46 protein-coding genes and 1 riboswitch are annotated in these 48466 nt (G+C 30.8%); of the genes, 20 read left to right on the forward strand and 26 right to left on the reverse strand.

Going from position 1 to position 48466, the window contains the following annotated elements:
- The 8 genes from HMPREF2930_RS03870 to brnQ form a co-directional block, all read left to right on the forward strand.
- Window positions 1-1541, forward strand: a 1541-nt coding sequence (locus HMPREF2930_RS03870) for a thiamine pyrophosphate-dependent enzyme (protein WP_256278343.1), incomplete at its 5' end; no start/stop codon positions are given.
- An 11-nt stretch (window positions 1542-1552) separates the two neighbouring features.
- Window positions 1553-2860, forward strand: a complete 1308-nt coding sequence (odhB, locus tag HMPREF2930_RS03875) for a 2-oxoglutarate dehydrogenase complex dihydrolipoyllysine-residue succinyltransferase (RefSeq protein WP_017176330.1) — start codon at window positions 1553-1555, stop codon at window positions 2858-2860.
- 197 nt (window positions 2861-3057) lie between these two features.
- Window positions 3058-3234, forward strand: a complete 177-nt coding sequence (locus tag HMPREF2930_RS11520) for a hypothetical protein (RefSeq protein WP_017176331.1) — start codon at window positions 3058-3060, stop codon at window positions 3232-3234.
- Between the two features lie 306 nt (window positions 3235-3540).
- Window positions 3541-4350, forward strand: coding sequence for a VOC family protein (locus HMPREF2930_RS03880; protein ID WP_017176332.1), 810 nt, complete (start codon window positions 3541-3543; stop codon window positions 4348-4350).
- Window positions 4351-4384: 34 nt separating this feature from the next.
- Window positions 4385-4588: a DUF6501 family protein gene (locus HMPREF2930_RS03885; RefSeq protein WP_025987180.1), complete on the forward strand. Its 204-nt coding sequence runs from the start codon at window positions 4385-4387 to the stop codon at window positions 4586-4588.
- Between the two features lie 117 nt (window positions 4589-4705).
- Window positions 4706-5497: an ATP-binding protein gene (locus HMPREF2930_RS03890; RefSeq protein WP_017176334.1), complete on the forward strand. Its 792-nt coding sequence runs from the start codon at window positions 4706-4708 to the stop codon at window positions 5495-5497.
- A 12-nt stretch (window positions 5498-5509) separates the two neighbouring features.
- On the forward strand, window positions 5510-7399 hold the full coding sequence (locus tag HMPREF2930_RS03895; protein ID WP_017176335.1) for a vWA domain-containing protein: 1890 nt from the start codon (window positions 5510-5512) through the stop codon (window positions 7397-7399).
- A 119-nt stretch (window positions 7400-7518) separates the two neighbouring features.
- Window positions 7519-8862, forward strand: a complete 1344-nt coding sequence (brnQ, locus tag HMPREF2930_RS03900; protein WP_037541021.1) for a branched-chain amino acid-like transporter carrier protein BrnQ3 — start codon at window positions 7519-7521, stop codon at window positions 8860-8862.
- Window positions 8863-8918: 56 nt separating this feature from the next.
- On the opposite strand, the gene HMPREF2930_RS03905 is transcribed toward brnQ, so the two are convergent.
- Genes HMPREF2930_RS03905 through HMPREF2930_RS03915 form a run of 3 tightly spaced genes read right to left on the reverse strand, consistent with a single transcriptional unit; the run spans window position 8919 to window position 11010 of the window.
- Window positions 8919-10058, reverse strand: a complete 1140-nt coding sequence (locus HMPREF2930_RS03905) for a toxic anion resistance protein (protein WP_037541020.1) — start codon at window positions 10056-10058, stop codon at window positions 8919-8921.
- 35 nt (window positions 10059-10093) lie between these two features.
- On the reverse strand, window positions 10094-10720 hold the full coding sequence (locus HMPREF2930_RS03910; RefSeq protein WP_017176338.1) for a 5-bromo-4-chloroindolyl phosphate hydrolysis family protein: 627 nt from the start codon (window positions 10718-10720) through the stop codon (window positions 10094-10096).
- Window positions 10721-10737: 17 nt separating this feature from the next.
- A complete protein-coding gene (locus HMPREF2930_RS03915) occupies window positions 10738-11010 on the reverse strand; it encodes an acylphosphatase (protein ID WP_037541019.1) in 273 nt (90 codons plus the stop codon).
- 167 nt (window positions 11011-11177) lie between these two features.
- Between HMPREF2930_RS03915 and msaA the strand changes: the two genes are divergently transcribed.
- Entirely contained in the window at window positions 11178-11486 is a 309-nt protein-coding gene (gene msaA / locus HMPREF2930_RS03920; protein ID WP_017176340.1) for a regulatory protein MsaA, read from the forward strand.
- A gap of 205 nt (window positions 11487-11691) precedes the next feature.
- Window positions 11692-11892, forward strand: coding sequence for a cold shock protein CspA (gene cspA / locus HMPREF2930_RS03925; RefSeq protein WP_001831260.1), 201 nt, complete (start codon window positions 11692-11694; stop codon window positions 11890-11892).
- Between the two features lie 185 nt (window positions 11893-12077).
- On the opposite strand, the gene lysA is transcribed toward cspA, so the two are convergent.
- The 9 genes from lysA to HMPREF2930_RS03970 form a co-directional block, all read right to left on the reverse strand.
- Window positions 12078-13343: a diaminopimelate decarboxylase gene (gene lysA / locus HMPREF2930_RS03930; RefSeq protein ID WP_019835542.1), complete on the reverse strand. Its 1266-nt coding sequence runs from the start codon at window positions 13341-13343 to the stop codon at window positions 12078-12080.
- Window position 13344: 1 nt separating this feature from the next.
- On the reverse strand, window positions 13345-14418 hold the full coding sequence (locus HMPREF2930_RS03935) for an alanine racemase (protein WP_017174710.1): 1074 nt from the start codon (window positions 14416-14418) through the stop codon (window positions 13345-13347).
- A 6-nt stretch (window positions 14419-14424) separates the two neighbouring features.
- On the reverse strand, window positions 14425-15576 hold the full coding sequence (locus HMPREF2930_RS03940; RefSeq protein ID WP_019835541.1) for an amidohydrolase: 1152 nt from the start codon (window positions 15574-15576) through the stop codon (window positions 14425-14427).
- Window positions 15577-15684: 108 nt separating this feature from the next.
- The gene (gene dapD / locus HMPREF2930_RS03945; protein ID WP_002449858.1) at window positions 15685-16404 is read right to left on the reverse strand and encodes a 2,3,4,5-tetrahydropyridine-2,6-dicarboxylate N-acetyltransferase; all 720 of its coding nucleotides are present in this window, start codon (window positions 16402-16404) and stop codon (window positions 15685-15687) included.
- A gap of 24 nt (window positions 16405-16428) precedes the next feature.
- Complete coding sequence (dapB, locus tag HMPREF2930_RS03950) at window positions 16429-17154, reverse strand: 4-hydroxy-tetrahydrodipicolinate reductase (RefSeq protein WP_017174707.1); 726 nt, start codon at window positions 17152-17154, stop codon at window positions 16429-16431.
- 2 nt (window positions 17155-17156) lie between these two features.
- The gene (gene dapA / locus HMPREF2930_RS03955) at window positions 17157-18038 is read right to left on the reverse strand and encodes a 4-hydroxy-tetrahydrodipicolinate synthase (RefSeq protein WP_017174706.1); all 882 of its coding nucleotides are present in this window, start codon (window positions 18036-18038) and stop codon (window positions 17157-17159) included.
- Between the two features lies 1 nt (window position 18039).
- On the reverse strand, window positions 18040-19029 hold the full coding sequence (locus HMPREF2930_RS03960) for an aspartate-semialdehyde dehydrogenase (RefSeq protein ID WP_017174705.1): 990 nt from the start codon (window positions 19027-19029) through the stop codon (window positions 18040-18042).
- A gap of 59 nt (window positions 19030-19088) precedes the next feature.
- A complete protein-coding gene (locus tag HMPREF2930_RS03965; protein WP_170999967.1) occupies window positions 19089-20294 on the reverse strand; it encodes an aspartate kinase in 1206 nt (401 codons plus the stop codon).
- A gap of 77 nt (window positions 20295-20371) precedes the next feature.
- A riboswitch (Lysine riboswitch) is annotated at window positions 20372-20547 on the reverse strand.
- 272 nt (window positions 20548-20819) lie between these two features.
- On the reverse strand, window positions 20820-22424 hold the full coding sequence (locus HMPREF2930_RS03970) for an ABC-F family ATP-binding cassette domain-containing protein (protein ID WP_017174704.1): 1605 nt from the start codon (window positions 22422-22424) through the stop codon (window positions 20820-20822).
- 148 nt (window positions 22425-22572) lie between these two features.
- Here HMPREF2930_RS03970 and cvfB point away from each other — a divergent pair, with 148 nt between their 5' ends.
- From cvfB to phoU, 6 genes are all read left to right on the forward strand, one after another.
- Entirely contained in the window at window positions 22573-23469 is an 897-nt protein-coding gene (gene cvfB / locus HMPREF2930_RS03975; RefSeq protein WP_017174703.1) for an RNA-binding virulence regulatory protein CvfB, read from the forward strand.
- A 233-nt stretch (window positions 23470-23702) separates the two neighbouring features.
- Window positions 23703-24653, forward strand: coding sequence for a PstS family phosphate ABC transporter substrate-binding protein (locus HMPREF2930_RS03980; RefSeq protein ID WP_017174702.1), 951 nt, complete (start codon window positions 23703-23705; stop codon window positions 24651-24653).
- 187 nt (window positions 24654-24840) lie between these two features.
- The gene (gene pstC / locus HMPREF2930_RS03985; RefSeq protein WP_017174701.1) at window positions 24841-25767 is read left to right on the forward strand and encodes a phosphate ABC transporter permease subunit PstC; all 927 of its coding nucleotides are present in this window, start codon (window positions 24841-24843) and stop codon (window positions 25765-25767) included.
- Between the two features lies 1 nt (window position 25768).
- Window positions 25769-26689: a phosphate ABC transporter permease PstA gene (gene pstA / locus HMPREF2930_RS03990; protein WP_037541016.1), complete on the forward strand. Its 921-nt coding sequence runs from the start codon at window positions 25769-25771 to the stop codon at window positions 26687-26689.
- A gap of 77 nt (window positions 26690-26766) precedes the next feature.
- Complete coding sequence (pstB, locus tag HMPREF2930_RS03995; protein WP_017174699.1) at window positions 26767-27693, forward strand: phosphate ABC transporter ATP-binding protein PstB; 927 nt, start codon at window positions 26767-26769, stop codon at window positions 27691-27693.
- A gap of 6 nt (window positions 27694-27699) precedes the next feature.
- Window positions 27700-28350, forward strand: a complete 651-nt coding sequence (gene phoU / locus HMPREF2930_RS04000; RefSeq protein ID WP_017174698.1) for a phosphate signaling complex protein PhoU — start codon at window positions 27700-27702, stop codon at window positions 28348-28350.
- 99 nt (window positions 28351-28449) lie between these two features.
- Here phoU and pepF read toward each other — a convergent pair whose 3' ends face one another.
- Complete coding sequence (gene pepF / locus HMPREF2930_RS04005) at window positions 28450-30258, reverse strand: oligoendopeptidase F (RefSeq protein WP_017174697.1); 1809 nt, start codon at window positions 30256-30258, stop codon at window positions 28450-28452.
- A 167-nt stretch (window positions 30259-30425) separates the two neighbouring features.
- Here pepF and HMPREF2930_RS04010 point away from each other — a divergent pair, with 167 nt between their 5' ends.
- Window positions 30426-30770 carry a membrane protein gene (locus HMPREF2930_RS04010; RefSeq protein ID WP_017174696.1) on the forward strand — a complete coding sequence of 115 codons (345 nt, stop codon included), beginning with the start codon at window positions 30426-30428 and terminating at the stop codon, window positions 30768-30770.
- Window positions 30771-30848: 78 nt separating this feature from the next.
- On the opposite strand, the gene HMPREF2930_RS04015 is transcribed toward HMPREF2930_RS04010, so the two are convergent.
- The 11 genes from HMPREF2930_RS04015 to HMPREF2930_RS04065 all read right to left on the reverse strand — a co-directional run bounded on the left by HMPREF2930_RS04015 (window position 30849) and on the right by HMPREF2930_RS04065 (window position 43839).
- Window positions 30849-31862, reverse strand: a complete 1014-nt coding sequence (locus HMPREF2930_RS04015; protein ID WP_017174695.1) for a siderophore ABC transporter substrate-binding protein — start codon at window positions 31860-31862, stop codon at window positions 30849-30851.
- A gap of 1232 nt (window positions 31863-33094) precedes the next feature.
- The gene (locus HMPREF2930_RS04020) at window positions 33095-34354 is read right to left on the reverse strand and encodes an aminoacyltransferase (RefSeq protein WP_070597246.1); all 1260 of its coding nucleotides are present in this window, start codon (window positions 34352-34354) and stop codon (window positions 33095-33097) included.
- Between the two features lie 18 nt (window positions 34355-34372).
- The gene (locus HMPREF2930_RS04025) at window positions 34373-35635 is read right to left on the reverse strand and encodes an aminoacyltransferase (RefSeq protein WP_017174693.1); all 1263 of its coding nucleotides are present in this window, start codon (window positions 35633-35635) and stop codon (window positions 34373-34375) included.
- A 346-nt stretch (window positions 35636-35981) separates the two neighbouring features.
- Window positions 35982-36716: a tryptophan synthase subunit alpha gene (gene trpA, locus HMPREF2930_RS04030; protein ID WP_017174692.1), complete on the reverse strand. Its 735-nt coding sequence runs from the start codon at window positions 36714-36716 to the stop codon at window positions 35982-35984.
- Window positions 36709-37923: a tryptophan synthase subunit beta gene (trpB, locus tag HMPREF2930_RS04035; RefSeq protein WP_017174691.1), complete on the reverse strand. Its 1215-nt coding sequence runs from the start codon at window positions 37921-37923 to the stop codon at window positions 36709-36711. The genes trpA and trpB overlap by 8 nt, the downstream gene beginning before the upstream one ends.
- Window positions 37895-38554 carry a phosphoribosylanthranilate isomerase gene (locus HMPREF2930_RS04040; protein ID WP_017174690.1) on the reverse strand — a complete coding sequence of 220 codons (660 nt, stop codon included), beginning with the start codon at window positions 38552-38554 and terminating at the stop codon, window positions 37895-37897. The genes trpB and HMPREF2930_RS04040 overlap by 29 nt, the downstream gene beginning before the upstream one ends.
- Window positions 38551-39330, reverse strand: coding sequence for an indole-3-glycerol phosphate synthase TrpC (gene trpC, locus HMPREF2930_RS04045; protein ID WP_017174689.1), 780 nt, complete (start codon window positions 39328-39330; stop codon window positions 38551-38553). Before trpC ends, HMPREF2930_RS04040 begins: the two co-directional genes overlap by 4 nt.
- 2 nt (window positions 39331-39332) lie before the next feature.
- Window positions 39333-40337 carry an anthranilate phosphoribosyltransferase gene (trpD, locus tag HMPREF2930_RS04050; protein ID WP_017174688.1) on the reverse strand — a complete coding sequence of 335 codons (1005 nt, stop codon included), beginning with the start codon at window positions 40335-40337 and terminating at the stop codon, window positions 39333-39335.
- Window positions 40282-40911, reverse strand: coding sequence for an anthranilate synthase component II (locus tag HMPREF2930_RS04055; RefSeq protein WP_017174687.1), 630 nt, complete (start codon window positions 40909-40911; stop codon window positions 40282-40284). Before HMPREF2930_RS04055 ends, trpD begins: the two co-directional genes overlap by 56 nt.
- Window positions 40908-42317, reverse strand: a complete 1410-nt coding sequence (locus HMPREF2930_RS04060; protein ID WP_017174686.1) for an anthranilate synthase component I — start codon at window positions 42315-42317, stop codon at window positions 40908-40910. The genes HMPREF2930_RS04055 and HMPREF2930_RS04060 overlap by 4 nt, the downstream gene beginning before the upstream one ends.
- A 487-nt stretch (window positions 42318-42804) precedes the next feature.
- A complete protein-coding gene (locus HMPREF2930_RS04065; protein ID WP_037541014.1) occupies window positions 42805-43839 on the reverse strand; it encodes a M42 family metallopeptidase in 1035 nt (344 codons plus the stop codon).
- Between the two features lie 135 nt (window positions 43840-43974).
- Between HMPREF2930_RS04065 and HMPREF2930_RS04070 the strand changes: the two genes are divergently transcribed.
- Window positions 43975-45066, forward strand: coding sequence for a prephenate dehydrogenase (locus HMPREF2930_RS04070; protein ID WP_017174684.1), 1092 nt, complete (start codon window positions 43975-43977; stop codon window positions 45064-45066).
- Window positions 45067-45117: 51 nt separating this feature from the next.
- Here the strand turns inward: HMPREF2930_RS04070 and HMPREF2930_RS04075 are convergent, their stop codons facing one another.
- The gene (locus HMPREF2930_RS04075; protein ID WP_017174683.1) at window positions 45118-46380 is read right to left on the reverse strand and encodes a Y-family DNA polymerase; all 1263 of its coding nucleotides are present in this window, start codon (window positions 46378-46380) and stop codon (window positions 45118-45120) included.
- Window positions 46381-46528: 148 nt separating this feature from the next.
- On the opposite strand from HMPREF2930_RS04075, the gene HMPREF2930_RS04080 reads away from it, so the two are divergent.
- On the forward strand, window positions 46529-46714 hold the full coding sequence (locus HMPREF2930_RS04080) for a 2-hydroxymuconate tautomerase (protein WP_017174682.1): 186 nt from the start codon (window positions 46529-46531) through the stop codon (window positions 46712-46714).
- Window positions 46715-46799: 85 nt separating this feature from the next.
- Here the strand turns inward: HMPREF2930_RS04080 and HMPREF2930_RS04085 are convergent, their stop codons facing one another.
- Entirely contained in the window at window positions 46800-47777 is a 978-nt protein-coding gene (locus HMPREF2930_RS04085; protein ID WP_017174681.1) for an LCP family protein, read from the reverse strand.
- Between the two features lie 140 nt (window positions 47778-47917).
- Between HMPREF2930_RS04085 and msrA the strand changes: the two genes are divergently transcribed.
- Window positions 47918-48433: a peptide-methionine (S)-S-oxide reductase MsrA gene (msrA, locus tag HMPREF2930_RS04090; protein ID WP_002449832.1), complete on the forward strand. Its 516-nt coding sequence runs from the start codon at window positions 47918-47920 to the stop codon at window positions 48431-48433.
- Window positions 48434-48466: the final 33 nt, after the last annotated feature.

Consider the following 48466-nt stretch of genomic DNA (forward strand, 5'->3'; position numbering starts at 1 on the left):
TGAATGCAGATGATGTAGAAGCGACAATTGAAGCAATTGATATTGCTATGGAATTTAGAAAAGAATTCCATAAAGACTTTGTCATTGATTTAGTAGGTTATCGTCGATATGGACATAACGAGATGGATGAACCATCTATTACAAATCCAACGTTATATCACAATATTAGACAGCATGATTCAGTTGAAGTGATTTATGGAAATAAACTTGTAGATGAAGGTATTTTAACGAAAGAACAAATGTCTGAAATCATTGATTCTGTACAAAAAGAAATGCGTACTGCTCAAGATAAAATTGATAAATCAGATAAAATGAATAGTACTGTAATGAATAAACCTGAATCGCTTCAGTTACCTTTACAAAGTGATAAAAAAGAGTTTAGCTTTGAACATTTGAAAGAAATTAATGATGCAATGTTGAACTATCCTGAAGATTTCCAGGTATTTAGAAAATTAAATAAAGTATTAGAAAAACGTAGAGAACCTTTTGAAAATGAAAATGGCCTAGTTGATTGGGCTCAAGCAGAACAATTAGCTTTTGCAACAATTGTTCAAGATGGCATATCAATTCGTTTGACAGGTCAAGATAGTGAACGTGGCACATTCAGTCACAGACATGCTGTACTACATGATGAAGACAATGGCAATACGTATACACCGCTTCACCATGTACCAAATCAAAAAGCAACATTTGAAGTGCATAACAGTCCATTATCAGAAGCTGCAGTCGTAGGCTTTGAATATGGATATAATGTTGAAAATAAAAATAGTATGAATATTTGGGAAGCCCAATATGGAGATTTTTCAAATATGGCACAAATGATTTTTGATAATTTTATGTCATCTGCCAGAGCCAAATGGGGCGAGCGTAGTGGTCTAACTTTATTCTTACCACACGCTTTTGAAGGTCAAGGTCCTGAACATTCATCAGCACGTTTAGAAAGATTCTTACAACTGGCGGCTGAAAATAATAGTACAGTGGTCAATCTATCAAGTTCTAGTAACTACTTCCATTTATTACGTGCACAAGCTAAAAGTTTAAATACTGAAGCGATGAGACCATTAATTGTGATGTCACCTAAGAGTTTGTTAAGAAATAAAACAGTGGCTAAGCCAATTAGTGAATTTACAACTGGCAGTTTCAAACCAATTATTGTTGAAGATGCTCAAAAAGCTAAAGTAACAAAAGTCATTTTAGCTTCTGGAAAAATGTTTATTGATTTAAAAGAAACATTAGCAAAAGAACCTAATGAAAATATACAACTTATTGCTGTGGAAAGATTATATCCTTTCCCAGAGGAAGACATTAAAAAAGCTTTAGAAGAATTACCAAATTTAGAATCTGTTGCTTGGGTTCAAGAAGAACCTAAAAACCAAGGCGCATGGTTATTTGTTTACCCATATCTTAAATCTATTGTTGGACATCAATATAATTTAAGTTATCAGGGTAGAATACAACGTGCAGCACCTGCCGAAGGTGATGGAGAAATTCACAAACTTGTTCAACATAAAATTATTGAAAATAGTGTCAAAAATAACTAGGGGGAAATATAATGGCAGAGGTAAAAGTTCCAGAATTAGCAGAATCAATTACAGAAGGTACAGTTGCAGAGTGGCTAAAAAACATAGGGGATAATGTTGAAAAAGGAGACGCTATTCTTGAATTAGAAACTGACAAAGTGAATGTTGAAGTTGTATCTGAAGAAGATGGTATACTTCAAGAACAACTTGCATCTGAAGGCGACACTGTAGAAGTGGGCCAAGCTATTGCAATTGTCGGTGAAGGTAAAGGTAGTACAAGTAGTTCAAGCAAATCACAAAATAACGATTCAACTTCTGAAAATGAAAACATAAAAACAGATTCTGCAGAAACTAATCATTCAACACCACGCACTTCTACTGAAGCACAAGGTAGCGATACAAGTTCAAATGACGACTCAGAATCAATCAATAATAAAAGAGTGAATGCAACGCCATCAGCACGTCGTCATGCTCGTAAAAATGGTATTGATTTAAATGAAGTAGCTGGAAAAGGTAGCGATGTGATAAGAAAAGAAGATGTTGATAATCGTCAAAAAACAAGTCAATCTAATCAAAATACTCAACCTAATTCACAACAAGAAACATCTAAAAAATCAACTGCTAATACGCCTAATAAACCAGTGATTCGTGAAAAAATGTCTAGAAGAAAGAAAACAGCTGCAAAAAAATTATTAGAAGTATCTAATAATACCGCAATGCTCACAACATTTAATGAAGTTGATATGACAAATGTAATGGAATTAAGAAAACGTAAAAAAGAACAATTTATTAAAGATCATGACGGCACTAAATTAGGATTTATGTCATTCTTTACTAAGGCAGCAGTAGCAGCACTCAAAAAATATCCAGAAGTTAATGCTGAAATTGATGGAGACGATATGATTACTAAACAATACTATGATATTGGTATTGCTGTTTCAACAGATGATGGATTATTAGTACCATTCGTTAGAGATTGTGATAAGAAAAACTTTGCTGAACTAGAAAAATCAATTGCAGATTTAGCAGTAAAAGCACGTGATAAAAAACTTGGATTAGATGATATGGTAAATGGTTCATTTACAATCACTAATGGTGGTGTATTTGGTTCTATGATGAGTACACCAATTATTAATGGTAATCAAGCTGCTATCTTAGGTATGCATTCAATTATCACTCGTCCAATTGCTATTGATAAAGATACAATCGAGAACAGACCAATGATGTACATTGCATTAAGCTATGACCATAGAATTATTGATGGCAAAGAAGCAGTTGGATTCTTAAAAACAATTAAAGAGCTGATCGAGAGCCCAGAAGACTTATTATTAGAATCTTAATTTCATTTATTAAAGCGCTAAATATATTGAAATCTTAATCATAAATTGATAAAGAGTAGAATAAGTTCATAATGAATTTATTCTACTCTTTTTAAGTTTTAGTTATATTAGCATTAAAAAAATTACGCTAGAATATTTCGATATTATCATTAGTTAAAAATAAATATGTAATATAGAAATAAAAGAAGATAACGTAAATGTATTCTAATAATGAGAATATAAAAAATAGCAGAGAAGCGCATCCCTCATTATCCATTTATGACTTTTCCAAAGCAGATGCTAACATGTATAAAAATGATAAATTAAGTATTATATTTGGACAAAAAACAGCAAATATTCTTAAGAGTATTACAAAAGAATCTATTAAAAAATAATAATTATTAAAACTACAATAAGTTAAAAACGAACTTTATATAATTTATCAAGTTTGTTTTTAGACAATTAAATAACCTATGATATACCCCCCTACCTTTATAAAACAAGGTAGGGGAGGGGTATAACATATATATTATCTTATATATATGTTATTTATTATACAAACTTTAATCATTTATAATATTTTTATTTATGTATATTTTATAATAAAAAACAATACTCTTATTTAAGCGTTCAACATATTATTCATATATAAAATACGTTATAATGTTTAAGAAAAGATATATAAATGGGAGTGTCGATGAATGAGTGGACTAAGAAGTGTTACGATTGGAACAAGTGATCTCTCAAAAACACAGAATTTATTTCATAATATTTTAGGTCTTAATGTTGCAACAAAAAGACAGGCATTACGTTTTGGTGATGCTGAATTAAATCCTGGTACAAGACTTCACTTTGTAGAAGTTCCTAATCCTAATTATAGAAATGTACATATATCAAGCGTGGGATTAAGAACACCATCGAATGCTGGTTTAGAAGAATATCAACAAATATTAGAAAAAAATAATATTCAATTTAGTTCAATCACTGAATTAAACGGTAATCAGCACTTTAATTTTAAAGATGATAATCATCAAATTTTTGATATCTATTCTAATGAACTGAATGTTGGTATTGGATTAGGCACACCTACTTTTGAAAGTGCTGTTAATCCTCTTCACCAAATTCAAGGGTTGGGACCAGTAATTATTAAAGTAAACGAATTATTGGTTACAACTTCTATCTTTAAAAATGTATTTAATTTAACGCATTATGCTGAATATGAATCTACTGAATTTCCTGATCAAACTGTCCAGGTATTTAAAATCGGAGATGGTGGACTTGGTGGAGAAATTCATTTATATCAATCTAATGAACAAGTTGAATTAAAAGAAGAAGGAATTGTGGAACAAATTGAATTCAGTACAAATTCAACTGAAGACTTTGAACATGCACGAAAAGAACTGGATGAAATTGGTATTCCTTATCAAATATTAAATCAAGGTGATGCTCAATCGTTACGCATTACTGAAGGTAGCGGCATCTCTTTCATATATACTTTAGAAAAAAAATAATATAATTCATTTTATTGGAGGATTTAAAATGGCAATGTTACATGAAGATTGGAAATCACGCACACCAATTAAACAAGTGATGGTAGTTAATACTGATGCAAAAAAATTCACAGTATCAGATATGCTTACTATTGGAAAGCAATATGATGTCATCAATGAAACTGAAGAATATTATCAAATCATTGATAACTCTGGTCTAGTAGGTGGTTATTACAAAGATTATTTTAAAGAAGTTTAAATACATTCAATTTCTAAAAGATAACGATTAAATTAAGACTCAGAGTGATGTACCAATATCTATACATTTATACACGCTCTCGGTCTATTTTTTCATCTTATAAAGGAGAATATTAAAATGCCAAATAATCATTATATCAATTCAGATCAATCTGTATTCAATGATGCACAAGCATTGTTTAATTTAAATAAAAATATTTTATTAAAAGGCCCTACAGGCTCTGGTAAAACACGATTAGCTGAAACTTTAAGTGAAGTAGTCCAAACGCCGATGCATCAAGTTAACTGTTCTGTTGATTTAGACGCAGAGAGCTTATTAGGTTTTAAAACAATAAAAACAAATGAACAAGGTCAACAAGAAATTATTTTTATTGACGGCCCAGTTATAAAAGCCATGCGAGAAGGTCATATCTTATATATTGATGAAATCAATATGGCTAAACCTGAAACATTACCTATTTTAAATGGCGTATTAGACTATAGACGTCAGTTAACCAATCCATTTACTGGAGAAGTAATTAAAGCAGCCCCTGGTTTCAATGTAATTGCTGCGATAAATGAAGGCTATGTTGGTACATTACCAATGAATGAAGCATTAAAAAACCGCTTTATTGTCATACAAGTTGATTACATTGGAGGAGACATTCTTAAAGATGTCATTAAACAACAAAGCCAGCTTCAAGATGATGATATAATTAAAAAAATCATTAAATTTAATGAAGACTTACGTACAATGTCAAAACAAGGACAAATTTCAGAAGAAGCAGCTAGTATTCGTGCGTTAATTGACTTAAGTGACTTAATTACAGTTATGCCAATAGAGAGAGCAATTCAGCGTACAATTATCGATAAACTTGAAGATGAACGCGAACAGCAAGCCATCAGAAATGCAATCGAACTAAACTTTTAGAGAGGGATTATTATGAGTGATCGTTTTATAAAATTTAATGATGAGCAGCTAGATGCTAAGCAAGTCATGATGTTACAAGATTTAGCGCGCTTACTACTGAAAAACGAACAAACTAAAGTAAAAATTCAAAAGTTCCCTTATTATGATCCTATTAATAATACTTTAATTACAAGTTGGTTTTGGTCTCATCGTCCAAAAGATATTGAAAGTGCAGGGTTAAAAACAGATGTCATGCTCGCTGCATATGGTTATAAAATGATGGACGAAGCTATCGTAAATGAAGTTCTTCATGATAATGAATTTAGCCATTCTAAATTTTATCATCAACTCTTTAGATTGCTAGAAGATATGCGCGTTTTTAATTTTATTAAAGAGGAGCGACCTAGCACTGCTAAACAAATTGATTTAAGAGTGAAAACTCGATTATCTTATACGGAATCACAAATTAAATTCTATAAAACAAAAACGGTATATACAGATTTACTTTTCTTATATTTAGAGCGCGCATTTTTAAGTCAAAACTTCTTTGATATACCCACGATACATCCACAATTAGATGACATATTAAATCACATGTTTCAATATTTACCTGATTTTTTCCAAAATGAATCATCTGAAGATAATATGTATCTTGCCCAACGTATCATGTTCCAAATCGATGAAATGTTATCACATGATATGTTAAATGAATATTATCATCTTCCTAGAAAAGTATATGAAGCTATTCACGAAATGTCTTACGAGGATATTAAACGTATGGATGCAAGTAATGTTGATGGCCAAGATAATACAAACGAAGAAACTGACACTACATCAGCCGAAGCTGAAACAAACGCTCAAGATAGTAAATCTGAAGGTGGCGCTTATCTTGAAATGGAATTACATGAAGGTGAAAATAGTGATGTTATGAGTGATAACGACACTGCACGTGAAGGTGATTCAACTGATGATATGACAGATATGATGACGAAAAAAGGACGTGGCTCTAATCATGCACTTGATCGTGATGAAGGCGGTTCTATAGGTTCTAATCCATCATTTGCTTTACGTGGTATTAATGAAAATGTCGAAATAGAATGGAAAGTACCTGATATAGAGCCAGAGTATATTTCAAGCTACCAGCAAGTTAAAAATGAAGTACAATTTGAAACTAAAGATTTAATTCAGATTATAAAGAAAACCATCGATAGAGAACATGTTGACGAACGTCATAATTTGACTAAAGGTCGTCTTCAACGTGATTTAACCAATTGGTTTATTGATGATCAATATAAATTGTTTTATAAAAAACAAGACCTTAGTAAAACATTCGATGCGACTTTTACATTACTGATTGATGTATCTGCTAGTATGTTTGATAAAATGGAAGAAACGATTAAAGGCGTCGTATTATTTCATGAAACATTAAAAGCACTCAACGTTAAACATGAGATACTTGCTTTTAATGAAGATGCTTTTGACTCTGATGATCGAAAACAACCCAATATCATTGATGAAATCGTTCATTACGATCGTTCAATCATGGAAAAAAGCGGACCACGCATTATGTCATTACATCCTCAAGATGATAATAGAGATGGCGTAGCTATACGAATTGCAAGTGAACGTTTATTAAGAAGAAGTCATCAACAACGTTTCTTAATTATCTTTTCAGATGGGGAACCTTCAGCGTATAACTATGCTCAAGACGGTATTTTAGATACGTATGAAGCTGTGGAAATGGCGCGTAAATTTGGAATCGAAGTATTTAATGTCTTTTTAAGCCAAGATCCTATTACTGAAGATATTGAAGAAACCATTCATAATATTTATGGACAATTTGCATTATTTGTAGAAGGTGTTGAAAATTTACCGAGTCACTTATCACCATTGCTAAAAAAATTATTATTAAAATCTTTCTAATAATTAAACTGTATATTGATTTATAATATTCAAATTTTTGTGACATACATAGACTTGTCAATTCTTTTTGTGCTAGAATGTTAAATATTGCAAACATATACATAAAAAGGAGCAATTCTATGAATAAACATACTTGGATTATCGGCTTTACGCTATTTGCTATGTTTTTTGGCGCAGGTAATCTAATTTTTCCTCCTAATTTAGGACAAGAAAGTGGTGCCTATTTCTGGCCAGCAATTTTAGCTTTTTGTTTGACTGGAATAGGCTTACCATTACTTGGAGTAGTCGTTGGGGCACTTGATAAACAAGGATATATTGGTGCCTTTAATAAACTGTCACCGAGATTTTCAGTTATCTTTCTCATTATTATTTATTTAACCATTGGACCTCTATTTGCTATACCACGTACTGCATCTACGTCTTTTGAAATGACTATTACACCCATTACGCATTCAAATAGTAATATGTCTTTATTCATTTTTACATTTATTTATTTTATTGTTGTTTTATATTTATGTATTAATCCTGGTAAAATAGTAGATCGAATTGGATCTTTATTAACTCCTTTATTATTAATTACAATTTTGGCCATGATTATTAAAGGATTTGTAGATTATAAGGGACACAGTTCATCTCATGGAAATCCAGAGATATATTCTTCAAATATAGAAAGTTTTTCACACGGCTTTATTGAAGGGTATTTAACAATGGATGCAATTGCAGCAATTGCATTTTCAATGATTGTGGTTAATGCCATTAAAGCAACAGGAGTTAAACACACCAATCAAATATTTAAACAAACAGTTATAGCTGGATTTATTGCCGCTTTAGCATTAATTTTTATATATGTTTCTTTAGGCTATATTGGTAATCATATGGGAATAAGTCAAAATACGATTACATCTCTAATGGCTAAAAATCAAAATATAGGAACTTATTTACTTACTACCATGGCTACAAACGGCTTTGGTATTCTAGGAAAATACTTACTAGGTATCATTGTTGCTTTAGCTTGTTTAACTACAGCTTGTGGACTTATTGTATCTGTGAGTCAATACTTTTATAGTATATTTTCAAAAATTAGTTATAAGGTATATGTTATAGGTTTTACAATTATCAGTTTTATATTGGCTAATTTAGGATTAAATTCTGTTATAAACATGTCTGTTCCTGTGTTAAGTATTATTTATCCTGTAGCCATTACTATGATTATTTTAATTTTACTTGCGCGTTTTATTCCAACTAAACCTATTGCGCAACAAATACCTATTATTATTGTTAGTCTTGTTTCAATTGTAAGTACAATAAATACATTAGGTTTAATAAAATTAAATGTTATAAATCATTTACCCCTTAAGCAATATTCTTTAGAATGGTTACCTATAGCTATCATTTCAATCATAATAGGGTATATCGTATCTAAGTTTATAAATCAATCGTATATTGTTTATCAAAAGGAATAGATATACTAAACACCGGTTACTTCTTTAAATGAGAGCAATCGGTGTTTTAATTTTATCTATTCTTTTTTCATAGTAAGTAAATGTTCTTTTAATTCATTCTCGAGTTGTGATAATTCTCTTTCAGCTTGTTGACGTTTTTGACGTCCATTATATTGAATTTGCAGTGTTTGTTCAATCGTTTCAATGATGTCATTTTGAGTCGCTTTAAGCGTTTCAATATCTACGATACCACGTTCATTTTCAGTAGCCGTTTCAATTGCATTTTGTTTTAACATGGCTGCATTTCGTGTAAGTAAATCATTTGTGGTATCAGTAACTGCACGCTGAGCTGTTACAGCATTTTTTTGTCTCATTAAAGTGAGGGCAATAGCCATCTGATTTTTCCATAAAGGAATACTTGTGAGAATAGAACTTTGAATTTTTTCAGCTAATGCTTGATTCACATTTTGAATCATACGAATTTGCGGCGCTGTTTGAATTGCAATTTGACGTGATAATTGTAAGTCATAAATTTTTTTATCTAATCGATCAACAAATTGCTCCATATCAGCGACACTTTGAATATCCATTTGATTACCAGATTGTTCTGCATGTTGACGCAATTTAGGCAATTCATTAGCATTTATTTCTTGTTTTTTACGCTGTGCAGCAGCAATGTATAGAGAAACATCATCAAAATATACTTTATTTTGTTCATAAAGATGATCGAGTAACTGAATATCTTTAGTTAAATTTCCTTTATGCTTATCCAATTGAATGGTGATTCTATCAACTTGTGAACTTACAGATTGCATTCTAGAAAATACTTCATTTATTGAAGCTTTTGTTCGTCTAAATAAACGTTTAAGTTTAGATTGATTGTCTTGATTCAAGTCATCAGGATTAACTTCTCTTAACTTAGACATTAATTGATTTAAAGTATCACCAATAGGACCCACATCTTTCGATTGAACTTCATCTAACATTTGATGTGAAAATTGAGACATGTTCTGTTGTAGATGTGTCCCAAAAGATAATAGGCCTTCACTATCTAGTGGTTTGATTTGTTGACTAATTGAATCAATTTTTTTTAAATCTTGTTCGTTAAATTGTTGTTCAAAGTCTTGCTTAACATTTTGAGTTGAAACATCATGCGTTTGATGATCTATATAATCATCTAATGGATGTGAGTTAATAAATTGGTCTTTTTGATTCATTTAAAAATTCTCTCCATTCTTATCTTAACTTTAAATTAGTATTTTTTATATCGCTTGTGTTGTAACCGATTAAGTTCCATTTCAATATCTAAACGCTCATAATCATCTTCATTAAGTCTTTTTAAATCTGCAATAAGTGTACGTTTCACCTCATCTAAAGTAATACGTGTTTGCTCTAATTTTTGCTTTTCTTCAGCAGATTTTTTTGGCATTTTAGATAAACGGGTATATGCATCAATTAAATTTAGTGCATTATCTATATGCGAATAAAAGAAACTTTCTACTTTGAAAAATGATGAAGGTCTCTGTTTAACAGCAAAATGAATAGACTTAGAAATTTTATAAATATCATTAATTTGACGAAAATCTTTAATCGATCTGATATTAATATATGATTTTAAAATATTACGAATTTTATTATGTGATTGATTGAGTTGTTGATTAACAAAACGATAGTCTCTACGTGATAATCCAATTTCATTTAAATATTTTTTGGATGTCAATCTTTGAGTAGGAAAATAAGATACAAAAAACATTCCAATACCTATTAGGGCATCAAGTATAAAGGATAAATCAAATCCAAATACACTTGTCACCCATGAGATAATAGCTATTGGAATTCCTACTAAAACACCCAGAAGCCGAGAAAGGTTATATCTCAATATTCATCTTCCTTTATTTAATAAATCGTTTTAAATTCTGAGTATCTATTTGTTACGTCTAAATCTTCAATACTATAATCAGAAACTGAAGATGCAGGAGCAGCACCAGCAATCACTTTATCAATGAATGATTTTATTTGTTCCTCGTCACCTTGAGCATATATATCTACATAATCCTCAACATTTTGAACAGTACCAAATATATCAAGTTTTTTTGCAATTAATTCAGTATGATGACGGAACCCTACACCTTGGACAGTTCCAAATACTTGTATATGTTTATGTTGCATCATTATCACCTCTACATTATATTATACGTATTTTTCCTACAAAAAACTAATAATTAATATACATATCATCTTTATCTCAATTAAAAGAACGGAGTCTTTAAGCTTGAATTCGTCTAAAAAAAAGTTACAATATTTATTAGAGTTTTAATTTGAGAGGGGACTTAGTCATGTGGACAGTTGCAAAGATTCGTGCTGACTACGAGGGATGGTGGTTATTTAGCGACTGGACAGAAAAAATCGTAGAACAACATCATTATAGTAACTATGAAGAAATGTTAGAAGATTATCAATCAATTATTAAAAAAAGTAAAAAATATTATAATAATTATGTTATTGGGAAATATAATATTTATGCATTTTATAATAATTGTGATTTAAATTTTTGTGAAGATTGTGATGAAGATTTACAAATATTTTATAGTTTTATTGTTTTAAATAATAAAGAAGTTTATTATAATCTACCAAAAATTAATTAAAAGAGAATTTTCTATAATTGTATTGCAATTTAGTTCAAACTAACATATAATAGTTATCAAGCAATAGTTTTATTCCATATTGCAAAGAATATCTGTAATATTGATTGATAGCATTTTGTTATTTATACATATTTATAACACGTATTTTTTGTAATATGCGAATAATGCATATTGAATGAATTTTAGTCTTGGAGGTTTCACAATTATGAAACAAGGTACAGTTAAATGGTTTAACGCTGAAAAAGGTTTTGGCTTCATCGAAGTTGAAGGAGAAAACGACGTATTCGTACACTTCTCAGCAATTAACCAAGAAGGTTATAAATCATTAGAAGAAGGTCAATCAGTTGAGTTTGAAGTAGTTGAAGGCGATCGCGGTCCTCAAGCTGCAAACGTTGTTAAACTATAATTTATAGATTGCAAAAATTGACTTTAGTAACACCTTACCAAGATGTAGGGTGTTTTTTATATATAAATGAGGCTGGGACATAAATCTCAAAAAAAATAGCCAGTAAAAGAGTTTTTAAAAACTCTTTTACTGGCTTCTTTATTATGGTGCAACTTGAACGGGTAAATATAAACTTTCTCGTTATTTTATTTTGTATCATTAATTATTAATTGACGTAATGATTGACGTTTGATAACTTCACGTGCTTTTCCATCTTTTAAGAAGAAAACAGGTGGTTTTTGCATTTGATTATAATTAGATGCCATAGAGTAATGGTATGCGCCAGTAGATAAAATGGCTAAATAATCTCCACGTTTTACAGAAGAAGGTAACATAGCATCTCGGATAATAATATCTCCAGATTCACATAATTTTCCGGCAATAGTTACCGTTTCGTCTGCCTTCTCATGACGATTTACAAGTAATGCTTGATATTTGGCTCCATATAAAGCAGTTCTAATATGATCACTCATACCACCATCAATAGAAACATATTTATTTACTTCAGGAATGTCTTTAATTGTTCCAACTTCATATAACGTAATACCCGCTTCGCCAACAATTGAACGTCCTGGTTCAATACCAATTTCAGGAACGTCGTAGTTTAATTTTTCTGATTCAGATTTAATCGCATCTGTAATTTCAGCAATACCTTCTTCAATAGGGAAGCTTACATCACCTTCGACATATTTAATACCAAAACCGCCACCTAAGTTAAGTAATTCAACTTGGATATGATGCTCGTTAAGCCAATTTAAAACAATTTTAGCTGTTTCAATCATAGCTTCAGTACCCTCAATTTGTGATCCTACATGGAAATGTATTCCTTTTAAATGAAGATGTTTTGATGCTTTGACTTTTTCAACTGCTTGAATTGCAAGACCATGTCGAATTGAAAGACCAAATTTACTATCTTCTTGACCAGTTTGAATAAATTCATGGGTATGAGCCTCTACGCCAGGATTCACACGAATGACAACATTAACTCTATCACTTGCATAGCGATTGATTAATTCAATTTCTTCTAAAGAATCAATAACAAAGTAACCAACGCCACTTTCTAAAGCATATTGTATTTCACGTTTCGTTTTATTATTGCCATGGAAGTGGATGCGACTAGGATCAAATTTAGCCTCTAATGCTGTATAAAGTTCGCCTTCAGATACGACATCTAATTGTAAGTTTTCTTCTTGAACTAACTTTACCATTTGAATGCAAGTAAAGGCTTTAGAAGCATATGAAATATTGTATTTTAATCCACTTTTTTGAAAAGCATTATGAAATCGACGCATTTGATTGCGAATTTCATCTTCATCATAAACAATGGTAGGCGTACCAAAACTTTGAGCTAGTGTTTTCAAACTTGTACCCGCCATTGTTAATTCACCGTAATCATTATATTTAACTGACATTTTATCTAAACTCCTTTATAAGAGAATCGTGATTCATCGCACTAAGTTGTTCTGAATTAGCGCCAACACCTTTGAATGTGTATTCATCAATGCGTATATCATTATTATATAGTATCACTTCATCTTGTGCATGAACATCATCATCGACTTCAACAAACATATGACTCATCATTAATGCTCGAATAGGGTAACGTTTGCCATTAATTAATGCTTCGTGTGTTGCACGTTTTTTTAAAATACCATCACCATAGCCAATATCAACAACTGCAAGATGTGTATGATCATGCGTTGCTTCAAATGCAAAACTATAACCACAATAATCACCTTTATTTACTTCACGAACTTGAATTACATTTCCTTTTACGGTTAAGGCTTGTTCAATCTCATGTTCATCTAATTTGCTATATGGTCTTGAACCATATAAAGCGATACCTACACGTGCATGTGTATGATAGGGAAGAAGTTGTTGTCCTTCACGATAATAACTCGCACTATTTTGCGCATGGATAAGTTCAAATTGGTATCCTTCATTTAATAATGTATTAACGACGTTTAACCATGCTTCACGTTCAATCCCATATTCTGGAACATCAAATTCATCTGCATATCCAAAATGTGTCCATAGGCCAACGATATTCATTTCACTTCCATTATCATTTTCATGATGATGAAGTACTTCTTTAATTTCATCAAGATTTTTGAAACCTGAACGATGGAGTAAATTTTCAAATTCTAAGTGAACATTAATATCTTTTAATTCACTTTTGTACTGATAATAATATTCTAAAGAGGGAAGCGTCATTTGAATATTATTATTTCGAACTGTATCAAAGTCATAAACTGCATTCATTAAAAAAATTGTAGCATGAGGTGCAAGTTTACGAACTCTCACTGCTTCTTTTAAGGAAGTCGTACTAAATGTATGGATACCTGCTTCTAAAAATGTTCTTACTGCAAACTCTAATCCATAATGATAAGCATTATTTTTTACAACTGCCATTATTGATTGATTATTCTTTACTTTAGTTGCATTTCTTAAAAAGATTTTTGAATCAACTGACCAAACTGCTGTCAATTTAATTTACTCCTTTCCATAATGGTTCAATATTTGTTCATAGTAATTGGCAACATCAATAAGCACTTTTTCGTCAAAATTTAAATGCGATGTATGTAAGCCTGTGATAAAGCCTTTATCTTCATTTCGAGTTCCTACAAAAGCAAAGTAAGACGGTGCTAATTGTTGGCCATAAAAACTAAAGTCTTCGCCGAATAAAAATGGCAGAGGCTTTTCAATAACTTTTAAATTAGCAGATAGAATAGATTGTTCAACGATATGACGTAGTTTAGGACTATTCATTGTAGCAGGATATCCTTCTTCAAATTTGACTTCACAATCAACATTGAATAATAATTTCACACTTTTTGCAATTTTATTCATTTGATTTTTCACGATATTTAAATCAGTGGCATCATAAGTACGAATAGTTCCTTCTAAATAACCATTACTAGGAACCGTATTAATTGCTTCACCTGCATTAAAGTGGCCCATATGAACAATATTACGTTTTAGTCCATTTAAATGATATTGCTGTATTTGACCAACTTGATTTAAAACATGAATCAGTGCTTCGCCACATGAATGACCTTGCTCTTTATCAGCTACATGACTAGATAATCCTTTTAAGAAAAAACGATATTCAGTGGCACTTGCTGTAATTTCTTCATCGCGTATCACGACTTGTCCTTCGTCAGCGAAAGGATTTACATGAATGCCAAATACTGCTTCAATAGGATATTGATTAAAAGCACCGGCTTTAATTAAGCGATTTGCGCCACCGCCTGTTTCTTCAGCTGGTTGGAAGATAAACACGACATTATGAGGTAATTGATGTTGATCAGCCATCGCCTTACATCGTTTAACAAATAACATCAATGCTGTTGTATGACCATCGTGACCACAAGCATGCATCACATTATCTGTTTGACTACGATAATCGACATTATTTTCTTCAAAAATGGGTAGGGCATCAATGTCTGCCCGAAATGCAATTGTATGGTCACTATTACCTTCTAAATATGCAATAGCACCCGTTTCAAGAGGTTGCTCGTAAGATACATTTAATTCATCTAAAAATCGAGTAATATATTGAGTTGTCTCAAATTCATGAAGACTTAATTCTGGATGTTGATGTAAATGTCTTCTATGTTGTGTGACAAATTCTAATTCGCTCATCTTAATCAATCCTTTATTCATTTATTATTCAACTTATGTATTTATTTAATCGTAAAGGCTGAGAACATGTTGTCCCAGCCTTTAGCATTCAATTATTCAAGTTTGTCATTAATCATTTAATTTTCTTAACGCTGCAACGATTTCTCGTTTAGAGTCTTGAACTTCAGATGTTTGTTTAATGACTTTAGCAGGTGTACCAGCTACAACCGCACCAGCAGGAACATCTTGAGTCACGATAGCACCAGCAGCTACAATAGCGCCTTCGCCAACTCTTACACCTTCTAGAATAACTGCGTTTGCGCCAATTAATACATTATCTTCGATTACTACTGGAGAAGCACTAGGTGGCTCAATAACGCCCGCTAATACTGCACCGGCACCTACATGAACATTTTTACCTGTTGTCGCACGACCACCTAATGTTGCATTCATATCAATCATAGTACCTTCACCTACAACAGCGCCAATATTGATTGTTGCTCCCATCATCACAACGGCACCGTCTTCGATAATAGCTTGTTCACGAATGAATGAACCTGGTTCAATACGTGCATTTGTATTAGTTAAGTCTTTTAAAGGAATAGCAGAATTACGACGGTCCATTTCAATTTCTAAGTCAGTAATATGTGATTGATTGGTTTCATAAAATGTTTTCCAATCATCCGCTTCACAAAATATTACTTTTGAATCATCAGATCCGAATACTTTAAATGTATTAGGAAAAGTGACGTCATTGAATTGTCCATTTACGTATACTTTTAATGGTGTTGATTTTTTAGCATCACTAATATATTGAATAATTTCTTGTGCAGATAAGTGTTGTACCATAGTTTAGAGTCTCCTTAAGTTATTTTATAAGTTGTCAAATGTATAGAAACCATTTGATTTTGTGTTTAATTTTTCAGCAGCTGTAATTGCGCCATTTGCAAAAATGTCCTTAGATTGCGCTTTATGAGAAATGGTAATTGTTTCATCTGTGCCAGCAAATAAAACATCATGTTCGCCTACAATTGTACCGCCACGAACTGAATGAATACCGACTTCATCTTTTTCACGTTTTTCAGTTCGCTCATGTCGATCGTAAACAGGCGTTACATTTTCACGTAATTCTTTAATAACATCATAAAGTTTGACGAGTGTGCCACTTGGCGCATCCACTTTTTTATTATGATGAGCTTCAGTTAACTCAATATCATAATCTTGTAAAAGGGGAACAGCTGCTTCTAGAATTTTAGTTAATGCATGGACGCCATAACTCATATTTGCACTGAAGAAAACAGGCATACGTTCGCTTAATTGTTCTAATTTTTGAATCAGTTTTTCTTTTTCACCAGTAGTAGCAATCACTAAAGGTAATTCAAACTCTTCATCTAATAAAGGTAATAATAGATTAGGATTAGAGAAGTCGATCGCTACATCGGCTTCATTTTGTGCGTCTGCAATATGATGATAAGCTTTATATGGTGAATGTTGATGTTCTTCTGGCTCAATTGTACCAACAATCTCATGACCTTTTTCTTCTGCTAATCTGGCAACGCGTTGATTCATTGTGCCATATCCAATGAGTAAAATTTTCATTTTTATTCCTCCGTTTTAAATGCTTTATAAGCATTCACTAATACATTTGCTTTTTCTTTCTCTAGTGGTAATAAAGGTAATCTTAATTCATAATTTCCAAATCCTAAATGACTTGTTAGAGCTTTAATTGGAATAGGGTTGACATCAACTGAAAGTGCATCTAACAATTGACCTATCGGTTCAAAGTCTTTCTCAATTTCTTTCCCATTTTGTTTAGCATCATAAAGTGCTTGAAATTCTTTCGGAATAACGTTAGCAATGACAGAAATTACGCCATTACCTCCACGATTATAGAATTCTACGACATTATCATCATTACCACTGTAAAAAGCAAATTCATCTTGATGAATACGTTTTTTCACTTCTTCGTAATAGTTAAAGTCATTTGTAGCATCTTTAATAGCTACAATGTAATCATTATGACTTAATGTTTCGACTGTTTCAGGATCAATTGTCATATTCGTTCTTGAAGGTACATTATATAAAACAACAGGTAACTTAACTTCATTCGCGATGGTTTCAAAATGTTTAATTAAGCCACGTTGATTCGTTTTATTATAGTAAGGTGTGATTAACATAATACCATCTACACCTAATTCTTTAGCACGTAATGAAGCTTGAATAGATTTAGCTGTATTATTTGTACCAGTTCCAGCGATAATAGCCACTTGATGATTAACTTGTTTAATCACCGCTTGAAGTACTTTTTCTTTCTCTTCTTCTGTTAAAGTAGGGCTCTCTGCTGTAGTGCCGTTTACAATAATTGCTTTAACATTATTATCAAGTAAAAATTGAACATGTCGTTCTAATGCTTTATAGTCAACTTCATTATTAGTAAATGGAGTAGCAAGCGCTACACCTACACCTTCAAAAATATGTGCCATATTATCTAGCTCCTTTTAATTTAATGACTTGTTCTAACACTTGAACTGCATTTAAAGCTGCACCTTTAAGTAGGTTATCTGAAGTACACCAAACATGGAAAGTATTATCAAGTGAGTCATCACGACGAATTCTACCTACAAACACTTCATCTTTACCTGTTGAATTAATAGCTAAAGGATATTCATTATTTTCAGGATTGTCTACTAAAACAACACGATTATCGTTTTCAAATAAATCTTTAATTTCTTGAACTGTTGCCTCTTTATCAAGAGTAACATCAATTTCTACGCTATGACTATCTTGAACAGGTACACGTGCACATGTTGCAGTCACACGTAAGTCAGGTTGTCCTAAAATTTTTCGTGTTTCATCAATCATTTTTTGCTCTTCTTTTGTATATCCATCTTCTAAAAAAACATCAATATGTGGTAAAACATTATTATAAATAGGATGTGGATAAGCTTCTGGAGCTTTACCATTCGCACCTTCAGCTAAGTCTCTCTTACCTTTAACCCCTGAACCCGAAACTGCTTGATATGTTGTATAAGCTACACGTTTTAATCCAAAAGCATCGTATAAAACTTTAAGTGGCACGACCGACTGAATTGTTGAGCAGTTAGGATTAGCAATGATACCACGTTTAAATTCTGGTTGGTTAACTTCTGGTACAATTAAATCCACATCGTTTGTCATACGCCATTGACTTGAATTATCAATAACAATTGCTCCAGCTTTTTCGAAAATAGGGGCAAATTGTTTACTTGTTCCGCCACCTGCACTCATTAGCACGTAATCAAATTTTTCACTTGCTGCTTCTTCTGTAAGTTCTTGAACTGTATATGTTTTCCCTTGAAACTCAATTTCTTTACCTGCTGATCTTGCTGATGAGAATAATACCAACTCATCAAATTGGATATGTTTACGATCAATTGTTTCTAACATTTTTGTTCCGACTAATCCTGTTGCTCCAACTACTGCTAATCTTGTCATAAAAGAATCACTCCATTTAAATATTAATTGAATTTTGAATTACTTATTTTAACTTAAGTTTAAATATCAAAAGCATCGTATAGAACTTCAACCGCTTTATTTCCATTTTCTGCATCAATAACATAAGAAATACTAATTTCAGAAGTTGTTGTTTGATAAAATGGAATATTAGAATTAATTAACGTAATAAATGCTTTTGAAGCTACACCAGACATATCACGCATTCCTGAACCAATTAACGAAATTTTGACGTAAGCTTCATTAATTTTATAATCTAAAGCATCAAATGTTGTAGAAAGTTCCTCTAAGATACTTGAAATTTGTTGTACATCACTATCTTTAATAGAAAAAGATAGTTGTAAACCTTCAACATTTACGATTTGAGAAATCATATCCACATTAACTGAACCTTCATCTAAAGCAGTAAATAATTGAGTTAGAAGGCGATTATCTGGAAGAGGGTAACTAATTGTTACATGCATCATATGTGTATCTAATGCAACTCCAGTTACGGCTTTTTTTTCTAATATTTCTGTTCTTGGCATAATCCATGTTCCTTTCACATTTGATAACGTTCTACCTAAATACAAGGGGATATCATAATTTTTAGCAAGTTCTACACTTCTTGTTTCTAACACACCAGCACCTAAAGCACTCATTTCCATCATTTCTTCATAAGACACATAATCTAAACGTTTTGCCTCACTCAAAATTCTTGGATCAGTAGCATAAACGCCATCAACATCAGTGTAAATTTCACAAGGGATTTGATTACTAGCTGCTAATGCAACAGCAGTCGTATCTGAACCACCACGACCAAGTGTAGTTAACTCTAATTCGTCGTTCACTCCTTGGAAACCTGCTACAACTAAAACATCCTTGTCTTTAAATTCCTTATTAAATGTTTCAGGATTAATTTCTGCAATTCGACTTTTTAAATGATGACCTACTGTTTTGATACCTGCTTGATATCCAGTCATAGCTCTAGCACTTACGCCAATATCATTTAATACCATCGACAAATAAGAAACTGTTTGTTGTTCACCAGTTGTTAATAATAGAGCAAGTTCTTCATCTTTTGGAGTTGTTGTAAGATGAGAAACATTTTCCATTAATTGATCTGTTGTTTTGCCCATAGCACTTACGACAACAATAAGTTGTTCACCGTCATCTACACGGCGTTTAAGCATTTCTGCAATATTTTTTATCTTTGTAAAATCGGCGACAGATGAACCACCGAACTTCAAAACACGTCGTTTCAAGATTTTACCTCCTAGAATTTAGGGGCACACGTCATAAAAAAGAGCAAGTTCGGAATGTGCGAACTTGCTCGTAATTTATATACAAGTGATGCACTCCATTATTAAATAATAATGACAAACTCTCAGCTCTTAACCACAAAGTCCAACGAACGCTTACTGCGGTTGCAATTCGTTTCGGCATCGCACCCTTTCTATATTAGCCGTGGCAGACAGTGTTCTAATATATACTAATGATTGATGCGCCTCATCAATTTCTTATTCAATTACTATGTTTTTAATTATACATAAGCACCTTTTAACTGTAAACCGATTATTGTGATTTTTTGAAATAAACTGAAAATTATTGAAGTAATATTACTGTTAAAGAAAAGAGATAGTAATAATAAGTAATTTGTATAAATAATAACAATAATTCGAAAATAATAGTATTTTATAAAAAAACTGTCGCTAAAGTTCGTTATTTAGCGACAGTGTTATGCATATTCTAAATTTTAAAAATAGAAGATGCTTTATTAAAATCCTATTATTTTAATTTTGTAACACACCAATTTCTTTTAGATATTCTTCATATGGCAATTCTTTAGATAAACTACCTGGTTGGTTTAAATCAATCACGCGATTAGCGATTGTGTTAATAAATTCAAAGTCATATGAAGTAAAGATAATTGATCCTTTGAATGAAGCTAATCCATCGTTAACAGCTGTAATGCTTTCTAAATCAAGATGGTTCGTTGGCTCATCAAGTAGTAAAACATTGGCACTTGAAAGCATCATTTTACTTAACATACAACGTACTTTCTCTCCACCTGATAATACACTTGCTTTTTTCTTAACTTCTTCACCGCTAAATAGCATACGTCCTAAGAAACCGCGTAAAAATGTTTCAGTTTGTTCATCTTCAGGAGCATATTGACGTAACCATTCAACTAAATTCATATCTACGCCTTCGAAGAAATCAGAATTATCTTTAGGGAAATAGCTTAATGAAGTTGTCACTCCCCATTTAAATGAACCTTCATCTGGTTCCATTTCACCAGCAAGTATTTTTAATAGGGTAGTTTTAGCAATTTCACTATCGCCAATTAAAATAGCTTTATCATTTGGATTCATAGTGAATGAAATATTATCTAAAACTTTTTCACCCTCAATTGTTTTTGAGATACCATCAACTACTAATAAATCATTACCAATTTCTCTTTCTGGGGTGAATTTCACATAAGGATAACGTCTTGAAGATGGTTGAATATCATCAAGTTCAATTTTTTCTAATTGCTTCTTACGACTTGTTGCTTGTTTTGATTTTGACGCATTCGCAGAGAAACGAGCAATGAAGTCTTGTAATTCTTTGATTTTTTCTTCTTTTTTCTTGTTTTGTTCTTGAGCCATTTTTTGAGCAAGTTGACTTGATTGATACCAAAAATCATAGTTACCAACATAGACTTTGATTTTACCAAAATCTAAATCTGCAATATGTGTACATACATTATTTAAGAAATGACGATCATGAGATACTACAATGACAGTATTTTCAAAGTTAATTAAGAAATCTTCTAACCAACTAATGGCAGGAATATCAAGACCATTGGTAGGCTCATCGAGTAATAAAACATCTGGATCTCCAAATAAACTTTGTGCCAATAATACTTTTACTTTTTGATTATTTTCTAACTCTGACATTTGCTTATCATGTAAATCTGGGGTAATACCAAGTCCTGATAGTAGGGAAGCTGCATCTGCTTCGGCATTCCATCCATTCATTTCAGCAAATTCACCTTCTAATTCAGCTGCACGAATGCCATCTTCATCACTGAAGTCAGGTTTCATATAAATTTCGTCTTTTTCTTTCATCACTTCAAATAGACGTTCATGTCCTTTTATAACTACATCTAATACACGTTCATCTTCATAAGCAAAGTGATCTTGTTTTAATACTGCTAAACGTTCATCTTTTCCAAGAGAAACATGACCCGTTTGTGAATCAATTTCTCCAGATAAGATTTTTAAGAAAGTAGATTTACCTGCACCATTCGCACCGATAAGTCCATAACAATTACCTTCAGTAAATTTAATATTTACATCTTCAAATAGTTTACGATCACCAAAACGTAAACTTACATCCGTAACTTGTAACATTCATTTACTCCTTTATTCATCGTTTATCTAACGCAAAAAATTATATCATATAATGTTCCTATATTCGACCTTATATCATTTATGCCAATGATACTTTATAAAACTCATGTTATAATACTTAGAAATAAACTGCTTAAAGGAGACAACTATGGCATTAGACAAAGATATCGTTGGTTCAATTGAATTTCTAGAAGTTCTTGGATTGGAAGGCTCTACTTATTTATTAAAAGGTCCAAATGGTGAACAAGTGAAGTTAAATCAGTCAGAAATCAATGAGGAAGATGAATTCGAAATTGGAGAAGAATACAGTTTCTTCATTTATCCAAACCGTTCAGGTGAATTATTTGCTACTCAAAATATGCCTGACATTACAAAAGATAAATATGATTTTGCAAAAGTATTAAAAACAGATAGAGATGGTGCAAGAGTAGATGTTGGTTTACCAAGAGAGGTGCTTATTCCATGGGAAGATTTACCTAAAGTTAAATCGTTATGGCCTCAATCAGGAGATTATGTATTAGTCACATTAAGAATCGATAGAAATCATCAAATGTTCGCACGTTTAGCTAGTGAAACAATTGTGGAAAAAATGTTTACACCTGTATCTAATGATGATATGCAAAATCAAGTATTAAAAGCAAGACCATATCGTTTATTACGTATCGGGACTTTTTTATTAACTGAGGATGGTTACAAAGTGTTTGTACATGAGTCTGAACGTAAACATGAGCCAAGATTAGGCGAAGCTGTAGAAGTACGTATTATCGGACATAATGAAAAAGGTGAATTGAACGGTTCATTCTTACCCCTCGCACATGAACGTTTAGATGAGGATGGTCAAGTTATCTTTGATTTGTTAGTAGAGTATGATGGAGAACTTCCATTTTGGGATAAATCAAGTCCGGAAGCAATTAAAGAAGTATTTAACATGAGTAAAGGTTCATTTAAACGTGCAATTGGTCATTTATATAAAAGAAAAATTATAAATATTGAAACTGGAAAAATCACATTAACTAAAAAAGGTAAAAGTCTTATTCAAGAATAATGAGTTCATGAAAATCGAGTTTCTTCCATATTATATAGATAGTTTAAAACCATTGAAAGGTCACACTTTCAGTGGTTTTTTTATGGATTTTATTTATATAAAACATAAGTTTTTTATAAATTAACAAAATATTTACAATTACTCTATTTTATATTAACAAAAGGTATGTAATATAAGCATTGTAAGAAATACATATAACATTTTGGGTTATCTATAATTAGGAGGATGTTTTAATGAAGAAATGGCAATTAGTTGGTACAACTGTTTTAGGTGCTACTGTTCTTTTAGGCGCATGTGGCGGTGGAAATAGTGGCGGCAGTGGTTCAGGAGATGGAAAAGACCTTAAAGGTTCTGCAAAAGGTGAAGGTTCATCTACTGTTGCTCCAATCGTTGAAAAATTAAATGAAAAATGGTCTAAAGATCATCCAAGCGCAACTATTTCATCTGGTCAAGCAGGTACTGGTGCTGGTTTTGAAAAATTCATCGCTGGTGAAACTGACTTCTCACAAGCTTCTAGACCTATCAAAGATGAAGAAAAACAAAAATTAGAAGACAAAAACATTAAATATAAAGAATTTAAAATTGCACAAGATGGTGTAACTGTTGCTGTTAATAAAGATAATGACTTTGTAAAAGAATTATCTAAAGATCAATTGAAAAAAATCTACAGTGGCGAAGCTAAAACTTGGAAAGATGTAGATTCTAGCTGGCCTAACAAAGAAATCAAAGCTTTCTCTCCAAACTCAAGTCATGGTACTTATGACTTCTGGGAAGAAGAAGTTATGGATAAACAAGATATCAAAGCTCAAAAAAATGGAGATACTAACGTTATCGTTCAATCAGTTGAGAAAAACAAAGAAAGTATTGGTTACTTCGGTTATAACTTCTATAAACAAAATAAAGATAAATTAAAAGAAGTTAAAATTAAAGGTGACGATGGTAAATCTGTAGAACCTACTAAAAAGACTATCCAAGATGGTTCTTATCCTTTAAGTAGACCATTATTCTTATATGTTAAAGAAAAATCATTAGAAGATAATGATGTTATGAGAGAATTCTTGAAATTCACTTTAGATGACAAAGGTAAATCAGCTGAAGATGCTGGATACGTTGCTTCACCAAGCAAAGTTTATAAAGATGAAATTAAAGAATTAGATAAATACAAAAAAGATTCTGACAAATAATAATCATTATTAATATAAAGGGCTGGGAATTAACAACTCATGTAACATTCATTTACATGAGTTGTTCAGGATATATACATGGGTGATTGTTAAAGTGTTTTAAATTAATTTGAACTCATTCGTTACCTGATAATTTCCTGCTCTTTTTTTAAAATCTATTGGGAGAAATAAAAAGAGAGGGTTATATATGGCTTCTAACACTAATGTTAGAGAGATGATAGCTAAAAATAACGCTAAAAAAGGTGGATTTTCTGATAAAATCGTGCCAATTATTTTAGGAATTATTGCTGCCATCTCTATTTTAACAACTATCGGTATATTATTTACATTAATCACTGAAACAATCACATTCTTTACACGTGTTTCAATTACTGAGTTTCTTTTTACTAAAGATTGGAATCCTACAAGTTCTGACCCTAAATATGGTATTTGGGCATTAATTCTTGGTACTTTAAAAATTACTTTCATTGGTACTTTAGTAGCTGTTCCTATCGGATTAGGCGCTGCAATCTACTTAAGTGAATATGCAAGCGATAAAGCAAGACGTATTATTAAACCTATTCTTGAAATCTTAGCTGGCATTCCAACTATCGTATTCGGTTTCTTTGCTTTAACTTTTGTAACACCTTTATTAAGAACATTTATACCTCAACTCGATAGTTTTAACTCTATCAGTCCTGGTATCGTGGTTGGAATAATGATTGTTCCAATTATTACAAGTATGAGTGAAGATGCAATGGCTTCTGTACCTAATAAAATGCGTGAAGGTGCTTTTGGTTTAGGTTCAACTAAATTTGAAGTTGCAACTAAAGTCGTATTACCAGCTGCCGCTTCTGGTGTAATTGCTTCAATTGTACTTGGTATTTCTCGTGCTATTGGTGAAACAATGATCGTATCATTAGCTGCAGGTAGTTCACCGACATCATCTTTAACATTAACAAGTTCTATTCAAACAATGACAGGTTATATTGTTGAAATTGCTACAGGTGATGCGACATTCGGTTCAGATATTTACTATAGTATTTATGCAGTTGGCTTCACATTATTCATTTTCACATTAATTATGAACTTAATTTCATACTGGATTTCTAAGCGTTATAGAGAGGAGTATTAATATGACAGCAACGACTGATCCAAGAGCTAAAGGTTTAGTTGACAAAAGTAAAGTCGAAAAAAACCTATCTAGTCGCGATAAAAAAAATAGTCTTAATAAATGGCTATTCTTTGCATGTATTGTATTTGCTTTAATCGTTCTTGCCGCATTACTGATTCAAACACTTGTAAAAGGTGTAGGACATTTAACACCTGAATTCTTTACAAGTTTCTCATCTTCAACACCATCACAAGCTGGGATTAAAGGCGCATTAGCTGGTACATTATGGTTAATGATTACTATCATCCCAATCTCTATTATCTTAGGTGTTGGTACAGCAATTTATCTTGAAGAATACGCACGCGATAATATGTTTACAAGTTTCGTTAAAATTTGTATTTCTAACTTAGCTGGTGTGCCTTCAATTGTATTTGGTTTATTAGGATTAACATTATTTGTACGTGGCGCTGGTATTGAATCATTATCTTTAGGAAATACTGTTATCGCTGCTGCTTTAACAATGTCATTACTTATCTTACCGATTATTATCGTTTCAAGCCAGGAAGCGATTCGTGCCGTACCTAATTCTGTAAGAGAAGCATCTTATGGTCTAGGTGGAAATAAATGGCAAACAATTAGAAAAGTGGTTTTACCCGCTGCTTTACCTGGTATTTTAACGGGATTTATTTTATCACTTTCACGTGCATTAGGTGAAACAGCACCATTAATCTTAATCGGTATTCCAACTATTTTCTTAGCAGTACCATCTGGTTTATTCTCAATGTTTACTGCTTTACCAACTCAAATTTATACTTGGGCTAAAATGCCACAAGCTGAATTCCAAAACGTGGCTTCAGCAGGTATTATCGTATTACTTGTTATCTTATTATTAATGAACGGTTTAGCAATTTTCTTACGTAATAAATTTTCTAGAAAATATTAAGCATTTTATTATTAAAGTTATTTGGGATAGAGAGAAAGATTTCTGCTTTCTCTCTTAAAATAAAAGGAGTTTTATATATGGCAAAAATCAACGTAGATGAAAAGAAAAAGAACATTGAACAACATACAAATGATGTTGTTGATCAACACTCAAATCACACTCATCCAACAAACGACAATCAGTCTCAAAAGACAACAATTGTAACAACTAATAGCGAAAATAAAAAAAATATTAAACCTGACAGTGAAAGAAAAGTAGTTTATTCAACTCAAAATTTAGATTTATGGTATGGTGAAAATCATGCTTTACAAAACATCAATTTAGATATCTTAGAAAATAATGTCACTGCTATTATCGGTCCTTCTGGTTGTGGTAAATCAACGTATATTAAAACATTAAATCGTATGGTTGAATTAGTACCATCAGTTAAAACTGCTGGTAAAATTTTATACAGAGAACAAAATATTTTTGATAACAACTATTCAAAAGAAAAATTAAGAACGAATGTAGGAATGGTATTCCAACAACCAAATCCATTTCCTAAATCAATTTATGATAATATTACTTATGGTCCAAAAATCCATGGTATTAAAGATAAAAAATTACTTGATGAAATTGTTGAAAAGTCATTACGTGGTGCTGCAATTTGGGATGAATTAAAAGACAGATTACATACAAATGCGTATGGATTATCTGGGGGACAACAACAACGTGTTTGTATTGCTAGATGTTTAGCAATTGAACCAGATGTTATTTTAATGGATGAACCTACATCAGCATTAGATCCTATCTCTACTTTAAGAGTTGAAGAACTGGTTCAAGAATTAAAAGAAAATTATTCTATCATTATGGTTACACACAACATGCAACAAGCTGCACGTGTTTCTGATAAAACAGCATTCTTCCTTAATGGTTATGTAAATGAATATGACGATACTGATAAAATCTTCTCTAATCCTTCAGACAAACAAACAGAAGATTATATTTCTGGTCGTTTTGGTTAATGCTTAATGAAAATTATTAGACAAAAATATGAAGGCCAATTGGACGATTTAATTAAAGAACTTCGTCGTCTTGGTCTTCGTGTTTATTCAAATGTTAACAATGCTATTGAATCATTAAGTGAAGATGATAGAAACTTTGCTAGACACGTCATTGAAAAAGATAAAGAAATTAACAAATTTGATTATGACATTAACGAACAAGTAATCATGTTAATTACGAAACAACAACCAATTGCTACTGATTTAAGAATGATGATGGCAGCTTTAAAAATTTCTACTGATTTTGAAAGAATGGGGGATAATGCTGCAAATATCGCTCATATTCGACTAAGAGTAAAAATTACAGATCATTATGTCTTAACACGTTTAAAAACAATGGGTAAACTTGCATTATTAATGTTAGAAGACTTAAATACTGCTGTTAAAAGTGAAGATTTAACATTGATTAAAGAAATTATCGAACGTGATAAAGATATTGATGATTTATACGTGAATATTGTTAACACAACTTATCTAATTGATAATGATCCATTTGTAGCTGGTCAAGCGCATTTAGCTGCACGTAACTTAGAAAGAGTAGGGGATCATGTAAGAAATATAGCAGAAAGTATTTATTATTACTTTACTGGTGAACATTTTGATAAATATGATCGTTAAACTACTTTATCGTTGATAGTTTTATTCAAACTAAAAAAATCAAAGTAAAGGAGTGAGACACGATTCATTTTGAATCGTGTCTCACTCCTTTATAATATATTAATTATGTTCAATTTCATTTGTAAGTGTTTCTACTTCATCTACTAATTCTGAAATATACGCAATAGTAGATTTAAGTGGGGCATTTGTTGTTATATCAACGCCTGCTACTTTTGCAAGTTCAACTGGATTTTTACTTCCTCCAGCTTTTAACGTTTCTAACCATGCATCGACTGCTTTTTGTCCTTCTTTTTTAATTTTTTGAGAGACCACTGTGCCAATAGTTAATCCAGCTGAATACGTATATGAATATAATCCCATATAATAATGTGGTTGTCTCATCCACGTTAATTCCATTCCATCAGTAAGTTCAACCGCATCACCAAAGAATTGTTCATAAACGTTTCTCATTAACTTATTAAGAACGGGTGCTGTTAAAGATTCACCGTTATCAACTTTTTTGTATACTTCTCTTTGATATGCTGCTTCCAGTAAATGCGTGACCATATTATGATAATATGTGCGAGATATAATTGAGCCAATCACCCATCGTTTAAACCGTGCATCATTACTATTACTAAATAAGTAGTTTGCCATCAGCATTTCATTCATTGTAGAAGGTGCTTCTACAAAATACATAGATGCTTCTGAATCTAATAAATGTTGATGTTTTTGTGACAATGTAAAATGACCAGCGTGACCCAATTCATGCGCTAATACGAAAGTTTCTGCCATTTTACCTGTCCATGAAATAAATACATATGAATGCGTAAAATAAGGGCTAGCACAATACGCACCAGTATCTTTACCTTTATTTTGAGCAAAATCAATCCATTGATGATTATAAGCATTATCAACCATTTTAATATAGTCATCGCCTAAAACACCTAAAGCACCGTGAATATATTGTTTTGAGTCTTCTATTGAAATATCTGGTTCATAACTAGGATCAACTGATATTTTTAAATCTTCAAATCGCATTTTATCTAAGTTATGAATTCTTTGCAGTATTTTAGCATATTTTTGCATCACAGGTGCTAAATCACTCATGATGACATCAATTTGTCTATCATACATTTCACGTGTAACTTCTTGTTCTTGTAGTAAATAATCTATAACAGAATCATAGCCTCTTAAATTAGCCTCAATTTTTTCTTGTTGTACATGTTGATTATATGTTGCAGCTGTTGTGTGTTGATATTTACGCAATGCATTACTAAAAGCTTCGAAACTTTTACGTCTAAACTCTGGATCTGAACTGTCTTCATACTCATTTTCAAAAGTTGCATAATCTAAAGGATACATTTCATGATTATGTTCAAACGATTCAAACGCAATATCAAGCATTTTAGTTGTTCCATAGAGTTCATAAGCACTTTGAAAAGTAGGCGACAAACTGGCAAGCACTTCTTCAACTTCTGAAGATAATTGATAAGGTTTACGTTTTATTAATTTTTCTAGATAATGAGGACTATTGAACTGCTCTTTTAGCTCTTTTAATTTATCATCAGAGAGTATCATTATTTCAGATTCAACAAATGATAATAAACTAGATATCTTACCATAAGATGTTGATAGTTTGGCATTTAATGTTTGCGCTAATTCATTTGTAGTATCAACACTTAATCTAAGTTCAGCATAATTACCTAATCGATCAAATTGTATAAGTAAGTCTTCATATTCTTTAAGTGCATCTAGAATAATTTTAGTTTCTGATAAATTATTTTTATATTTTTGATTAAATTGAGCGGATTTCTCTAATACATCATTTAAAGTATTATAAAATGCTTCATCATTCGTAAATAAATCTTCTAAATTCCATTTTTCATTATCTGGAACATGTTTTCTGAGTGGTAAGCCTGTGTTCATTTTATTCACTCCTAAATAGTTATTCTCATATATATTATACATAATATTATTTGTAAACTCAGTTTTAAGCCTTTAGTCTGAGTCATTTTAATAATTAAGAAGGTATAATTATTTATAAAAGTATTGTATATTACATATTATAAAATATAAAAGTTGAGGCGTTTTTTATGACGATATTTGATATGCCAAATTATCTTTGGATCACAATCCTAGCAATGATGGTATTAACTGTCTTTTGTACATTGGTACTGAAAAAATGGTTTTCAGCAGCAGTAATTACCTTCGTTGTTTTAGCAGTATTAGCTTTCTTTATTCCTAATTTTTATAATATAACGTTCCAGCCTTTATTAGGCTATGCCGCTTTTCTTGCCATTATCAGTTTAATGATTAGTTTCCTTTTATGGTATTTTACAAGAGGATGGCGCCGAGAACGTAAAGAAAAGCAATTGGAAAAAGAGATGAAAAAATATGATAACGACGAGTACATGTATCGTCGTCGTGATAGAAGATAAATATAAGGGAGTAGGATAGAATTCATTTTGAATTCGTTATCCCACTCCCATTTATATTTTTAATAGTGTATAAAAGGATTATTTTTTAAAGGCTTTTTCAATTTTGTTTAATTGATGAATAGTTGTTTCAATGCCACCTTCACTAAAATACCAAGCATTAGCTTCAAATTGATAGACTTGGTGATTTTTTATTGCTTTCATATCTTTTATCACTTGATTATTCAAAGCAGAAGGTAACGTTTTGTCATCCGCATTTTTAGTTCGATTAATTACAAACAATTTATCAGGATTAATTTTATTTAAATACTCATTAGTAACTATATTACCAGCTGAATTTGCTTTCATTTTAGGATCAGCGTGGTTAATTCCTAAATCTTTATTTAAGAAGCCTCCAAATCTACCAGTTGGTCCGAAGGCACTAATGCCTTTATCATCAACATTTAAAAGTAATACGGTATCTTTATTAATTACTTTTTTAGCCTCTTTCACTTCTTCACTTAATTTATGATTAAGTGCTTTTGCTTTTTCTTCTTTTTTGAAAATTTTACCAAACAATGTCGTATGTTCTTTAATTGATGAAATATAATTATCATTATCGGGACTAACAAATAAAATCTTAGCATTAGGCGCCGCTTTTTTCATTTCATCTATTGTTTTCGTATGTGCTTGTCTAAATGAAGCAAAGATAACATTAGGTTTTGATTTAGCTAATTCATCATAATTAGGTCTTCCTGGATTGCCTAGATTTGTATATTTACTGTTTTTAAATTCCGAAAGGGAAGAAGGCAAAAATGAAGCACCTTGTCCTTTAGCAATAGAAACTATTTTGTCTTGAAGTCCCATTTGCTGCATAATATCTAACGCGCCATAATCTAGTACTGCTACACGTTTCGGATTAACTGGTACTTTAACTGTTTCTGTTTTATTTTTGCCTCTACTATGTGTATGATTCTTATCCTTAAATTCATATGTATTTTTTACTGTAATGGTATCTTTACTAGATGAAGAATTTGAATCCGATTGCTTATCACATGCTGATAAGATTAAAATAACTGATAAAATTAATAGAATATATTTAAATGATTTTTGCATTTTCTAACCTCCTAGAAAGTATTATAATAGAAAATGATAATCATTATCAATTAAATATTTACATTTTATTATCTTATTTTACCTAAAATATTACATATTCCTTTTATATTGTTGGTGATTTCTTTAACATGTATATTAGACTTAAAATAAGTAGCCTTATTGACTTATTTGATGATTTTAAAAGGGGTATGTTGCTCATAATACTGGAAAGGTATATTTAGTAAAATCGTGTTAATAGACGAGACGATAGTCAAACTTATAAGAATGGATCACTTTTTATGATATTAAAGTCTTTCTTTGAAATAATTGTTATTAGAAATAATGGTTCCAATATCACCGATAATCTTTAAATTGATAAGGTAGAACAAAAGATATAAATTATTTATCTGCAAATTCATATGGTATCTTGCATTATGTAAACTAGCTAAGCATTCAATAATTGATTCATTACTATATTAATTATCAAAATAAATTATGTCACAAATATCGAACACTAAATTCATATTAGTATTTTCTACATTATATATAATACATATAATGTAGTTGATTTTTATCATAACAAATTATAACTAAGTCAATCATTTTAGATAGATCAATGTTAACCAAAGAATGATAACTAAAATATATCATTGAAGTGTCATTAAAATAGAATAGGTCCCCTGATCGTTATATATACAACTTCCTATAATATATATTATGTAAACTAAATTGTCGAAATCTGTATTTTTATATGAATATCTTCAATTTAAGCTTTTTAACACAATACAGATTATTTAAAGTTTTAATATATACCTTAACTCGTTTACATATGCCCATGCATTCTAATTTTAGTAGTATTTATTTAAAGTTATTTTTTCTACAGTTCGGTAATCATTATCTAAAGTATTGAATCATGGATATTGGCATTACGATTCATACAATCGTTCTTAATTATTTCTCAAAACAATCTAAAGCGGAATGATTCCAATTAGATTAGTTATTTAATGATATCATAACTATGTATTTATTATTCAAATTATAAAACACTATAAATTTCATTTATTATAAAATATTAAAAATAAATTTCTTTTGGTGTATCATTGATAAAAATAATTGATATGCTATTATTAATTTGTAGGATGCAACTTGTATTTACAACTTAGAATTTACCTACACTATTTATAATTAGTCTCTATCACTAATTATAAAAAAGCATACTGGCAAGATTGCCAATATGCTTTTTATTCTAATTGTTATTTTTTAATCTTCTTACGTATACGATTCAATGTTTTAAATAGCCAATATTTAGGTTTATTAATTGGTTTATAGAAATCCCCAATTAACTCCTCGATATACACATTAAACCCTCTTTTAAAGCGATAAACACCATAATCTTCACTATTTTCAGTAAAATCACCAGATAAACCATAAAAATTATATCGATCATATCCATGATTAAAGCAATAATTCATCATGAACCAATGCATCATATATGGTCCCATATAATTATTGTATTTTTCTGATGAGCCACCTGAGAAATAATTTACTTCATAAGCATTTGCAAAGTATACTCCAGAAGCTAAGTTTAAAATTTGTCCATCAGTTTGACGTAATTCACTTGCATGTAAGAGTTCTTTTTGGTCGTGTTCTATTTGTTTATCTAATTCAGCAATTTTTTTTAGCTGTTTGTCACTTTTATTTTCTTTAGACATCATTTGATCACGACGCGTTTCTTTATCATTTAAAGAGGTTTGCAATGATTTAATATAGTCATCTAAATCAATATATGCTAATGGCACTAATGCTTTATCGCCGTATGTATCTATAAAATTATAAAAATATTCATCTGTTTTTGATACAAAACCAGTACGTGCTTCTGTTTCACGATACAAGTCTAAGAAAATATTTAGTTCATCTCTTTTAAGAAATCTTACTTTTACTCCATAGTTTATCGCTTTATTTATATTTCTTTTACGTTGACTATCAAACTGCTTTTTCAATGATGCAGGTGTTTCACCTTTTAGATAATTTACGCCCATCCATCTCACTTGACTAGAGCGATCATATTTCGTAGTGAAACCATGATGTTCGTAACCATGTGATTTAAATAAATTAACTAAAGCATCATTTTTTTCGTGACCTTCTACCGAATTGATATCTTTATCGTAAATTTGATAAATCCAATATGGATCAAGTTTTACATATAAACATTGATGTTGGTGTAGGTATTTTTCTAATTCTCGTAGGTAAAAATCAACAAGACCTAAATCGGAATAATCCATCACTGGTCCACGATTTGAATAGTATACATAACTTCCCATAGTTGGAATTTTTGAGAAAAGACTTGCAGCAATCACTTTATTACTTTCATCTTTTACACCTAATAACACAACTTCAAATCCGTCATTTTCTCTAGTTTTTATATTTTCAGTAACTTGGAAGTAATGACTCTCTAATGATGGATTTTGTACGAAGGTTTCATATTCTTTAACTGTTAACTCTGTAAATTTCATATTCGCACTATTCCCCTCTTAATTCAATCTTTTTTTAATTTTTTTAAGTATTGTATATAGTGAATACATTGGTTTATTTATAGGTTTAACGAAATCACCAACATATTCAATTACATCTGCATTAAATCCCTTTTTAAATTTCACAACACCTGCATCTTCAGCATCATCTGTAAAATGACCACTAATCCCATAAAAATTATAACGGTCAATGCCATGATCAATTGCATAATTAATCATAGTCCATTGAACTGCATAACTTCCAGCGAAGTGTCTATATTTATTTGACGTTCCACCTGCATAATATACAACTTCAAATGGATTAATAAAGAAGAATCCAGCAGATATTGGTAATTCGTTACCGTGTTCTAATTGAAGTTGTGTTGCTTCATCAATTTTTTGCTCATTTGCTTTTAATTGCTGTTCTAAATTTATTTTTTTATTTTGTGCTTTTTTGTTATCTGGTCGTTTTTCAATATCTTTTAGAGCTTTGTTTAAGTCTTTATTTAATGTCTGACGTTCTGCATGAAGTTCTTCAAGATATTCATCAAATTTTATATATGCGAGAGGTACTAATACTCTATCTTTAAAATGATCAAATCGATTATAGTAGAAACTATCCTCTCTATCAGAAAATTCTTTAGTCTCTGATGTATCTTCCATAAATGATCTGAAAATAGGTAATTCTTCTTTAGTAAGAAATCTTACTTTAACACCATTTTTTTGGACTTTTTTAGTATTTCTTTTTCGTAAACTATCCATTCCATTTAATACATCTTTAGCAGTTTTATCCTTTAAATTTAAAACTGAATGGAACCGAATTTGTAATATTGGATCAAATCCTGTTGTAAACCCTTCGTGTTGATATCCTAATTGCTTCATTTTATCAAAGAACCAATCATTCCCAGCATTCCCTGTAATATCACCATCATGATTACGATATTGATAAGGCAAATAAGGGTCTATACGTACGTATAAACAACGTTGCTGTTTTAAATATTTACTTAATTCGTTAAAGAAAAAGTGAACGAGCTCTTTGTTTTCATAATCAATGACTGGACCACGATTTGAATAAAAATATTTAAAAATTTTCATAACGGGTACAGCAGTTAGCATACAAGCAGCAATGACTTCATTATCTTTATTTTTAATTCCTACTAAATGAGTTTCAGTTTTCTCGGCAACTTTTAACTCATAATTTTCAGTCATTTGTGTAAAATGGCTATATGGCATTTTTTCAGTAAAATCGCCAAATTCTGTAGCTGTTAAATTTGTAAACTTCATTATCTCTATAACTCCTAATTTAGAATCTTTATTTAATTTGAGTTGACTAATTTTAAAATTTTAGCTTATGTATATGTTGTGAATACGCATCGGTCTAATCTCAATAAGTATACACTAGATAAGGTTAAAACTAAAATATAAACCTGTATATACTTCCAATTAACCTAAATGCTCTTAAATTCTTGGCTTCTTCTATCTTCTCCAAATAATAAGAGCTGAAAATCATTCTTTTTCAGCTCTTAAATTCATATCTAATTTCATTTTAAATCAATTAATACTACATTGCTACTAATTCTTAAGTATTTCATGCTATGAATACTCTAAATAATTTTTATTTTATACTATGCTAACCATTATCTAAAGTTTGTCTAATCTCCCTTAAGTATTCTCCTGTTTGACTTAAGTCATCATTTTGAAATCTTCGAACGATTTCACTTCCAATAACAACACCATCTACATCTTTTACCAAATCTTTTATATGGTCTGTAGTTCTTATTCCAAATCCTGCTACAACTGGGAGAGATGTAAAAGATTTAATCATTTTTATCTGGTCTTTAAGCTTTGGATGAAACGTTCCATCTTCTCCAGTAGTAGCATTCATCGTTACAGTATAGATAAATCCTTCGGCATGTTTTGCTATATTTTGTATACGATTTATATCTGTCGTCATTGCTATTAATGAAATTATTTTTACTACTCTATTATGATTTAATTGTTGTTTTAATTGTTCTATTAATTCAAATGGTAAATCTGGAATAATTACTCCATAAACACCAATATCATCGCATTTTTTAAAAAAGGCTTTTTCTCCATAACTTAAAATAACATTATAGTATGTCATTAGAACACATTTACAATTAATTTCATTTTGATGTTTATCTAACTCATCAAATATATAGTCGATTGTTATATGATCTTTAAGTGCTTCATGACCAGCTTTCATAATGATGGGTCCATCAGCTACAGGATCTGAAAATGGAACACCAATTTCTATAATATCTGCTCCACTTTTATCAAGTAATTTTACATTTTCTAAAAATTGTCTATTACCCATGATGTAAGGAATAAATAATTTACTCATTTTTATCCTCCTTTCTCTGTTGTATATATTGTTGAATCGTTTCCATATCTTTATCTCCGCGTCCAGATATTGTCACTACTAATATATCGTTTTGTTTCATTTTAGGTGCTAATTTTTCTACATAACTTAATGCATGTGCACTTTCTATAGCGGGGATAATACCTTCTATTTTGGTGAAGCGGACAAGTGCTTCCATTGCTTCTTCATCGCTAGCACATTCATAGGTTACTCTTCCAATATCATGATAATATGAATGTTCAGGTCCAATACCTGGATAATCTAATCCTGCTGAGATAGAATGTGCCAATTCAATTTGTCCATGTTCATCTTGGATTAAATACATTTTTGATCCATGAAGCACACCGGCCTTTCCTTTCCCTATCGCAAGTGCATGTTGATTAGTATCCTTACCTCTGCCAGCTGCCTCCACACCGTATAATTTCACATCATCTTCGATAAAAGGATAAAATGTTCCTATTGCATTAGAACCTCCTCCTACACAAGCAACTATTGCATCTGGCAAACGATGTTCTTTCTCTAATATTTGTGATTTTATTTCTTGACCAATTACACTCTGAAAATCTCTAACCATCGTTGGAAAAGGATCCGGCCCTAAAGCTGATCCTAATAAATAATGTGTATCTTCCACGTGACTTACCCAATACTGTAGCGCTTTATTAACTGCGTCAGATAAAGTTCCTTGACCTTCATCCACAGCTTCAACTTTAGCTCCTAATAATTCCATTCTAAATACATTAAGTTGTTGTCTTTTGATGTCTTCTCTTCCCATAAAAACAATCAGTTCCATATCAAATAATGCAGCCACTGTGGCACTTGCAACTCCATGTTGTCCAGCTCCCGTTTCTGCAACAAGTTTATTTTTGCCCATTCGTTTAGCGAGCAATGCTTGACCTATGGCATTATTGATTTTGTGGGCACCAGTATGATTTAAATCTTCTCTTTTTAAATAAATTTTAGCCCCACCTAATGTTTCTGTATATGATTTCGCATAAGTTAAGGGTGTTTCTCTCCCAACATAATCCTTTAAATAATATGCTATCTTTTGTTGGAATTTAGGATCATTTTTTGCTTTTTTATACGCTCTCTTTAATTCAATGATAGCTGGCATTAATGTTTCCGGTACATATTGTCCTCCATACTCACCAAAAAAACCTAGTTCATTTGCTTCCGTTTGTATCTGTTTCATATTCTAAGCTCCCTTTAACGTAATTTATAATTGTTTCCATTTTCAATTTATCCTTGCATTCATTTGTCTCTATACCACTGGATATATCATAGCCTTTATGTGATAAATTCAGCTTTTCAATCTGTTGAATAGCACTTATATTTATTCCTCCTGCAATAAGATAAGGAATGTCTTGGCTTACTGATTCTAATATTTTCCAATTAAACGTTTGACCAGTACCACCAAATTGAATTGAAGGGGTATCAATAATAAATAAATCTACCCATGGCTTATATTGATTCATATCTCTATTCAAGTTTTCTGTAGCCGGCAACGCTTTAATTATCTTAATATTCTTAAAATTTAATTTAACTTTTTGGATTAATTCAATTGTTTCATTACCATGAAATTGAATGCCGTTCACATTGGTTTGTTGCAACAATGTATTTAATTCTTTATATGTAGGATTCACAACAACTATAACTCGATGAATGTGCTTTGCTACAAATTGATTTAAATAGTTAATTTGTTCTATATTTAAATGACGTTTACTTTTTGGATAATGAATAAAACCTATCATATCTATGTCTAAGGAATTGGCTTTTAAAATATCACTTTTTGTTTTAAAACCACAAAATTTTAGTATATTCATTTCTCTTTATTTAGTTTTAATGAAGGTAATAACGATGATATATTATTACTATTCATTAAAGCTCCTCCCACAAGTAATCCATCTATGCCACTACTTACAATTTTTTTTACATCATTTAAAGTTGTAATACCACTTTCAGAAATATAGTAATAACCTTCTTTTTTCATTTCCAAAATGTCATTAGTATGTTCTACTTTAGTAATAAATGTTTTTAAATCTCTATTATTTATACCAATGATTTTAGGTTTAATTTGATAAGCGCGTTCTAACTCTTCTTTGTTATGAACTTCAACTAAGACTTCTAAGTTTTGAGATATTGCATAATGATATAAAGACTGAAGTGTATCATTGGTTAAAATATTTACTATTAATAAAATAATAGAAGCTCCGGCTCTCTTAGCAAGATCAATTTGAAGCGGATCAATGATAAAATCCTTACATAATACTGGTAAATGTGTGAGTTGTGTTAACGTTTGTAGACGTTCAAAACTTCCTCCAAAATATTTTTCATCGGTTAAAATTGAAATAGCACTTGCTCCATGATTTTCATATTTAGCAATTTGATGCTCTAAGTTAATGTCCTTGAATGCTTTTACAGAAGGACTTTTAGATTTTATTTCTGCAATAATACTCAATGTTGATTCCCTTTTCAAAGTGGTTTCTAGAGCTGACTTATAAGATACATCAACTTTTTTAATATGTTTTATTTTATCTGTATAATACCCATCGTTTAGTAACTGTTTTTTATACTGTACAATCTCATCTAATATTGTCAATTTTATTCCCCTTTCATTAACTGACATTGTTTTAAAGCTTTGCCACTATCAATTAAATCTTTTGCTAAATCAACGCCCTTTTTAATACTATCCACTCTATTTGATATATATAAGGCTAATGCTGCATTCAGCACTACGACATTTCTTTTAGGGGAATGATCTTTTCCACTTAATATGTCAATGGTAATGTTTTTATTTTCTTCAGGTGTGCCACCTTGAAGTTCTATATTATTTGCATGAGCTATGCCATAATCTCGTGCATTTAAAACATAATGTGAAATAGTCCCATCTTCATGTAATTCATATATTTCGTTATCCCCAGATAATGTTGCTTCATCCATTCTATTCGCTCCATGAAGTACGATGCCTCTTCGTCGTCCTAAATCTTTCATAGTTTTAATAATCATGGGTAATTGGGAAGCATCGTAGACCCCCATTACTTGATAATCTAATTTAAAAGGATTGATTAATGGTCCGACAATATTGAAAATAGTTGGTTCATGAATACGTTTTCTAATAGGTTGAATGTATTTCATAATTGGATAAGATTCCATAGCGCTGATAAATGCTAAATGTGTTTTAGATACTTGTTTGGCTACATTTGCTACTTTCGTAGTAGGAATGTGTAATTGTTGTAATAAATCGGTACTTCCAGAATTAGATGTAATACTTTTATTTCCATGTTTAATGACTGGAACATCTGCGCTTGCTACTACAAATGATACTGTCGTTGAAATATTGAAACTATTTGATTTATCTCCTCCTGTTCCACAAACGCATATACTTCCTTTGTATTCAGGTTGAGTTGAATACATCGTATGAATAAGACTTTTCACTATATAAGTTAATTCTTTTTGTTGTATCGACTTATTTGTGAAAGCTTGTAATAACTTTACTTTATCTTGAGTATGACATTCTGGATTGATGAGATATTGAATAAATTCAGTAGTTTCATGTTGTGAGAGTGTTGCATGACTTTGAATTTGGTTGAGTAATGTTAAGGTCATCATATTTACCTCTTTCCTTTACGATATCGATAAAATTTTTAATTATTTGTTGTCCTTGGTCTGTTGCAAACGACTCGGGATGATATTGAATACCAAAATGTAATCCATTTTTTGTCTCATAAGATTGAATGCAATCTTTTGTCCTTCCAGTAATTATTAATTGTGATGGAAAAGAGATTTCATCACTTATTAATGAATGGTAACGCATTATATTAAATTGATTTGCTAAGTTGTTATATAATTTAGTATGTTGAATAACTGTTAATATATCGACTTTACCGTGCATGACTTTTTCGCCTTGAATAACACGGCCACCGTAATAGCATGTTATTGCTTGTGCACCTAAACATACGCCTAATATCGGTAAAGATTTATACCTTTCAATAATATTCAATAGATGGTTACTATCTAAAGGATGACCAGGTCCTGGAGATATGATGAGACCATCACTTTGGTTAACGTAGTTAAGCACATCTTTATCGTCCGGATATTTAACAATGACATCATCTAATTGACTTACTATATCAACTAAGTTATATGTAAATGAATCATAATTATCAATGATTAAAATCATGGTGTTACCTCCAATAAACTTTTTGCTTTTAATAATGTTTCTTCTAATTCTTTTTCTGGTACTGAATCATAAACCACCCCACACCCTGCTTCGACTTTCACGGTAGTATCATCAATTAACATTGTTCTTATTGCTAAAGCAAAATCTAAATTCTGATTACAATTAATGTAGCCTACACCCCCACTATATAGTCCACGTTTATATGGATATGTCTCATATATACGCCTAATTGCTCTAAGTTTTGGAGCTCCTGAAACAGTTCCTGTAGGTAATAAATTAGCAATTACTGTCATAGGAGATAATTTTTGCTTAATCTCACCTTTTACTTCGCTTACAATATGCATGACATGCTCATATTTTTCAATTTCCATTAATTTTGTAATTTTTGAACTACCGGTTCTACTGACTCTATGTAGATCATTTCTGCCTAAATCAACAAGCATTCGATGTTCGCTTAATTCCTTTTCATCACTCAATAATTGCTCTGCATTTTGTTTATCTTCTTTTATGGTTTTACCTCTTTTAATTGTTCCAGCGATTGGATTCGTAATAACCGTTCCATCTTGTACAGCTACAAAACTCTCTGGAGAACTGCCTATAATAATTTGTGTATTCATATTAATATAGTACATATATGGACTTGGATTACGTCTTTTTAAGTTTTGGTATAATTGATAACTTAATTGCAATGTATTATTTTTAAAATGATGATTGTAGCTATATATTCTAGATGGTACAACTTGAAACATATCGCCTTCTTTTATAAGCTTTTTCAATTGCTTTATAGTATTTATAAATTCATCATCTGATACATTTGGTATGATATTTGAAGGCGTAGGAGGACGAATATAATCATCTGTATAAGCTTTAATTTGAGATAGTTCCTTTATTCTATCTTTTACTCTTTTTTCTAAATCTTTCTGTTCTACTTCTGAAAATTGATTTGTAGCAATAACATATAATTCATCTTTATAATGATCAAATACATATACATCTTCTATCATGTGAAATTCAATATCATTGCTATCCTTAATTTCTTGTATAGATTGCTGTTTTAAAATTGGAAATTCATGTCTTACTAAGTCAAAACTACACGTACCAATAAAGCCAGATACAAATGGTAAATGTTTTAATTTTTCATCTGTAATCTGAATATTAAATTGATTGATATAATCTTTTAAATATTCATAAGACTTTTCAGTAATTTCAACATTTTGTTTTTTTGTTTTTATCTTTAGTAAGTCGTTATTTAACACAACAGAACCATAGCTTTCGAATGCTACAATAGAATATCTACCTTTAATTTGCTTTTGACTGGTACTTTCTAAAATAATCTTATTTTTCTTTAACTTTCCTAAAACTTCGGGTGTAATATTTGCTCTAAGTATTTCATAATATAGTTTCATTAAGCTTTAATCCTTTCTCAAAAAAATATCAGCATCCTTATTTAAAAGGACGCTGACGCGCGGTACCACCTTAATTAACTAAATATTTCGAATTATCAAAATATTTAAAGTTCACTTATTTTTTATTTGATTTTTTATAAGTATAAACCCAATTTCATTATTAGTGATGTTAGTTTTCATCAACCACTAACTTTCTATGATTATCTAGCTAATAATTACTATATTTATACCAAAAAGACACCACGATTACGTTCCATAGATAAGGACGCGTTACCGTGGTGCCACCTTAATTAACATTACATGTTCACTTTACTGTTATTAAATTTAATCTTCTAAGTCCAATTCAAACATATGCTGTGCTAATTTACATCATCCATTAGCTTTCTATTTGCTACATCACATATCTTCTACTCAATTCTCAGAATTATTAAAATATTATTATAATTCAGTATAATACATAAATAAATCTTCCTTGTCAATATTTATTTCAATTTATTGATGACAAGCAATAGGCATATAATAAGTTTTGAGCGGCATGTATAGAATCAATATGTGTTCGTTCCAGTGCATGAGAGGACTCAATACCAGCTCCAAATAATCCATGTTTAATATCTGCTCCTGCTTTTAATGCTGCAGACGCATCTGACGTATAATAAGGATAAATATCTATTTTATACGGAATATGATTAAATTTACATAAGTTTACTAGATGTGTTTTTAATTCTTTATGATAAGGTCCAGACGCATCTTTAGCACAAATAGATACTGTATATTCGTCAGAAGATTGTCCCTCTCCAAGTGCTCCCATATCAAAAGCAATAAATTCTACAATTTTATTAGAAATAGATGCATTCGCTCCATATCCTATTTCCTCATTATTAGAAATATAAAATTGAATAGTATGTGGTAATTTAATTTGTTCATTTTTTATTCTTTCTAATAAATCTAATATCATTGCTACACTTGCTTTATCGTCTAAGTGTCGGGATTTAATAAATCCAGATGATGTTATTTCTGTTCTTGGATCAAAGCTAATAAAATTACCTACTTCTATTCCTAAATCTTCTGTCTCTTTCTTAGAAGACGTTTTTTCGTCTATACGGACTTCCATATGTTCAATATCTCTTGGTATTTTTTCATTTTCGCGATATACATGAACACTTGTTTCATGTAAACATATTGTCCCTGTGTACGTTTCGCCAGAGTCTGTTTCAATCTGACAATATTCTCCTTCAATCGCATTATATTTAAATCCACCAATTAGATCGATTGTTAAACGACCATCTTCTTTAATTTCTTTTACCATTGCACCTAAAGTATCTACATGAGCAGTAATACAACGTTGACGTTCATTATCTTCACCCTCAACTGTGATAATTAATGCACCTTTATTTGTTAATTGAGTTGAATATCCTAAATGTTCTACTTTTTGTTTTACATAACTTATTGCATTATAAGCATTTCCCGAAGGACTATTAATGTTAGTTAAGTTTTGAATTAATTCTAATATCTTTGATTCCATTCAACTTCCCCCTTTAATACTTTAAATATATTTTAACCTAGATAAATAGTGAACTCTAATGAATAGTATTGTTTAAAATGAATGACTAATTTAAAATATAGATATTCTGAATATTTAGAAATAAGGAGGGCTCATATGAAAAATATTTTATTTGTTGGTTTAGGATTAATTGGTGGAAGCTTAGCTAGTAATTTAAAATTTTATCAATCTGATCTTATAATTTCTGCCTATGATACTGATGTAACTCAATTAGATAAAGCAATGTCTATTGGTATAATTGACAAAAAGATTAATGATTATGCTCTTGGTGTTAAGGAAGCGGATATTATTATCTTTGCTACTCCAGTTCATCAAACAGCAATATATCTAAATTCATTACCTAATTATGAAACCAAATCACATTTGATTGTAACGGATACTGGCAGTACAAAACTTATCATTCAAAATTTTGAAAAACGTTTATTAGAATCAAATATTCATCTTGTTAGTGGGCATCCAATGGCTGGTAGCCATAAATCTGGTGTCCTTAATTCTAAAAAACACTTATTTGAAAATGCATACTATATTTTAGTTTACGATGATGAACGTAATACACAAGCGGCTAAAACATTACAAGATTTGCTCTCCCCTACACTAGCTAAATTTATTATTACTAATGCGAAAGAACATGATTATGTAACGGGAATTGTTAGTCATGTTCCACATATTATTGCCTCTAGTTTAGTACACTTGAGTTCAAGCCATGCAAATGATCATGCTTTAGTCAAACAGCTTGCTGCTGGTGGATTTAGAGATATTACAAGAATTGCAAGTAGTAATGCCGAAATGTGGAAGGATATCTCACTTAGTAATAAACAAAATATCATTAGTTTACTAGAAGATATGCAAACCAATATTAAGGATATGATAGTTAAACTTAAAAATGAAGAAGAACAACAAATATATCAATTCTTTGAAGATGCAAAAATTTTTAGAGATCAATTACCTCTTAAGCAACATGGTGTAGTCAATGTTGGGTATGATTTATATATTGATATTCCAGATAAAGCGGGTATGATTAATAAAGTTACTTCTATACTTAGTTTACATAATATTTCTATAAGAAACTTAAAAATTTTAGAAGTTCGTGAGGATATTTTAGGTGCTTTACAAGTTACCTTTAAAACTCCAAAAGATCGTGAATTAGGTATTGTTGCTTTAAATGAATTTGATACTTATATTCCATAAAAATAGAAGTGGGCCAAAATTCAAAATGAGTTTTGACCTACTTCCGTTTATTTACATTTTATGACCTGCCATTAATCCTAATCTATTATGTTTTGTTCCAGATTCAGTATAAGAAATTGCTTTTGAAACGATGCCTTTACCATATTTCTTTTGTAACGTATCAATCGTTTTAGCTAAATTTTCATCTCTTTGTCTTTTATATTCATCTACAAATAAATTTAATTGTCGATTTTCTTCATTAATGAACTGTGTTAGTGAAACACTTAACGTACGATACAAAGCCTGTTTATCACACAACTGATTCGCATAATCATTAACGACTTTAAATATATCTTGTTCTAGATTTGTAGCATCAGTTAAAGTGTGTTGTTTATGTATTCCTCCACCTTGAGTATATCCAAATGAAAAATGTATAGTACGTGCTAATTGCTTTCTTTCTCTTAATCTACAAGCAACATCTTCAATCAACTCTTGCATCACAATTTTTGTTTCATTAAATTGATAGTCTCTCATCAAAATTTGGCTTTTACATATAGTTGGATTATTAATTTTACTTTTTTCTCTTATTTTACTTTGATCTATACCGTTAGCATGTAAATGCATATCAGTGCCTAATATACCAAAGTCTTTCTTCAAATATCTATGAGGATAATGGGCTAAATCACCTATTGTAATAATTCCTTTTTTATTTAACTTTATTTCTGTTTTTTTATTGATTCCCCAAAATGATTTTAATGGTGAAATACACCATAATTTATCGGGAATGTCATGATACCGCCACTCAGTAATACCTTCTTTGGTGTGTTTAGCTTCGATATCCATAGCTACTTTACTAAGTAACAAGTTAGATCCAATACCTATTGTGCAGTATATTCCCGTCTTATCCAAAATTTCTTTTTGAAAACACTTAGCAAAAGAATATACTGTAGTATTAAAAAGATGGTAGCTATTTGTTACATCCATAAAAAATTCATCAATACTATACTGATGTAAATCTTCCCCTGGAACATATTTAAGAGCAATTTTAGAAATTTCTAATGATACTTCTAGATATCTTCTCATACTTGGATTAATAATATAAATATCATTACGTTGTGGAATTTCAAATAATCTAGATCCCGTTTTAATACCAAGTTCTTTTAATTTAGGTGTTGCTGCCAAAACAACAGATCCTTGTCGCTTAGTGTCAGCTACCACTGCTAATTTTGTCATTAAAGGATCTAATCCTTTTTCTATACAAGACACACTAGCATAAAAACTTTTCTGATCTACACATAGTATGTCTCTATCTTCAAGTAAATTATAATCATACATATCAACCCCCTCCTTAGATAATTCAATTATATAAGAACACTTGTTCTCTTACAACATTAAAAAGAACAAATGTTCTATTTAAATATCTTGAAGTTCATTTTTTAAAAATGATATACTAAGCACATAATTATGTAAGGAGGAAAACATCATGCCGATTGTAAATGTAAAATTATTAGAAGGACGCTCAGATGAGCAATTAAAAAACTTAGTCACTGAGGTTACAAATGCAGTAGAGAAAACAACAGGCGCAAATAGAGAAGCAATCCATGTAGTCATTGATGAAATGAAGAAAAATCACTACGGTGTAGCTGGCGTAAGAAAATCAGATCAATAATATTATAATCTTCAAAGTTTACATAATAATATTATTGTAGTTAAATAGATAATAAATAAGCAGGCCACTTTGGCCTGCTTATTTATTATTCGTCTAAAAATGATTCTATTGCTTTTTTATTTTTCTCTTTATCAATATCTAATGCACTACCATCGTTATTAGTATTGATATTTTGATAAGAATTTTTTAACGGTACAGTTAGTGTTTCCACATTTTTATCGCCTCGTATTCCAAAACTTAGTCCTGTTTGGAAAATAGCTGAGTTTGGCATATCTGTATTAATATATCCTCTCAATATACCAGCTACTTTAGGTAATTTCACGATTGTACTTGGGGTAATCAATTCTTTCTTAAGTGTTTGCATAACTTGTTGTTGACGTCTCACACGTCCAAAGTCTCCCTCTGGATCATGTCTAAATCTCGCATAACCTAATAATTCTTTACCGTTTAATCGATGGTGTCCTTTTTTTAATGAAACCCCTATATTTTCTGACATATCTTTTTCAACATCAATTGGCACACCATTAGGTTCTAATTCATCAATCATTTTTTCAAAGCCAGTGAAATCAATGACTGCATAGTATTCAGGATTAATACCTAAATTTTTATTTAGTGTTTGTCTCAACAACTCTGGTCCCCCAAGTGAGTATGCAGCATTAATTTTATATTTGTCATAACCAGGAATTTCCGCATAAATATCACGCATAATTGACATCATTTTCATTTTTTTCTTAATATAGTCATACTGTACAACCATAATAGAGTCAGTTCTTGATTTTCCACCATTAGCTTGGTCAGCACCGAGCATTAATACTGTGATTTTCCCGTCATTTTTAACGGCTCCATTAAATTTATGAATTTTAATATCTTTTGCATGTTCTTGTGCATATTTCATACCACTTTGATATCCATGAACGACATACGTAATCATTGCAATAAGTAAAACTACAATAATCAGTATTACAAAAGGTAATTTTCGAAGTTTTTTCTTCTTGCGTCGTTTAGAAGGTATCGTTGTCCCCGTTTGTCGTCTTAATATTGTATTATCCTTCTCTTCTGTCATATTTACCTACCTTACACTCTCTAAAATCTTCAAAATAATATTCGGATATACTATAATATATAAATAAGTTATATAAAATATCTTAAAAAATCAAGTGTTTTCAATAAATATTACAAAGGTGTTATGAAAGGATGGCGTAAATGAATATTAATACAGCATACTTCGCAGGAGGCTGTTTCTGGTGTATGACAAAACCGTTTGATCAATTTGAAGGTATTGAATCAGTAACATCAGGTTTTATGGGAGGATCAGTTAAAAATCCAACCTATGAACAAGTAAAGAGCGGAACTACTGGACACTATGAAACTGTTAAAATAGAGTATGATGTTGCTTTATTTTCTTATCATAAATTATTAGAAATATTTTTTTCAGTCATTGATCCATTAGATGCTGGGGGTCAATTCCAAGATAGAGGGTCACAGTATCAAACAGCTATTTTTTATACAAATGATGATCAAAGAAAAGTTGCGATTAACTATATCAAAGATTTAGAACAAACGATGCATTCTGATAAAGCCATTGCTACTAAGGTTCTTCCCGCTTCAAATTTTTATAAAGCAGAAGAATATCATCAAAATTTCTATAAAAAAAATCCTGAACGTTACGCACAAGAACAGCGAGATCGTGCAAATTATGATCCTCGTTCTAACTCATAATAAAAAGAGGCTGGGACATAATTCCTAACAAAA

Origin of the sequence: Staphylococcus sp. HMSC068C09, from assembly GCF_001813735.1 — a bacterium.
In the GTDB taxonomy this organism is placed as follows: domain Bacteria; phylum Bacillota; class Bacilli; order Staphylococcales; family Staphylococcaceae; genus Staphylococcus; species Staphylococcus hominis.

Bases quoted from the DNA above. Each gene is read 5' to 3' on its own strand.
- pepF (WP_017174697.1), bottom strand. From the start codon at position 30,258: ATGAACACAGGCTTACCACTCAGAAAACATGTTCCAGATAATGAAAAA.
- dapA (WP_017174706.1), bottom strand. From the start codon at position 18,038: ATGGCACATATTTTTGAAGGTGTAGGTGTAGCGCTTGCTACTCCATTT.
- HMPREF2930_RS04060 (WP_017174686.1), bottom strand. From the start codon at position 42,317: ATGAAACTATATTATGAAATACTTAGAGCAAATATTACACCCGAAGTT.
- pstB (WP_017174699.1), top strand. From the start codon at position 26,767: ATGGCAAAAATCAACGTAGATGAAAAGAAAAAGAACATTGAACAACAT.
- HMPREF2930_RS04065 (WP_037541014.1), bottom strand. From the start codon at position 43,839: ATGGAATCAAAGATATTAGAATTAATTCAAAACTTAACTAACATTAAT.
- pstC (WP_017174701.1), top strand. From the start codon at position 24,841: ATGGCTTCTAACACTAATGTTAGAGAGATGATAGCTAAAAATAACGCT.
- dapD (WP_002449858.1), bottom strand. From the start codon at position 16,404: ATGGTACAACACTTATCTGCACAAGAAATTATTCAATATATTAGTGAT.
- HMPREF2930_RS04075 (WP_017174683.1), bottom strand. From the start codon at position 46,380: ATGTATGATTATAATTTACTTGAAGATAGAGACATACTATGTGTAGAT.
- pstA (WP_037541016.1), top strand. From the start codon at position 25,769: ATGACAGCAACGACTGATCCAAGAGCTAAAGGTTTAGTTGACAAAAGT.
- cvfB (WP_017174703.1), top strand. From the start codon at position 22,573: ATGGCATTAGACAAAGATATCGTTGGTTCAATTGAATTTCTAGAAGTT.
- HMPREF2930_RS03885 (WP_025987180.1), top strand. From the start codon at position 4,385: ATGTTACATGAAGATTGGAAATCACGCACACCAATTAAACAAGTGATG.
- HMPREF2930_RS03905 (WP_037541020.1), bottom strand. From the start codon at position 10,058: ATGAATCAAAAAGACCAATTTATTAACTCACATCCATTAGATGATTAT.
- cspA (WP_001831260.1), top strand. From the start codon at position 11,692: ATGAAACAAGGTACAGTTAAATGGTTTAACGCTGAAAAAGGTTTTGGC.
- HMPREF2930_RS03895 (WP_017176335.1), top strand. From the start codon at position 5,510: ATGAGTGATCGTTTTATAAAATTTAATGATGAGCAGCTAGATGCTAAG.
- HMPREF2930_RS04020 (WP_070597246.1), bottom strand. From the start codon at position 34,354: ATGAAATTTACAGAGTTAACAGTTAAAGAATATGAAACCTTCGTACAA.
- HMPREF2930_RS03915 (WP_037541019.1), bottom strand. From the start codon at position 11,010: ATGCAACATAAACATATACAAGTATTTGGAACTGTCCAAGGTGTAGGG.
- HMPREF2930_RS03890 (WP_017176334.1), top strand. From the start codon at position 4,706: ATGCCAAATAATCATTATATCAATTCAGATCAATCTGTATTCAATGAT.
- dapB (WP_017174707.1), bottom strand. From the start codon at position 17,154: ATGAAAATTTTACTCATTGGATATGGCACAATGAATCAACGCGTTGCC.
- brnQ (WP_037541021.1), top strand. From the start codon at position 7,519: ATGAATAAACATACTTGGATTATCGGCTTTACGCTATTTGCTATGTTT.
- trpD (WP_017174688.1), bottom strand. From the start codon at position 40,337: ATGACCTTAACATTACTCAACCAAATTCAAAGTCATGCAACACTCTCA.
- HMPREF2930_RS04070 (WP_017174684.1), top strand. From the start codon at position 43,975: ATGAAAAATATTTTATTTGTTGGTTTAGGATTAATTGGTGGAAGCTTA.
- HMPREF2930_RS04040 (WP_017174690.1), bottom strand. From the start codon at position 38,554: ATGAATATACTAAAATTTTGTGGTTTTAAAACAAAAAGTGATATTTTA.
- trpB (WP_017174691.1), bottom strand. From the start codon at position 37,923: ATGAAACAGATACAAACGGAAGCAAATGAACTAGGTTTTTTTGGTGAG.
- HMPREF2930_RS04085 (WP_017174681.1), bottom strand. From the start codon at position 47,777: ATGACAGAAGAGAAGGATAATACAATATTAAGACGACAAACGGGGACA.
- HMPREF2930_RS03880 (WP_017176332.1), top strand. From the start codon at position 3,541: ATGAGTGGACTAAGAAGTGTTACGATTGGAACAAGTGATCTCTCAAAA.
- HMPREF2930_RS04055 (WP_017174687.1), bottom strand. From the start codon at position 40,911: ATGATTTTAATCATTGATAATTATGATTCATTTACATATAACTTAGTT.
- HMPREF2930_RS03970 (WP_017174704.1), bottom strand. From the start codon at position 22,424: ATGTTACAAGTTACGGATGTAAGTTTACGTTTTGGTGATCGTAAACTA.
- HMPREF2930_RS04010 (WP_017174696.1), top strand. From the start codon at position 30,426: ATGACGATATTTGATATGCCAAATTATCTTTGGATCACAATCCTAGCA.
- msaA (WP_017176340.1), top strand. From the start codon at position 11,178: ATGTGGACAGTTGCAAAGATTCGTGCTGACTACGAGGGATGGTGGTTA.
- msrA (WP_002449832.1), top strand. From the start codon at position 47,918: ATGAATATTAATACAGCATACTTCGCAGGAGGCTGTTTCTGGTGTATG.
- HMPREF2930_RS03980 (WP_017174702.1), top strand. From the start codon at position 23,703: ATGAAGAAATGGCAATTAGTTGGTACAACTGTTTTAGGTGCTACTGTT.
- trpA (WP_017174692.1), bottom strand. From the start codon at position 36,716: ATGAGTAAATTATTTATTCCTTACATCATGGGTAATAGACAATTTTTA.
- phoU (WP_017174698.1), top strand. From the start codon at position 27,700: ATGAAAATTATTAGACAAAAATATGAAGGCCAATTGGACGATTTAATT.
- HMPREF2930_RS04025 (WP_017174693.1), bottom strand. From the start codon at position 35,635: ATGAAGTTTACAAATTTAACAGCTACAGAATTTGGCGATTTTACTGAA.
- HMPREF2930_RS11520 (WP_017176331.1), top strand. From the start codon at position 3,058: ATGTATTCTAATAATGAGAATATAAAAAATAGCAGAGAAGCGCATCCC.
- lysA (WP_019835542.1), bottom strand. From the start codon at position 13,343: ATGTCAGTTAAATATAATGATTACGGTGAATTAACAATGGCGGGTACA.
- HMPREF2930_RS04080 (WP_017174682.1), top strand. From the start codon at position 46,529: ATGCCGATTGTAAATGTAAAATTATTAGAAGGACGCTCAGATGAGCAA.
- HMPREF2930_RS04015 (WP_017174695.1), bottom strand. From the start codon at position 31,862: ATGCAAAAATCATTTAAATATATTCTATTAATTTTATCAGTTATTTTA.
- HMPREF2930_RS03940 (WP_019835541.1), bottom strand. From the start codon at position 15,576: ATGAGCGAATTAGAATTTGTCACACAACATAGAAGACATTTACATCAA.
- HMPREF2930_RS03960 (WP_017174705.1), bottom strand. From the start codon at position 19,029: ATGACAAGATTAGCAGTAGTTGGAGCAACAGGATTAGTCGGAACAAAA.
- odhB (WP_017176330.1), top strand. From the start codon at position 1,553: ATGGCAGAGGTAAAAGTTCCAGAATTAGCAGAATCAATTACAGAAGGT.